The following is a 57671-nucleotide window of genomic DNA, read 5'->3' as shown; positions in this document are numbered from 1 at the left end:
ACCCAGGAGCATTTCACCGATCTCCTGCGCAATTACAGCGACCCAAATCAGCTGCAGGAGCGACTGCTCGCTGCGGAAAAGCGCAATATCGGCGCCTATGGCTATGGGGTGAAGGGCTTTACCCTGTCGATGATCGAAACCGCGATCGAGGTGACCGAGGGACGCGTGCCGGCTTCGGTGATCGCGGAACTGCTGGGCGCCGGGCGCGCGATGCTGGATCATCCGGTCGAACTGATCCCCCATGCCCGCGAGACGGTCGAGGCGCTGGCGGGGGATTATCGGCTGATCCTGATCACCAAGGGCGATCTTTTGCATCAGGAGCGCAAACTGGCACAGTCCGGGCTTGGTGATCGTTTCGATGCGGTCGAGATCGTGTCGGAAAAGACGCCCGAGGTGTACCGGAAGATTTTTGCCCGCCATGGCGAGGGGGCAGCGCGCGCGCTGATGACCGGCAATTCGATGCGCTCGGATGTGGTGGCGCCGCTGGAGGCAGGTGCCTGGGGCGTGCATGTGCCCAACGGACCCGCCTGGGAGCTGGAATCCGCCGATGAGCCGGTGCAAAACCCCCGCTACCGTCACCTTGCGGACCTGTCTTTCCTGCCCGGATTGCTGCAAGACCTCTGCCAGGCCCCCAGGAAATAGCGATATTTGCGGCGATTCACCCTGGATATGGCGGGGTGAAACATAGCTGCATCAGGTGAAATTTCCGCGAAAACCCCTTGAAATTTCCGGGTTTTCCACCAGGGAGACCTGTGCTAGCCTGTCCGTCAGGCAGAAGTGAGATCCCATAAAAACCGGGGTCCGAAACAGGCAAAGGATCGGCGACGTGGCATCGCTTATCGGGCGGTTTATCCGCAGCATAACGCTATTCATCGCGCTTTTTGCGCTGATTTTCCCTGCGCTGGCGCCGGCTCCGGCCCATGCTGCGCCCTTTGCTGCGATCATCATGGATGCGCGCACCGGCGAGGAACTCTGGTCGCAAAATGCGGATACGCGGCTGCACCCCGCCTCGCTGACCAAGATGATGACGCTTTACATCACCTTCCAGGAGATCCAGGCCGGGCGCCTGTCGCTTGATACCGTGGTCACTGTGACGAAACATGCCGCCGCGCAGCCGCCGTCGCGGCTGGGGCTCAAGGCCGGGCAGCAGATCAAGGTGCGCTATCTGATCCGCGCCGCCGCGATCAAATCCGCCAATGATGCGGCTTCGGCGCTTGGCGATCATATCGGCGGCAATGAGGCGGCTTTCGCGAGCCGCATGACCCGCACCGCCCGCGCGCTCGGGATGAAGAACACCACCTTTAAAAACGCCAATGGCCTGACCGCGACCGGTCATCTTTCGACCGCGCGCGATATGAACCTGCTCGGGCGGCACCTGTTTTACGACTTCCCGCAATTCTACAACATCTTCTCACGCCGCACCGCCGATGCCGGCATCGCCAAAGTGGTGAACACCAACAGCCGGTTCCTCGATGGCTATGAAGGCGCTGATGGCATCAAGACCGGCTATACCGTGCCCGCCGGGTTCAACCTGACCGCATCGGCCAAGCGTGGCGACAAGCGCATCATTGCCACTGTCTTTGGCGGCACGTCGACCGCACAGCGCAACGCAAAGATGGTCGATCTGATGAACAAAGGCTTTAACCTCGCGAAGAATGGCGTGCGTGAAAAGCGGCCGGCTGCGGCGGGTATCCAGGGCGGCGATGCCGTCGCCGCCGACCTGCTTGCCGATAACAGCCCTGCGGCCATCGACACGCCGAATGTGCCCGGCGGCGCCGCCAAGACGCTGCGCGTGTCCGGCGCGATGACCAGCTCGCCGCGTCCGAAAGCCCGCCCCGCCCGGGGAGGCGTCCCCGAGGCCCTGATCGCCGAGGCGGCGCCGGTCGTGGTGCCGGATGCGCTTTCGGCGGCCATTGCCGAAGGCGTCGAATCGGCTTTGGCCGAAGCCACCGCCGTTCCGCCGCCGCCCGGCACGCTTGAGGCACAGGCGGTCGAACTTGCAGCCGCGTCAGGGTCCGCATCCGGCGCCGCGATCGAAACGGTTGACCCGCAAGCGGTCGAGGCCGCGCTGGCCGCCGCAGCCGCTGCGGCACCGGTTGCCGAAGAGGCACCGGCCGTGGCAATGGCTGCGGTCGCACCCGAGAGCGTTCCGGGCAGCCTTGAGGCCCAGGCTGCGGCACTGGCCGCTGGTGGTGCCCCGGCAGAAACCCCGGCGCCCGAGGCCGTTGCCCCCGCCTCGCAGGATATGGCGCTGGCCGGGCTGCGGCCGATGCCCCGCCCCGAATATGTGACGCGGGCAGCAGCGGCGCCTGAGACTGCCCCTGAAACGCTGCTGGCTGAAGTCGCCCCTGAACCCGCTCCGGTCTATGAGCTTGTCGCCCCTGCCGCAGAACCGGCCACCAGGCCGGAGGCCGAAGCGATCCAGCTTGCCGGGGCCAGCGATGTCGCGCCCGAAGTGATGTCCGAACTCCCTGCCCCGTCGGGATCTGAGGGCGCGCTGACAGCCGTGGAAACCGTGGCGGCGAATGCGCAAACCATGGTCACCGATCCCGAGGCCCCGACCCGCCGCGCACCGATCTTTGAGCCTGTCCGCATGGCGGCAGCAGAACCCGCGCCTCAGGCGCCGGCGGAAGAGCTGGTCGTCGTGTCAAAATCGACCTCGGGCGGGCGCGGTTTTGGGGTCGCGGTCGGCGCCTATAACTCGCATTACGAGGCCGAACGCGCGCTCCTGCGCACCGGGCTGACCGAAAGTGCCACGCTCGACCAGGGGCTGCGCAAGGTCACGCAAAAGGGCGGCAAATACCGCGCCTCCTTCCTCGGTCTCACCGAAGACCAGGCTGACCTTGCCTGCCGCCGGCTGCGCGCGCGCGGCACCGCCTGCGAGACGATGGGGCCGGCCTGAGCCCCTCCGACCGACTGCTTTGACATACAGCTTTGGCTCAATGCAAAAAGGCTCCGGGATCTGATCCCGGAGCCTTTGTCGTTCCGCCTGCCCCGTCACTCCGCCGCAGAAAAATAGTCCCGGAACGCGGCGCGGCTTTCGTCCGTCAGCACCGCCAGCGGCATGGCGCAGATGGAAAACCCGGCCTGGGGCAGGCTGTCGCGCGGGGCTTTGCCTGGATTTTTCGGGTCCATGGCAACAATGATGATCTCTTGCGGCCAATCCCAGTTACGGGGCAACGGCATGGTGTCATCCGTCAACACCAGCTCGAAAACATCGCCGACCTCGCCCTTCCAGACCTCGCTCACCTCCATCCGCAAAAGCGCATAGCGGGGCGCACGCGCAAAGCTGTCCCAGGCCTCGGGAAGATAGTCGATCACCCGTCCCGCCACCACGTAATCCGCCGCAGCCGCGCTTTCCGGCGTCGGCACATGGGTGATCTGGCAGGCCAGAGCCGCCCCCGGCGCCAGTGCCGCAGCCATTGCAAACAGGATCTGTCGCATCCGGACCTCCGCTATGTCTCACAGCGCCATCATGCGCCTGTGCGAGACGGCCGCGAAGTCAGGAAATCCCGCTCAATCCGGGCGCGGCTTGTCGTCCCAGTCTTTCGTCAGGATCCGGCTGGCATCGCCTTCGGGGTCGTCAAACTGCCGCGACCGCATGGCCCAGATGAAGGCCAGAAGGCCAATGCCCCCCATGAACAGCGAGACCGGGATCAGGATGCCAAGGATTTCCATAAGCGCTCCCTATTTCAGACGCAGGGCGTTGAGCGAGACCGTAATCGATGACAGCGACATTGCAAGCGCCGCCGCAAGGGGGGTCGCTAGGCCGAAAAGCGCCAGCGGCACCGCCACGATATTATACCCGGCGGAAATCCTGAAATTCCCGACGATCCGCTTCGAGGCCTGACGCGAAATGCGGATCGCATCGGCGATGGGTGCGATATTCTGCCCCAGAAGCACGATATCCGAAGCCACCCGCGCTGCATCCAGCGCCGAGGCGGGCGAGATCGAAACACAGGCCTCGGCCAGTGCTGCCGTGTCATTCAGCCCGTCGCCGACCATCAGGACCCGGGCGCCCCCGGCCCGCAGATCCCGGATCCGCGTGGCTTTCTCAGACGGCAAGACACCCGCCGACCAGTCGTCGATGCCAAGCTCTGCCGCCAGCGAAGACACCGCCGCCGCGTTATCTCCCGACAGAAGGATCACCCGCTGACCGCCCGCCTTAAGTGCCGCCATCAGATCGGCGGCACCAGGGCGCAGCCGGTCGGTGAAGGTAAAGGCGCGCGGCGCGCCCTCGCCGGTGGAAAGCCAGGTTGCGGTTTCATTGCCCGCGTCAGTGCCGCACCATGCGGCGCGGCCAAGGCGGACGCGCATCCCTTTCCAGCGGCCTTCGATGCCATAGCCGGGTATCTCGCAGATCTCCTCAACCCGCGCGGGGCGCACGCCTGCGGCACGTGCCGCCTCGGCAAGCGCCATGGCCAGCGGGTGCGATGAGGCCCCGGCCAGCGCCAGCGCCACCTCGCGCGCAGACAGCGGGTGATCGTCCAGGTTCGTCACCAGCGGCTGGCCCATGGTCAGCGTGCCGGTCTTGTCAAACACCACCGTATCGACCTGCGACATCCGCTCCAGCGCGGTGCCGTCCTTGATCAGCATCCCCTTGCGGAAGAGCTTTCCGCTCGCCGAGGTCAGCACCGCCGGCACCGCGAGGCCAAGCGCACAGGGGCAGGTGATGATCAGCACCGCCGCCATGATATTGACCGACAAGCGGAAATCGCCGCCGGTCCAGATCAGCCAGCCGGTGAAGGCGACCGCCGCCAGCACATGCACGATCGAGGAATAGGCATGCGCGGCGCGTTCGGCCAGCGAGGTGTAGCGGGTCTTTGCGGCCTCGGCCACCGCGACCAGATCAGCCATCTGATGCAGCGAGCTGTCCTTGCCCGCTGCCGTGACGCGCAAAGTCAGCGGGCCGGTCAGATTGACCTCTCCCGCCGAGACCATGGTGCCGGGATGGGCCGCGACCGGCAGTGTCTCACCGGTCAGAAGGCTGCGGTCGATCTCGGAGGCGCCCTCTGTCACCACGCCATCAACCGGCATCCGCCCGCCGGGTCGCACGAGGACCAGATCACCAACCGCAACCTCGCTGATCGGTTTGACCAGTTCGGCGCCCGCCGCAAGCACGATGGCGCGCGGCACTTCCAGCGCGGCCAGTTCCTGCGCCGCAGACCGCGCAATCGCCCTGGTGCGGTGGTCGAGATAGCGCCCGATCAACAGAAAGAAGGTCAGCATCACGGCGGCATCGAAATAGGCATGAGGCCCGGAATTGATGGTCTCGAAAACCGAGATGAAACAGGCCAGCACAATTGCAAGGCTGATCGGGAAATCCATCCCCAGCCGCCCCGCCTTCACCGACCGCCAGGCGCCCCTGAAAAACGGCTGCGCGGAAAACACCACCGTCGGCAGCGCGATGGCACCGGAAATCCAGTGGAACATATCGCGCGTCGCCCCATCGGCGCCGGACCAGACCGCCACCGACAAAAGCATGACATTCATCATGGAAAAGAAGGCGACACCCATCCGCATCAGAAGCTCGCGGCCCTGGCGATCGGTCTCGGTCAGTGACAAAAGCCCCGGATCCAGCTCATGCGCCTCATAGCCGGCGCGATCCAGCACCTGAACCAGATCGGTGGGCGTGATCTCTGGCCCGGCATCGACCGAGACCCGCCTCAAGGTCAGATTGAGCCGTGCCGAGCGCACCCCCGGCACCGCCTGCAGCGCCTTTTCCACCGTCGAGATACAGTCCGCACAATGCGCTGCGGGCAGGGACAGCACGATCCGCGCATCCTTCACCACCCGCGCCAGATCGGCGGCGGCGGGGGCCACGACACAGGCCGGGCAGGCCGAAATGCCGCCGGGGCTCTCAGACATCCGGTTCAGATCGCTGGCCGTCATGCTCATGATTTTGACCTCAGCCCTTTGGTGCCACGGTGAAATCCAGCCGGCGTTCGAAAGGCGTGCCATCCTGCGCGATGGCCTGCACCTTCATCATCCATTCGCCCGAACCAAGTTCGACCGCCGCCTCATATCCGCTCCCGGTCCAGCGGAAATCGGGGCTCTGGTCATCCCTCGCGATGGTCACGCGGCCGATCAGCGCCTCAAGCGCGCGCGCCTCGACCGGCTGGCCGCCGGCATCGGTGATCCTCAGCGACATCCGGCCGGGCTCGTAAACCTGCTCGATCCCCCAGCCAAGCGCTTCCTGCGCCTCGCGACGCCCGTCAAACCCCCGGCCCGCAACGTAAGAGCTCTGCACTTCGAGCCCCGGAAAGGTCGACACCGCCTTGAACGCCATGAAGACATTCACCGCCGTGACGATCCCGAAGAAGGACAGCACCGCGAACAGCACTTTCCCCCCGGTCAGCCTGCCGCGCCGGAACCAGAGGCCAAAGCCGATCACCACCAGAACCAGCGGGACGAACAGAAGGAACATCGGCAGAAAGCCCGGAAGCTGGAAGCTGCTCATGGTTGGTCGCCTTTGCCGTTGAAGATCGTGTCTTTCGACACAAGGTCAGTGGTATCTTTGACGCCGGGCACCGCCTCGCCCTCGATCCAGAGCCGGATATCGCTGCGCTGCGCCGCGGCTGCCGCCGTCCCGGGTGCCGCTGTTACGTAAAGCCGCACATGCGCGGTCTCATTGGCCGGAACCTCGATCCGGCCCTCAGTGCCGCCTTCGACCGACAAAGCCAGCGCCGGGTCTTCGACAGAAAAGGAGAACCAGCGGGCCTCGCCTTCCATATTGCGCAGACGGATCTCGTAGGTGTTGCGGATCGTGCCGTCCGAGAGCGTCACAAAGGTCGGATTGCGCACCGGCGTGACGTTGACATCAATCGGGCTGCGCAGGAACAAAGCCGCCACCAGCGCCGCCCCGACCCCGGCCCAGAGCAGGGTGTAAAGGATCGTGCGCGGGCGCAGAACATGTTTCCAGGCCGGAACAGCAGGCTCGCCCCTGCGCTCACGGGCCTCGTCGGTCAGCGCGAGATAGTCGATCAGCCCGCGCGGCTTGCCGATCTTGTCCATCATGTCATTGCAGGCGTCGATGCAAAGCCCGCAGGTGATGCAGGCCAGTTGCTGGCCGTCACGGATGTCGATCCCCATCGGGCAGACATTGACGCAGGCCATGCAGTCGATGCAGTCGCCCATGTCGGTGTCTGGCTTGCCGCGCGGCTCGCCGCGCCAGTCGCGATAGGCGATGGTGATCGTCTCTTCGTCCATCATCGCGGCCTGGATACGGGGCCAGGGGCACATATAGATGCAGACCTGTTCGCGCATGAACCCACCGAAGACGAAGGTGGTCATGGTCAGCGTCAGCATGGTGATCCAGGCAACGGGGCTGGCGCTGAGCGTCACCAGGTCACGCAGCAAAGTCGGCGCATCGGTGAAGTAAAAAATCCAGGCACCGCCGGTAGCAAGCCCGATCAGGAACCATGCGGACCATTTCACCGCGCTTTTGCGGATCTTCTCTGCCGTCCATTTGCTCCGGTGCAGGCGGATGCGGGCATTGCGGTCCCCCTCGATCCAGCGTTCGACCAGGATGAAAAGGTCGGTCCAGACGGTTTGCGGACAGGCATAGCCACACCAGACCCGCCCGGCGGCCGAGGTGAACAAAAACAGCCCCAGCCCTGCCATGATCAAAAGACCCGCGACGAAATAGAATTCATGCGGCCAGATTTCGATCATGAAAAAGAAAAAGCGGCGATTGGCCAGGTCCACCAGCACCGCCTGGTCGGGCAGGTTCGGCCCGCGATCCCAGCGGATCCAGGGCGTGATGTAGTAAATGCCCAGCGTGATCGCCATGATCCACCATTTCGCCGTGCGAAAATGGCCTTTGACGCGGCGGGGAAAGATCGGCTCACGCGCCGCGTAAAGGCTCGGCGGGCTGGCTTCTGGTATGGACACGGACTCGCTCCGGAATCGGCTGTTGCAGTTTGATATCGCAGACCGGCAGCGGGCCGGCTTTGACATGCGTCAAATAGTCCATGGGCGATTCAAGTTTGATCCTGCGCGGTGCCGCAGTGCGCAAATGCCGCAGCCGTGACCGCAAGGTCAGCGGGCGCGGCCCGGATCCCGACCCTGACCAAACCCCGGAACGCGCGAACAGGAAGGGTTGGGCCAGGGCCGCCCCCCGCCGTCTCCGATGGGGTTCGAAAAGGCGGGGCGGTTTCTTAATGCCAAAAGCGCCTCACCCGGGCCTTGACCTGGATCAATCCCGCATGCGGGCCCCAGTCAGGCCCTAGTCAGGCCGCGCGCAGGACCGCGCGCAAGCCGGCCCTCAGCGCCCGCGACCGGCGAAAATCGCCTCAAGTTCACCCGTGGTGATCACCCGGCGCTCACCGGTAAAGGCGTAGAATTCCGGCTTTTCGTCATGGCTGATCTCGGCCGCAAGCCGCAGCCCTTCGGTCCGGTCCAGCAGCCCCGCCGAAAGCGAGATCATCCCCGCCATCGCATCGGGCGCGAGGTGGCGCGTCAGAACCGGCGTGCCGCAGGTCCGGCAAAAATACGAGACCTCACGCGCCGAGACCTGGTAATGCGCCAGATTGTCCCATCCCGCGAATTCCGTGCTTCCCGCGCGCAGCATGATCGTCAGCGCGACGCCGCCCGCACGTTTGCGCGACACCGCGTCATGGCTGGCAAAGACCATCGAGACCGGCTGGCCCGACCGGAAACTGACCTGGCCACAAAGACAGCGGCCAGTTGCGAGACCATTTTCACCTTCGGGAACCGGCGCGGACAGAAACCCCGGCAATGTGTCGCACGCCAGGTCCTGTGCACCCGCGACATGACGATACTCCTCAGATTCCGCAGAGATTTCCGGGACAGGCGTGGCGAGCTGCGGGCTTGCCGTGAAAGGCGCGCCTGCCTCTCCACCAAAGCCGAACGGGCATCTGGCGCCGACCCGGGTTGCATCCTTCATCGCATTTCCCTGACTGAACGCTGCTGGGGTGGTCTGCGCCGCGATCAGCGCGGCGACCATCGCGGATCGCGCCATTCTAGCCGCGAACAGTGGCGGCGTCACCATCCGAGGCAGACCGCAACGGTCAGGATGCGCTCCGGTCTCGCGCTCCGGTCGGGGTTCGATCTTGCGGCAGTCCTGGTCCGAGGTGATCTTGTCCTTGCAGGGGATCAGCACGCGCGGGGTCTGATGCAGCCGCGCACGCTTTCACGCAAGGCCTGGACAGCCTGTTGCCCCCAGATCAGCGCAGTGGCGTGGCCGATGTTGGGGATCCGGCCTTTCAGCGGAATATTCGGGTCCGTGACGCCCGGCCTGTCAATCAGGTCGCGATGTTGCAGAATGTCGGCTGCACAAAAAAGCCGGATACAAGCCTTGCTTTGCGGCGGAACAGAACCGCAATCCGCCAGACCAGGCGGATGCTGCGCCCCCCGGAGACGAGGCGCTCAGGGCCATCCCGACCGCCCGTCAATAGCCCCCCACGGCTTTGCGCAGCTCACCGGGATCGGGGACTGCTTCGGGATCACCGCCAGGCGCCTTCTCCGGTCGGATCGCGGCAGACACATTGGCAGGCAGCGACCCGAAATCGCCGCCTTCGGGATGTCGGTTGGCGAGATCAAGCACGGTCGCGGTCTGCTCAGCGAGGAAGTCATCGAAAATGCGCCTGATTTCTCGGGATACATCAATGACCTGGCTCTGTTTCAGATCATCAGTCGCCGAGCAGATCCCGGCCTCGATCAGGCTGCGATACGCGGCGGCAAGCGTGGCGGGGTTCCTGCGACGCAGCCACCAGCGCTTCCACCAGCTGCGGCGGAGGTCGATGGTGATGGTTTTGCCCATCACAACCGGCGGCGGCGCTTTGGGAACCTGCGGCGGCTCGATCCGGAACCCGTCGACCGCAAGCCCCAATGCGCCGGAACAGAGCGCGCTCAGATCACTTGCCACGCCATAGAACACCGTTTCCACCTGCGCGCGGGCCCGGGCCGAAAACCGGTCACAGGTCGTGCGCAGCACCAGCCGCAGCCCCGAGGAATTGAAGGTCCAGCTGTCCTTCGTGCCGGCTTTGCACAGATGATCGGTCAGAGCGTCGGTGGCGCGGAGCACATAATCCTGCTGCACCTGGGTCAGCGCCGGTGCCAGCTCTCCCTCCAGCCGGGAAAGCGTCTCTTCCAGTTTTTCCCGCGCACGACTGACTACGGCGTCGAGATCGCCGCGCAGCTGTTCCGGATCGACAGCTGTCAGCCGCCCCGCGGTATCGCGGCCGCTGACCAATGCCTTGCGGGCGGCCCTGGCGGCGGCGATATTGGCAAGCCTGCCGCGCATCGCCGCCAGATGGCGGGCGCCCGAACCCTCAACGATACGCTCATTGATGCTGCGCATCAGTTCGGGAATGCCCGACAGCTTCCACAGATGCGCCATGTTGCGCGGATCGGTCCCGACATCGCAATTGCGGGCCCAGTCGGACAGTGCGGTCTTGCCGTCTTCGTCACGATCCGGGCGCTCGCCCCGCAGCGCCATCGCCGCCCAGCGGGCCGAGCCGAATACCACCTTCACATCCCGCAGACGACCATAGGGGCGCAGCGTTTTGTGGATGCTCTCATAGATTCCGGCCACCTGCTCAGAGGGCGTATCGAGCTCGTCGATACGGTTGACGAACAGCACAACCTGACGCGATTCCGAGTTTGTAATCAGCCGGATCAGCGCAAGATCGGTGGCGTTCAGCGCCTCATGCGCCGAGAGAACCATGACACAGATCTTTGACCCGCGCAGCGCCTGGAGGGTGACCTGTTCGCGCAGGAGGAACCTGTCATTCACCCCGGGCGTATCGCGGAACAGATAGCTGCCGGAAAGCTGCGGCACATCCAGCCAGATCTCTGCCGATCTGGTGATATCCGCAAACTTGCCCTGCTGGCTTTGCGGGTTCAGCTGCTGATTGTCAGGGTCAGCGGCGCAGACATAGCGCCCGATCAGTTCGCGATCGACATAGCTGAATTTGTGGCTTTTGCCCGACAGCGGCTCGACATCCGCCGAAAGATGGCGGCGCGCGGTGTCGCGCATCATCCTGTCCCGGTCGCCGGGGTCAAAGAACCGGAACAGGGCACGGGTCCGGCGGCTGGCCTGCCGCGCATTGACATGCAGCTCAGTGACAACCGGGGTCAGGGCGGCCCCATCCTCCGGCATCAGGCCGGGCTGACCGCTGAGCACATTGACCAGCGCGGTCTTGCCGGCCTTGAGTGGCCCCACCAGCGTGACCGAGGCCTCGAAACTGTCGGTTTTCCCTGCAAGCGCCACGAGTTTGCGGCTCATTGCGCTGTCGCTCTCGCGCGCCCTGGCAAGGACGGTGTCCCGCAAGGTCTCAAGCGTCTGGAAGAAGGGCCTGATCACCTCGGCACCCTGGCTCAGCAGGTCGAGGTTCGGCGGGCGGTCCGGTCCGGAGGACGTTGTTTCGACAGAGGCCGATCCGGAAAGCGCTGATCCGGCGATGGCACCATTTGCGGCGGATTGAATGTCTTTCATGTTCCCCTTCCCCTGTGCGAAAGCACAGATCGCAGCATCGCAAGGACAGCTGCGTCCCGAAGGGGGCACAATCTGCCTGAAATTCCCCGGGGATCAGGAAACAGGCGGGCCGCCGGCTGAGGACAAAGAACCAGAAAGAGCAAAAACCGCTCCGACACGAGAACCATCACACATCCGGAGAAGCCGGCCAGATGACCTCCTCCTCGTATAAGATGAAATTGTCCCGGCTTTGTGAAGAATTTATGGATCTCTGGTGGATTTTCTATGTTCCGGAGTCACCTTTCAGCCGTCTTACAAGCCCTGAAAAACGGCGGGACTCACAACGGAGAATGGCGGGAACCGGCGGTCTGAAAACCCGTTCCCGCCATATCCGGCTCCCCGGCCAACCAGCCTGGTGTACCAGGCCGTCCGTCCCCCGGTCAGGGGCTGCCCGTCTGTCAGGCCGCAGCGGCGGCCCGCGTCACATCCGCCTGCGCCAGCGCGCTTTCCACGGCTGAAAGGTTGATCAGCCGGCGCTCCAGCACCTCCATCTGGCTTTGCAGCCGGTGGACGATGCGGCGGCGGAAATCGGGGTCATTCACGACCATTTCGAATTCCACCATGTCTTTTTTCAGCCGGTGCACCCGCTCATTCAGCGAGAGCTCGAACATCCGGAGCATCACGCGGAGCCGGTCGATGCCGGCATCCGCGCGTTCCACCTGGGCCTCATTGAAGGCGGCCAGAAGTTTTTCCATCGGCGGGCGCAGCTCTTCTGCCGCGATCATCCGCAGCGCGGCAAGGCTCTTTTCGACATTGATCCCGGGCCGACGCCAGAAAGCCCAGCTGCGATTCGAGATGAAATTCACCCTGAGCGACCGTTTCGCCAGCGTCAGCGTCGAGACAAATTCATCATAGGGCAGATCGGAAAGGTCGATCCCCTCGGCCCGTTCCTGGAAGCGGTCTTTGATGGTTTGCTGGCACGATGACAACCCGTTCGAGAGCACCACATCGGTGCCCGCGCGCGAGTTCCTCCAGGCCGATGTAAGCTCGCGCTCCATGACCTTTTGCAAAGGCGAGAGGTCGATTTCCATCGCCCGCGCCGTCTCGCCACGCAGCTTTCCGGCCATGATCCGTGCCTCGAATTCCGGCTTCTGATCTTCGATAAAGCTCTCGATCATACCAATCAGCCGGGTTTCCAGCCTGGACCAGGACCTGGTCAGGACCTTCTCGATCTGCACTTCGGCATTCTCGACATGGCCTTCCAGCTCGGTCTGCACCTTGCGGATGGCGTCGATCTCCAGCTGAAGATCCTCGATCGCCATCGTGGCGACCTCACTGTTGACGCTGCCGGCCTGGGTTTGCAGCGACGCGCGTTCGCGCCGCGCCACAAACAGCGCGCCATTCAGCTCGGCCCGGATATCGGCCTTGATCTGCGCCATTTGCGACCGGCCAACGCCTGAATCGATCAGCTGCGACAGCGCCACTTTCACATCGCGCATGCCAGAGGCGAGCATCAGCCGCTCGCAGCGGTCATCGGGCAGATAGCCGTAGCGCGAATGAATATAGCGCGCGAGGCGGGTGTCATCGAGGGCGGCGCGATCGGCCTCGGCCTCTTCCCCGTCCTGGAGCGTCAGATCCGCCATCCAGGCCGAACCGGCCACGATGGTGAAATCAATATCCGGGATCGCTCCGCACAGACGCCGCGAGACATCTTCGATCACGCGCGGCACATCCGTGTCGTAATCGTCCAGCTCGTCGATCCGGTTCACGAAGACCAGGACATCCTTGTTATCCTGTTTCGCGAGGATCCGGATCAGCGCGATATCGACATCGGTCAGCGGCTGATGCGCCGACAGGACGATGACAAAAACATCCGACTTGTCGAGGCTGCGACAGGTGAATTCATCGCGCACAAGGAAGGGGTCATTCACGCCGGGCGTATCGGTGATGATGGTCGGCACCTGGAATTCCGGCAGCCGCATATAGACATTCGCGACTTTGGTCAGCATCGCATAACGCCCTGCCGCCGTCGGATCGGTCTCATCCTCGGCCCCGGCGCAGACATAGCTCCGCAACAGATCCGAGGAGATATAATCGTAATCATGTGCCGTCCCCAGGAGATCGGCATAGCGCTTGCCAAGCCGTTCCTCGGCGCGCCGGCGCATCTGGTCGCTTTGTTCGCGCAAAAGCTGGGTGTCAAAGCCCGGCAGCAACTGTTCGGTCAGCTTGCGGATGCGGCTGTCGCCATTGACGATCTCGTTCCAGTCAGCATTGCCGAAGAATTCGAATTTGGCCCCCATCACCGGGTCGCCGGGCAGGTTCACCCTTATATTGGTGACGACCGAAGTCCAGGGGTTCACATCCGAGGGCAGGAAATCATGGCTGTAAAGGAAAGCGTTCAGAAAGGTCGACTTGCCCGCCTTGACCTGACCGATCACCGCGACTTTTGCGGCCCAGTTGTCCAGCCGCTCGCGCAGCGCGCGAAAGCCCGGACGCATGTCACGGCTGATGACCTTGTCGATCCCGTCAAGGGAATCCCGAAGAAAATTCAGTTCCTGGCGCTGGTTAGGTGCAATTTGCATGTCAGCTCCTCACTCACAAAAATCCGCAGAGAAACCGGCACGTCCGGCACCACTGGCAGAGCCACTATTCACAGAGTTACTATTCACAGCGCCGGCCTGGGCGGGCTGCGCATCCAGCCGGGCGATAAAATGATCCACAGCGGCGAGCAGCGATTCCGGATCGCTGTGGTCAACGCTCTGGCTCATTTCGTTCCAGAGGCTGCGCGCATGCCCGCTCTCTGCTCCGGCCAGCGCGGCGCGGACCAGAGCCGCGCGTGCCGGAGGCGGGGTTTCGGGCGCGGTTTCGGGCGGGGTCTCCTCCGGGCGACGGTTCCGCACGAGCTGCAGGACATTGGCCCCGACCGCACCGCGCGGTGATGCGGAAAGATCGGGGGTCTCCCCGGCTTCATTCTGCGCTTTCAGGGCAGGAGCGGGCTGCGGGTCCGCAGCCCCGGTCGCAACGGATGCGGCCGCCGGCTCGGGCGTCGTGACGCGCACCGGCACCGAGGCCGCGAACTGGCCGATCAGCGTATTGGGCGCTCCATCCTGCCGCACACTGCCGCTGACGATACGCAGACGGGCCGCGATGCGGTCAAGATCTTCGCGCTGCAAGAGCGACGCCATGAGGAAGCTCTCGAAAAACGCGCCGGCCTCGCGCTGGACGCGCTGCAACACGCGGTCAGCCATGGCCGGGCTGCCCAGCAGATCGGCATGGGTCACCACCATGGTCGCATTCTGCCGCAGCCGCGCCGGCATCGCCTGCCAGACCGCCTTTTCGCTTTGCCGCCAGGCCTGGGTTGCATTGGTACACCAGACCACGGCATCGGCAAATTCCAGCATGCGCTGCCAGGTCTCGGCCGCCATATTCGGATCGGAATTGCCGGGCGTGTCGATAATATCCATCCCGGTCAGGACCGGTGCCGGATGCGCCATCACGCAATATTGGGTCTTTTCCAGATCGACAGTGTTCAGATCGGCCAGCGGCTCGCCCCGCCCCGAAAAGCCGACACGGATCAGCGCCGGTTCGCCGCGCACCAGCCAGACCGGCGGCAGCGCGGTCGCGGTGACATTCGACGGCAGCACCGGGCCGCCGATCAGCCCGCCGACCAGCCCGTTGATCAGCTGGGTCTTGCCGGCGCTGAATTCGCCCGCGATCAGGATGCGCGGCTTGCGCTGCACCGGAGCACCAGGGCGTTCAGCCACCGGATCGGCCGGTTTCCTGCGGTTCCAGAAGCTCCTCACGCCGACAACCTCCGCATCTCGGCCAGACGGGCGAGACTGGTCTCATCCGACTGCCCGGCCTTGTTCTCGTCCGGCCCCTTTTCATGCAGCCGCTCCAGCAGCGCCTCGCAGAACCGGCTCTGATCCAGCGCAAATCCGGTGACGATCTCGCGCGTGGCCGCGACCGCCGGATCAAAGAAATCCGTCAGCAGATTGTCGATCAGCGGCTGGGTCTCTTCGATAATCAGCGCACGGTATTTCTTTTCGACCTTCTTCGCCTGGCCAAAGCGCAGGAAGCGCCCGGCCAGCCTGCCGGTCGCACCGGTATCCCAGATCCGATGCCACCACGTCCCCTGAAGGTCGAGCGACAGCGTGCGGGCCAGCACGGTCGGCGCGCTATGTTGCTGCTGTTCCGGAAAATCGATGCTGGCGGCATTGCGATAGACGCCCAGCTCGTTTTGCAGCACGTCCTGCACCGCATCGAGCACCGATTCAAAGCTGATCTCGCCCTCGCGGCGCAGCCTGGCACAGGAAGAAAGATAGGCCGTGCGCATCATCATCCGCAGGCCCGTCGGGTCGTGATCCCAGGAGCCGGTCTCGCCAAAGGCCTGGATATGCGATTGCAGCGCCTCGACCGCGGAATCGACAAAGGTTTCGCGGGCGCGGGTCAGGCGTTCGTGCAACGCGATGCGCAGATCGACGGCTGCCGCGTCAAAGGTGGTCATCACCTTTTGCAGCGCATCTGCCACCTTCAGCATCAGCTCTTCCTGGCTGATGGTCAGCACCGCCATCCCGGCATCGCGCAGCCGCGCCGCCGAATCCACCGCTTCGCTCATCTCGATGATGAGTTTGATCTCGGCTTCGATGTCTTTCAGGAAAGCCGCCCCCGGGCCATCAATCACACGTTCGGCAATCAGCCGGTGCAAGGCGGGCACGCCCGAAGCCTCGAACGCCGCCTCGCGCAGCGCCTCATGGTCGGTGATATCCAGATCGGGATTCAGCTGTTGCAGCGAGGCAAGGCTGCGCGGCATCAGCGCGCCCTCGCCCGAGATCGCGAAATTCGCCCAATAGCCCGAGCCGAACAGGATCGAGATATCCTGATCCAGCCCCAGCCGCGCCAATGTGCGGCGGATCGAAGCGCGGATCTTTTCCTCTTCGGCCTTCGGATCAGCCAGCTCGTCGATCCGGTTGACGAAGATCACCACTTCGCGCGCCTCGACGGCACAGATGATGCGCAGAATCGCCACATCCATGGTGGAAAGCGCCTGATGCGCCGACAGCACAACGACGCAGACCCGGCTGTCCTGGATCGCGTTGAGCGTGATCTGCTCGCGCATCATGAATGTGTCGTTCACGCCGGGCGTGTCGCGGATACACAGGCCCGACGGCAGCCCTTCGGCGTCAATATAAAGATCGGCGGTCTTGGTGATATCGGCATAGACCCCGTCGCCCGATGCGTCCTTCAGTTCGGACGGGTCACCGTAGCAGATGTAGCGGTTGATCGTTTCCTTATCGAGGTCCGGGAAAGAATGGTTCGACCCGATGATACTGGCGAAATCCGCCCCCAGCCGCGCCTCGGTGCTCTGGCGCATCTGCGTGACCTGCGCGCGCACCTCATCGGCTTCCTGCTCGAATCCGGCGCGGGTGGCCATCTCGCCAAGCCGGCCCCCGGTTGCGACCAGCCGGTCCCATTCATGCTGGTCGAAAAAGCGAAACAGCGCGCGGGTATTCATCGGCCGGTGCCGGCTGTTCAGATGCAGCGCGGTGATCACCGAAGTCCAGGGGTTCACATCTGATGGCAAGAGATCGGTCTCGCCCACCAGCGCATTGACCAGCGTGCTTTTCCCGGCCTTGATCTGGCCAATCACCGAGACCGAAGGCTCAAAAGACCGGATTTTATCCAGCACCCGGTCAATCGGCTCTTCGACAAAGGCCAGCGAGTAATCGTAGAAATCCTCGACCGCCTTCTCAAGATCCGCCAGGCGCGACCAATAGCGGTTGAGTTCTCCGAACCCCTCGCGGTGCTTCAGCCTGATGTTACCCTTCGTCATGAAGGCCTCTCAAATTTGGTGCGGACAGGCCGCTTACAGAAATCAAAGCCGGACCAGCCCCTGCATGCCAGCGCTGGTCCTGCCGGGCGCTACAGGGCTTGGGCATGCGCTTCGGAGGTGGTTTCGCATGCCATGTCCTGTCCGGGATCCCGACAGATCCCGACACTGTTGCCGGCGCCACTCCCCGCCCGCCGCGATCTGAACTCTGCCGGCTGCCGGCTGGACAGGCGCGCGAAGAGATCCGTCTGCCCCAAACGCCGTGCTCTGACCGCCACAACAATCCGTTGGCTGCCCTCTTCCTCAAACTGCAAAACCTGGCCTGACATTTGCCCGCCCTGACTCGTGACTGAACATGGTCAGAGCATGTCCATTGTTTTGGGCTCAAATCAGGCAGGTTCGCGGTGCTTTCAGGACGGCGCGCCCGGAGGATCAGGTGAGAAATTAATATTTTTATTTGAAATATTAGTTAGTTAATTGAATACGCCTCCCTCCTCGCCCCGGTCACTGCCGCCACGGCGCCGCCACTATTCACCGGCCCGGCCCCCTCAGGTTGCAAGGGCCGCAAACACTCGCCCGCCCCTGTCGGAGAATCAGAAAACAGCGCCCCTGCGCTCTCAGCCGGCGGGATTGGTGAAGACCCTGGCCCGCCACATCGCGAACATGGCCGAGGTCGCCCGGTCGGGACCTGCAAACGGGTTATCTTCCCTCTCACCGCCCTGTCCGCAGCCGCAGCGGGCGCGGGCAGCGTCTCACATCTCGCCCTGGTTCACCGCCGGGGCCTGGCGTCATCTGCGTCACCTATTTCGCGCCCGAGGGCCTCACGACCCTGTTGCAATGCCTCACAGGCTCTCTCATGCCCCGTCGCAGCGATGCGCCGCTCGGCTTCGATCCCTGAGCCCTCCAGGAAAAAGCGGCCCGCAAATGACCGGCGTCACATTGCCTGAAGTCTCCGTCCTGCACGCCACCTTTGAGGTTCGCAGGGTGAAACACCTCGCTTTTCCGGGCATGCCCGGGTGGCGCGCTCGTCCTCGATGGCGAAGAGACCAGCCGCAGTCCCGGGAAAGAAATGGCGCACCGGGGGCCGGGCAGTCTCTCCCATCCCGGATATGAAAACGGGCCCCGAAGGGCCCGTCTCATGTATCACTCGCCACCGCCAAGACTGTGAACATACCAGCTGACCGCGCGGATATCGGCCTCGGACAGCCGCCCCGCCCAGTCGGGCATCACCCCGAACCGCGCATTGTTGACGCTATAAGTGATCGCCTCGCGCGAGCCGCCATAGAGCCAGACCGCATCGGTCAGATCAGGGGCGCCCTGTTCGCGGTCGCCCTTGCCGGTCTCGGCATGGCAGGAGGAACAGTTATCGGCAAAGACGGTCGCCCCCGCAGAGGCCAGCGCGGCGTCATGCTCCTGGCCCGAGAGCTGCAGCACATATTCCACCACTTCGGCGATCTGCGGTTTCTCCAGCAGCTGATCCTTTCCGAAAGCGGGCATCTGGCTGTAGCGCGCATCCGGATCGGTCGTATTGCGGATCCCGTGGCTGACGGTCTGATGGATCGCCTCCATCGAGCCGCCCCAGAGCCAGTCATCATCCAGAAGGTTCGGATAGCCGAGGCTCTGCACGCCCCCTGCCCCCGCGCCATGACACTGGACGCAATTGGTGCGAAACACGGCAGCCCCTGCGTTTTCAGCAAAAGCCGCAAGCTGAGGATCATCGCCGATCGCATTCAGATCGGTCGCCACCAGCTTTTCACGGTTGCCGGCATTCCTCGCATTCCAGTCAGCGATCTCTGCCGCGACATTGGCGCGTTCGTTATTGCCGATCACACCCTGCGTCGCACGGGTCAGCAAAGGCCAGGCCGGATAGGCGATGGTATAACCGATGCCCCAGACGATACAGGCGTAGAACACCCAGACCCACCAGCGCGGCATCGGGTTGTCCAGCTCCTGGATGCCGTCCCAGTCATGGCCGGTGGTCGGAACGTCACGTTCGGCTTTGGTAATCTTTTTGGCGCACATGAATCACGCCTCCGTCTGCTGGCTGTTGCGGGGCTCCGCGGGGCCCGCCGCGGAATTTTCAATCCGGGGGCGGTCCTCATTGCGGAAAATCGAGCTGGCAATCTCGTCATGGGTCTTCCGGCTGCCCGGGCGGAAGGCCCAGAAGGCGATGCCGACAAACATCAGGAACATAAGCAGAAGGCCCCAGCTGTCGGCGGTGGCGCGCAGGAATGAATAGAGTTCCATCCTTTACCCTCCTCAGCGTGTCGGATCCGGGGTGAAGGTCGAGAAATCGACCATCGTCCCCAGAACCTGCATATAGGCGATCAGCGCATCCATCTCGGTGATCTTCGGCGAGCCGTCAAAGTTCCGGACATTGACCGCACGGCCGAAAGCGGCCTCGCCGTAACGTGCCTCCAGGCCGGAACTGTCGGCATCCGGATTGGCCTGGGCCAGGAAATCGGCCTGCGCGTTTTCGATCATCTCATTGGTATAGGGGATGCCGACGATGCGGCTCGCCTTCAGGGAATCGGCGATATATCTGCCATCGATCACCTTATTCTTCAGGAAACCATAGGGCGGCATCAGGCTTTCCGGCACCACCTGTTTGGCATCGGTAAAGTGATCCACATGCCATTCATCCGAATAGCGCCCGCCCACCCGGGCCAGATCCGGCCCGGTGCGTTTCGATCCCCATTGATGCGGCTTGTCATACATCGATTCGACGGCAAGGCTGTAATGGCCATAGCGCGTCACCTCGTCCCGCATCGGGCGGATCATCTGGGTGTGGCAGTTATAGCAGCCCTCGTTCTTGTAGACCTGCGCACCCGCGAGTTCGAGCGGGGTATAGGGGCGAACCCCTTCCACCTTCTCGATGGTGTTCTCGAGATAGAAAAGCGGCACGATCTGCACGAGACCGCCGATCGCGACCACGATAAAGGCCAGCACCATCAACAGCGTCGCGTGGGTTTCGATCTTTTTATGTTTGTCGAGTATGGACATTTAACCCTCGCTCACGCCGCCGGAATGGCGTTGTTGGCATTGACAGGTGCTTTCGCTTCCTGACCACGGACGGTCATCCAGAGGTTCCAGCACATGATGAGCGCGCCCCCCATGTAAAGAAGCCCCCCCAATGTGCGCACCACGTTCATCGGATATTTGGCGCCCACGGTGTCGGCAAAAGCGTTGACGAGGAAGCCATTGGCGTCGACTTCGCGCCACATCAGGCCTTCCATGATGCCAGACACCCAAAGCGCCGAGGCGTAGAGAACGATCCCGATCGTCGCCAGCCAGAAATGCCAGGACACCAGCGCCAGGCTGTAAAGCCGCTCGCGGTTCCAGAGCCTCGGCGTCAGATAGTAAAGCGCGCCGAAGGTGATCAGCCCGTTCCAGCCAAGCGCGCCGGAATGAACGTGACCAATGGTCCAGTCGGTGTAATGCGACAGCGAGTTCACCGATTTGATCGACATCATCGGGCCCTCGAAGGTGGCCATACCGTAAAAGCCAAGTGCCACAACCATCATCCGCAGAACGGGGTCGGTGCGCAGCTTGTCCCAGGCGCCTGAAAGCGTCATCAGACCGTTGATCATGCCCCCCCAGGACGGCATCCACAGGATGATCGAGAACACCATGCCGAGGGTCGAGGCCCATTCCGGCAGCGCGGAATAATGCAGGTGGTGGGGACCGGCCCAGATATAGAGGAAGATCAGTGCCCAGAAGTGGATGATCGACAGTTTGTAGCTGTAGACCGGGCGTTCGGCCTGTTTCGGCACGAAATAATACATCATCCCAAGGAAGCCTGCGGTCAGGAAGAAGCCCACCGCGTTATGGCCATACCACCACTGGATCATCGCATCCTGCACGCCGCCGGTGACCTGCACCGAGGTCGACCCGAAGATCGAGACCGGGATCGCCATGTTATTGACGATATGCAGCATGGCGATGGTGATGATGAAGCCGAGGTAGAACCAGTTCGCCACATAGATATGCGGCTCTTTGCGCTGCATCACCGTGCCGGCATAGACCGCGAGGAAGGCGACCCAGACGATGGTGATCCAGATGTCGATATGCCAGGCGGGTTCGGCATATTCCTTGGCCTGGCTGCCGCCCAGCACATAGGAGCTCGCCGCCAGGATGATCATGAGGTTCCAGCCCCAGAACACGAACCAGGCCAGATTGCCGCCCCAGAGCCGCGTGGCGCAGGTGCGCTGCACCACGTAGAACGCGGTACAGATCAGCGCATTGCCCCCAAAGGCAAAGATCACGGCGCTGGTATGGAGCGGGCGCAGACGCCCGAAATTGCCGATCCCCTGGAGGAATTCAAAATTCAGCCAGGGCCAGGCCAGCTGGCTCGCGATGACGACGCCGACCAGAAAGCCGACAACGCCCCAGAAGGCGGTGGCAATCACGCCGGCGCGGACGACGCCGTCCAGATATTCGTTTTTGTTGACGATCTTCGGTTCACCAACGCCGCGCAGCAGCACCACAAAGGTGATGGCGGCGGCCAGCATGACCGTGATCGCATTGACCTGATAAGCCAGATCGCGCGCGAAATTGGCCGCGATCGCGGCGAGAACCGCGATCAGGCCAAGCGCGATCAGTTTGACGTAATCCCACATAAGGCGTTCCCTCGTCTTATATCCACGGCGTCTGAGGGGGGGTTGGATCCCCCCTGACAGACCTCCGGACTGTCTGCCTTGTGCTATAGACGTGGGGCGCGCGCCTTGATCTGCGTCAACACGTCCAGGCGCTGTGGCATCTTGCCACGGCCTGAAACACAGCATCGGACACGGCATCGGACACGCACGGGAATTTGACCTCCATCAAAGCGGAACCCGGGCCGGGCCTCTAGCGTTATGGTTGTGAATGAACCTCCGACAACCCTGCGGGAGACGGGTCATGGCCTATAAATCGCTTCTCACCATCGCCAGTTCAGAGACTGGCACGCGCACCGCCGTCGATGCGGGGACGAAGCTCGCGCTCGCGATGGATGCGCATCTTGAAACGCTCGCGCTCGGGGTGGACCGCTCGCAGCTGGGTTATGCCTATATCGGCACCGGTGCGGTGATCATGCAGGTGGCGATGGAACGCGCCGCCGAAGAGGCGGCGCAGCACGAGAAATACCTGCGCGCGGCGCTTGAAGCCCAGGGCCAGGACCTGCGCTGGTCGCTTGATTCGGCGGTCTGCCAGCTGGGCGCTCTGGGAGAGCTGGTCGGCGCCCGCGCGCGCTACAGCGATCTGGTGGTGTTGCCGCAACCCTATGGCGATGACCAGGGCGCCGAAGGCGAGGCGGTGCTTGAATCCGCCCTGTTCGACGGCGCGGCGCCGGTGCTGGTGCTGCCCGCATCCGGTCTGCCCGCGGCTTTGCCGAAACGGGTCGTCCTGGCCTGGAATCAAAGCCGCGAGGCAATGGTGGCCGCGCGCCGCGCGATGCCTTTGCTCAAGCGCGCCGAACAGGTGGTGATCACCGTGGTCGACCCATCGGCGAACGGGCCCGAACGATCAGATCCCGGTGGCAATCTGTGCCAGATGCTGGTGCGTCACGGGGTCAGGGCCGAGGTTTCCGTGCTGGCCCGCACGCTGCCGCGCGTCTCGGATGTGCTGGCGCGGCAATGCCAGGATATTGGCGCCGATCTGCTGGTGATGGGGGCCTACGGTCATTCCCGGTTCCGCGAGGCGATTCTCGGCGGCGCCACCCGCAATATGCTGGAAAGCGCCGAAGTCCCTGTTTTCATGGCACATTAAGCGCCCGGAGCCGTGGCGGGCGGCTCAGCGCCGCTCGCCAGAGGCCGGATAGACACCGAGGATATTCAGCTCGGTGGTGAAATAGCTCAGTTCCTCCAGTGCCCGCGCCAGCGCCGGATCTTCGGGATGGCCCTCGACATCGGCGTAAAAGGCGGTGGCGGTGAAATGGCCGCCGACCATATAGCTTTCCAGCTTGGTCATGTTGACGCCATTGGTCGCGAAGCCGCCAAGCGCCTTGTAAAGCGCCGCCGGAATGTTCCTGACCTGGAAGGTGAAGGTGGTGACCATTTTTTCGGCCCGGCGCCGGTGATCGGGGTCGCGGCTCATCACCAGAAAGCGGGTGGTGTTGTTCGCGTGATCCTCGATATGGCGGGCCAGCACGTCGAGCCCGTAGATTTCGGCCGCCAGCTCGCTCGCCAGCGCCGCATGGGACGGGTCATTCGCCTCCGCCGCCTCACGCGCGGCCTTGGCATTGTCCGAACTGATCACGCCGCGGATATTGTGCTCTCTCAGGAAGCCCGCGCATTGCGGCAGGATCACCACATGGCCATGCGCCTCACGCACATCCGCCACGCGCGCGCCTTTGACCCCCAGAAGGTTCACATGCACCCGCACGAAAGTCTCGTCGATGATATGCAGGCCCGAATTCGGCAACAGGCTGTGCACATCCGCCACCCGGCCATAGGTCGAGTTCTCGACCGCAAGCATCCCCAGATCCGCCCGGCCGTCGCGGACAGATTCGACCACCTCCTCGAAAGTGCCGCAGGGCAGCACCTCCATCCCGGGCCGCGCCTGGGCGCAGGCCTGGTGCGAATAGGCGCCAGGCTCGCCCTGGAAGGAAATCAGGCCGGATCTGGTGTCGGCGACCGATGCGGACATGGCATGAACTCCTGAAAAATCGCGGGTTTCGCACATGAGAGGCGATTGGTCGCGCTCCTACACCTTGCAAGCCATGCAGGGAAGCGGCTAATACCGGGCAAGACGACCAAGGGATGCGTTCGACATGTTCGACACAATGACGATGACCAAGGCGACCGGAGCTGTCTGTGGCGCACTTCTCGTGCTGCTGCTGGGGGGCTGGGCTGCGTCTGCACTTTACAGCACCGCGCCGCATGGCGGCGGTCATGGCGAAGAGGTCGCTCAGGCCTATACGATTGACACCGGCGCAGCCGCCGGCGGCGAGGAACCGGCCGAAGTGGTCGATATCGCCGCGCTGATGGCGACGGCAGATCCGGCCAAGGGCGAAAAGGTCTTCAACAAATGCAAGGCCTGCCACAAGCTTGATGGCACCGACGGCACCGGCCCGCATCTGAACGGTGTGGTTGGCCGCCAGATTGCCAGCGCTGCAGGCTTTGCCTATTCCTCCTCGATGGCGGATCACGGCACCGATGGCACGAAATGGGATCCGGAAGAGCTGGACCATTTCCTGCGCGCGCCGAAATCCTTTGCCGCCAATACCAAGATGTCCTTCGCAGGCCTGCCGAAACAGGATGAGCGCATCAACCTGATCGCCTTCCTGGAACAGCAAAAGTAACGGATTTCCCCGCCAGCCGGGAAAAATACCGCTGAAAACAATGGCCGCACCCTTTGGTGCGGCCTTTTTCATACTTGCATCACCAGAGTAACGCATTCGCGCCTTTCCCCCCGCGCGGCATGGCTTTAGCATCACGATCCGGAGCGGGCAGAAACCGGGGGATGGAATGGCGGCAAGGGCGGATCGCAGGGGCGACAAAGGCCGGATGCTGGCGGGCAAACCCGCGATCATGGTCCGGGATCCCGCCCCCCAGTCCCGGATGCATGCCGTCCTGCTGACCGGAACCCTCACGCTGGCTGCGGCCCTGATAACCGCCGGGGCCCTGCGCGCCCAGGAGGCCGCACCGGCCGAAGTCACGCCGACAGCCGCGCCCGCCGATGCAGCGGAGCTTCCGGCTGAGGCCGAAACCGGCGTGATCATCTCGCATGGGATTGCCACCTTCAATTCCGACACGCTGCTGCATCCGGCGGATATGGCCTACCTGCCCTATGTGAACCCCGATGCGCCGAAGGGCGGCGAATTCAGCATGCAGGCCATTCAGGACGGCTATGATTCGATGAACCCCTTCTCGGTCCAGGGCCGCGCGGCCCAGGGCGCCACGATGATGCTGGAAGGGATCCTGACCGGCACCGCCGACGAGATCGGCTCATCCTATTGCTTCATGTGCACCACGATGGAATTCCCCGAAGACCGCTCCTGGGTGATCTTCAACCTGCGCGATGATGTGCGGTTCTCGGATGGCTCGGCCCTCACCGCCGAAGATGTGGTGTTTTCCTACAACGTCTTTCTGACCAAGGGCCTTGCCGAGTTTCGCCCGCAGCTTGAGGCCCAGGTGGCTTCGGCAGAGGTGCTTGACCCGCTGCGGGTGAAGTTCACCTTCCAGCCCGGTGTGCCCAGCCGGCACCTGCCCGCGATGGTTGGCGGACTGCCGGTCCTCTCAAAGGCCGATTACGAAGCGCGGGACATGGATCTCGAACAGGGCTCGATGCAGCCCTTCCTTGGCACCGGCGCCTATGTGCCTGTTCTGCCAGCGAAAAGCCCGACCACGATCAGCTATCGGCGCAATCCCGATTACTGGGCGCAGGATCTGCCTTTCGGCATAGGCATGAACAATTACGACCTGATCCGCTATGAATATTTCGCCGAGGCCAATGCCGGTTTCGAAGGGTTCAAAGGCGGCGCCTATACGTTCCGCCAGGAAAACGTCGCGCGGCAATGGTCGCTGAACTACGATTTCCCCGCCGTGCTGAATGGCAGCGTCCGCAAGGAAGAGCTGCCCCGTGACGGGGTTTCCAACGGCCAGTCCTGGGTCTTCAACCTGCGCCGCGGCATCTGGCAGGATCCACGGCTGCGCGAGGCGATCGCGATCCTGTTCAACTTCGAATGGAGCAACGACACGTTGTTCTTCGGCAAATACCAGCGGATCAATTCCTTCTGGGAAAATTCCTGGTTGCAGGCCGAAGGCCCGCCTGCGCCGGATGAGGTCGCGCTGTTGCAACCCCTGGTCGGGGAAGGGTTGCTGCCGCCCGGGATTCTGACCGATGCGCCCTATTCGCAGCCCGTCTCGGATGCCGGCAAGCTGCTGGACCGGAAATCCCTCCTCAAGGCGTCGAAACTGCTCGATGAGGCGGGATGGCTGGTGGATGACAAAGGCATCCGCCGCAATGCGAAAGGCGTGGCGCTGCGGCTTGAGATCCTCGACGACAACCCGACCTTTGAAAAGATCCTGGCGCCCTTTGTCGAAAACCTGCGCGCGGTCGGCATCGATGCCGGTGTGAACCAGATCGATTCCGCGCAATATGAGGTGCGGACCCGCAACCCGGATTATGATTTCGACTTCACCAGCACCTTCTTTGTCTTTGACTACTTCCCCGATTCCGGCCTGCGACAATGGATCGGATCGGCCGAGGCGGATGTCTCGGTCAGAAACCTTGCCGGGCTGAAAGATCCGGCGGTGGACCGGCTGATCAATGTCATCGTCGCGGCACAGTCGCGCGACGAGGTCACCACAGCGGTTCATGCCCTTGACCGGGTGCTGCGCGCCGACAGGTTCCGCGTGCCCATGTGGCACAAGCCCGAGGTCTGGGTCGCGTATTACGACATGTATGAACACCCCGCCGTGCTGCCGCCCTATGCCACGGGCGAGCTGAGCTGGTGGTGGGTCAATGCGGAAAAAGCCGCTGCTCTGAAGGCCAGTGGCGCGCTGCGACAGTGATCTCTCTTCTGACCGATCCTCTCACGACCGAATTTTGAACGAACAGGCGGGACGACCTTGGGCTCCTATATTCTCAGACGGCTGTTGCTGGTGATCCCGACCCTGTTCGGCATCATGCTGATCAATTTCGCCCTCACCAATGTGGTGCCGGGCGGCCCGCTGGATCAGATCGAGGCACGGCTGCAAGGGTCAGGCGATTCCATTGCAGGGATCGCCGGGGCGGGCGGCGATGCCGGAACCGGCGATGCGGGCCAGTCGGGCTATACCGGCGCGCAAGGCCTGTCACCCGAATACCGGGCACAGCTTGAGGAGCAGTTCGGCTTTGCCCGCATCATCTGTGACGATGGTTTCACCGGCAGACGCGACATCCGCAACGAGGCCTGCCACAAAGAAATGATCCCATTCTGGGAGCGCTTTGGCATCATGATGTGGAACTATGCCCGCTTTGACTTTGGCGAGAGCTTTTTCCGCAAGATCTCGGTCGTCGATCTGATCATCGAGAAAATGCCGGTCTCGATCACGCTGGGCCTGTGGTCGACGCTGATCGCCTATCTGATCTCGATCCCACTGGGCATCCGCAAGGCGGTGAAGGACGGATCCTCGTTCGACACCTGGTCTTCGGGCATCATCATCGCCGCCTATGCGATCCCCGGCTTCCTGTTTGCGATCCTCTTGATGGTGTTGTTTGCCGGGGGCACCTACTGGCAATGGTTCCCGCTGCGGGGGCTGACATCGGACAACTGGGACAGCCTGTCCTGGATCGGCAAAGTCGGCGACTATCTCTGGCATATCACTTTGCCGGTGACGGCGCAGCTGATCGCAAGCTTTGCGACGCTGACGCTTCTGACCAAGAACAGTTTCCTTGACGAGATCCGCAAGCAATATGTCATGACCGCCCGCGCCAAGGGCCTGTCAGAACGTCGCGTGCTTTACGGCCATGTCTTCCGCAATGCGATGCTGATCGTGATTGCGGGCTTTCCGGCACTGTTCCTCGGGGTTTTCTTCGGCTCATCGCTGATCATCGAGATGATCTTCACGCTGGACGGTCTGGGGCTGCTTTTATACCGTGCCACGATTGAACGCGATTTTGCGGTGATGTTCGGCACGCTGTTTGCCTTTGGCCTGATCGGGCTGGTCGTGGGGATTATCTCGGATCTGATGTATGTGCTCGTCGATCCCCGTATTGATTTCTCGAAGAGGGCGGGCTGATGGCACTTTCGCCGCTGAACCAGCGCCGCTGGCGCAATTTCAAAGCCAACCGGCGCGCCTTCTGGTCGCTGATCATTTTCGGCGTGCTTTATGTGCTGACGCTCGGGGCAGAGCTGATCGCCAATGACCGGCCTCTGCTGGTGCGCTATCAGGGCGGCTGGCACACGCCCTTCCTCAAATTCTACCCCGAGACCCGCTTTGGCGGTGTCCTGCGCACCGAGGCCACTTATCGCCAGCCCGAGGTGCAATGCCTGATCATGACCGGCGGCAGCGCGGAATGTGAGAATGACACCGAGGCCGTGATGGCCGAGCTGAACGAGAAGGGCACCGTCATGGGCGAGCCGGTCCGGAAGGGCTGGATCCTCTGGGCACCGCTCCCCTATCAATACAGCACCATCGTCGATACCGGCGGGCGCGCCCCCGCCGGCCCCTCGGCGCAGAACTGGCTGGGCACCGATGAGGCCAGCCGTGACGTGCTGGCCCGCGTGATCTATGGCTTCCGCCTTTCCGTCACCTTCGCGCTGATCGTCACGGTGCTGAACGGGCTTTTCGGTGTCGCAGCGGGGGCGGTCCAGGGCTATTTCGGCGGCAAGACCGACCTCATTTTCCAGCGCGTGATCGAGCTCTGGGGCTCGATCCCCTCGATCTATGTCATCATCATCCTGACCGCGATCTGGGCGAAAAGCTTCTGGCTGATGGTGTTCCTTCTGGTGCTGTTTGGCTGGACGGGGCTGGTCGGTGTGGTGCGCGCGGAATTCCTGCGCGCGCGGAATTTCGAATATGTGCGGGCGGCCCGCGCCCTTGGGGTGCCCGATCTCCAGATCATGTTCCGCCATATGCTGCCCAATGCGATGGTCGCCACGCTGACCATGCTGCCCTTCATGGTCACCGGCACCATCGGCACGCTGGCGATGCTCGACTACCTGGGCTTTGGCCTGCCCTTGTCGGCGCCATCCCTTGGCCAGCTTTCGCGCCAGGCCCAGGCCAATCTGCAATCGCCGCATCTGGCCTTTGTCGCCTTCTTCACCTTCGCCATCATGCTGACGCTGCTGATCTTCATCTTTGAAGGCATCCGCGATGCATTCGACCCGAGAAAGACCTTCCGATGAGCCTGCTTGACGTAAAAGACCTGCGCGTCAGCTTTTCCCAGGACGGTCGCCAGATCGAGGCGGTGAAGGGCGTGTCTTTCTCTGTGGGCAAGGGCGAGACAGTGGCCCTGGTCGGCGAAAGCGGTTCCGGGAAATCGGTGACCGCGCTGTCGACCGTGCGGCTTCTGGCCGATAATGCCACGGTCTCGGGCACCATCTCCTGGCAGGGGCGCGACATCGCGAAACTGACCGAGGCCGAGCTGCGCCAGTTGCGGGGCGATGATATCAGCTTCATCTTTCAGGAGCCGATGACCTCATTGAACCCGCTCCATTCGATCGAGCGGCAGATCACCGAAAGCCTGGAGCTGCACCAGGGGCTGCGCGGGGCCAAAGCGCGGGCGCGGGTGATTGAGCTTTTGACCAGGGTCGGCATCCGCGACCCGGAAAGCCGGCTGAACGCCTGGCCACATCAACTTTCGGGCGGGCAGCGCCAGCGCGTCATGATCGCCATGGCGCTGGCCAATGGGCCAGAGCTGCTGGTCGCGGATGAGCCGACCACCGCGCTGGATGTGACGATCCAGAAGCAGATCCTTGAATTGCTGGCGGAACTGAAAGCCTCGGAAGGCCTCAGCCTTTTGTTCATCACACATGACCTGAACATCGTGCGCCGCATCGCCGACCGGGTCTGCGTGATGCAAAACGGGGTGATCGTGGAACAGGGGCCGGCGGCCGAGGTCTTTGGCAACCCGCAGCACCCCTATACGCAGAAACTGCTTGCTGCCGAGGCCGCAGGCCACCCCGAGCCGGTGGCACCTGACGCCCCGGAAGTGGTGCGCTCGGAACATCTGAAAGTCTGGTTCCCGATCACCAAGGGCTTCCTCCAGCGCACCGTCGGGCATGTGAAAGCCGTGAACGATGCCAATGTCGCGGTCCGTGCCGGGGAAACTTTGGGCATTGTCGGCGAAAGCGGCTCTGGCAAAACCACGCTCGCGCTGGCCCTGATGCGGCTGATCGGCTCGGAGGGGCCGGTTTTTTTCATGGGCAAGGATATCTCGCGGCTGCGCGGCCAGGCGCTGCGCGATCTGCGTCGCGACATGCAGATCGTGTTCCAGGACCCGTTCGGCAGCCTCTCGCCCCGGATGACGGCGGAACAGATCATCGCCGAAGGCCTCGGCGTGCATGGCGTCGAACCGGGCCGCGACCCGCGCGATATGGTGACGGACATCATGCGAGAGGTCGGGCTCGACCCCGAGATGATGACCCGCTACCCGCATGAGTTTTCCGGCGGGCAGCGGCAGCGCATCGCCATTGCCCGCGCCATGATCCTGCGCCCCAAACTTGTGGTGCTGGACGAGCCGACCTCGGCGCTCGACATGACGGTGCAAGTGCAGATCGTCGAACTATTGCGCGGGCTGCAACGGAAATGGGGGCTGGCCTATATCTTCATCAGCCATGACCTGCGGGTGATCCGCGCCATGTCGCATAAGGTCATGGTGATGCGGGCGGGGGATGTGGTCGAATCCGGCACGACCGAACAGGTTTTCCGCCGCCCCGCCAGCGATTACACCCGCGCGCTGATGGAAGCCGCCTTTGGTGATCTGCGCCCGGTCAGCGCAGAAGAGGCTCCCGAAGGCGCTGCAACAGGCTCCCTCGGGGAGGATGCGTGAAGATCCTCTTTGTCCACCAGAATTTCCCCGGCCAGTTCCCGCATCTGGCACCGGAACTGGTGCGGCGCGGACATGACTGCCGCGCGCTGACCGATCAGGGAAATGACCGGCCCTCGCCGGTTAAAACCTGGCGCTACAAGTTCACGCCCGACCCGGTCGATCCCCGCGCCACGCGTCTGGGGCGCAATTACACCACCCATTCCGACCGGGGCGTGGTTGCGGCCCGCGCCGCCATGACCATCCGCGACCGCGAGGGGTTCTCGCCCGATCTGATCATCGGCCATTCCGGCTGGGGCGAGACGCTGTTTCTGAAAGAGATCTGGCCCAACGCGAAACTGCTGGTCTATTCCGAATTCTACTATCGCGGCGCCGGTCAGGATGTGGGCTTTGACCCCGAATTTTCGCCCGGCGGCTTTGACCAGGTGATGATCGCCCAGGGCCGCGCCGCGCATCTCGGTCAGGCGCTGATCCATGCGGATCGCGGGCTCGCGCCGACCGAATGGCAGGCCTCGACGCTGCCCGCCACACTGCGTCCGATGGTGGATGTGATCTTTGACGGCGTCGATACCGACATCCTCCGCCCCGATCCGGGCGCGCATTTCACCACGCCATCGGGCCAGGTGCTGCGGGCCGGAGACGAGGTGCTGACCTTCGTGAACCGCAATCTCGAACCCTATCGCGGCTATCACATCTTCATGCGGATGCTGCCGCGCCTGATGCGCGAACGCCCCAATGCCCAGGTGGTGATCGTCGGCGGCGATGAGGTGAGCTATGGTGCCGCCCCGAAAGGTGCCAAGGGCTGGAAGGATATCATCCTTGATGAAGTGAAAGACCGGCTTGACCTGTCCCGCGTGCATTTCACCGGCAAGCTGCCCTATGCCGATTATCTGCGGCTGATGCAGGTCAGCCGCGCGCATGCCTATCTGACCTATCCTTTCGTTCTGTCCTGGTCGATGGTCGAGGCAATGGCGGCAGGCGCCCTGGTCGTGGGTTCGCGCACCGCGCCGGTCGAAGAGATGATCCGCCATGGCGAGACCGGGCTTCTGGTGGATTTCTTCGACCAGAAGGCCTGGGCCCGCCAGCTTGCGGAATGCCTCGCCGAGCCCGGGCGGTTTGACCCGATCCGCGCCCGCGCCCGCGCGGAGGTGATCGCGAAATATGATCTGAAGCGGGTCTGCCTGCCGGCCCAGGTCGCGCTGGTCGAAAGCCTGGTGCAGGGCGCGTAACGATCAGACCGCGGCCGAATGCTGCGCCTTCGCGCTGTCATAGGCGTCAAACATCCGCGCGATCATCCGCGTCAGCGGCCGGCCCCGGGGCGGGATGATCAGGTCGGCGCCATCGCGCAGAACCATATCGCCGAACCGTGCGCTGGCCGCGTCAAACAGCGCCGCAAGCCGGGCCGGGCTGGCGCCGAAATCACGCGTCAGTTCCGTGCCCGAGACGCGAAAATCGCACATCAGCGCCTCGATGATACGGCCCCGCATCAGGTCTTCGCCCTGGAAAGCATGGCCTTTGGCAACCGAAAACCGCCCCTCGCGGATCGCTTTCGTATAGGCGGCCGTGGCGGGGGCATTCTGCGCATAGCCCTGGGGAAAGCGCGAGATCGACGAGGCGCCAAGCCCCACCAGCACGCCCGACTGATCATCGGTAAAGCCCTGGAAATTGCGTCGCAGCCGCCCCTCTTTCCAGGTCTTCGCCAGGCCATCCGAGGGCAGCGCGAAATGATCGATGCCGATCTCGTCATAGCCATCGGCGGCAAACAGCGCCCGGGCGGTGTCGAACAGAGCCAGGCGTTCCTGCGGAGTCGGCAGGCTTTCCGAAGGGATCAGCTGCTGGCGCCGGCTCATCCAGGGCACATGGGCATAGCCGTAGAGCGCCACCCGGTCCGGCCCCAGTGAGAGCAGCTTTTGCACCGAATCAGCGATGCGGGCGCGGTCCTGATGCGGCAGCCCGTAAAGGATATCGGCGTTCAGACTGGTGATGCCACGGGCGCGCAGCCCGTCGGAAATGCGCTTTGTCAGCGCGTAACTCTGGTCGCGACCGATGGCTTTCTGGATCTCGGGATCGAAATCCTGCACCCCGATCGAGGCCCGGGTCATCCCCGCTTGCGCCAGCGCATCAAGGCGCGCCTCATCCGCCTCATTGGGATCGATCTCGACCGAGAATTCGCCGCCCGGTGCCATCGGAGCGACCGAGAAAATCGCCTCCGTCAGACGCAGGATCTCGTCCGGCGGCAACAAGGTCGGCGTGCCACCGCCCCAGTGCAATCTTGAAAGGGTAACGTTATCAGGCAGATGTCGCGCCAGCAGTGCGATCTCGTCGCGCAGTGTCCGGGCATAGGCGATCACCGGGTCTTCGGATTGCGTGCCCTGGGTGCGGCAGGCGCAAAACCAGCACAACCTGCGGCAGAAAGGCACGTGAAGATAAAGCGATATGGCCGAACCGGCCGGGATCTGCCCCAGCCAGGAGGCAAACTCAGGCGCCCCGATCCCGTCCCGAAACTGCGGCGCGGTCGGGTATGAGGTATAGCGGGGCACCTTCGCGTCAAAAAGTCCCAGCCGTTCAAGTTGCTTATCTGGCGTCATGGCTCTACCCTAAAGCGGCGCAGGCTCTGCTTCCTTGACGCAGATCAATGATTTTGAATGAGGCACCCGGCGTGAATTTGACGCTGCACGACAAACAGGCTTTGCACATGGAATGCGGCGGTTGCCCGATCCGCCACCGTGCCGTTTGTGCCCGTTGTGACAGCGACGAGATGGATACGCTGGAGCAGCTGAAATATTACCGCAGCTTTCAGGCCGGACAGACGGTGATCTGGTCGGGGGACCGGATGGATTTCGTGGCCTCGGTGGTTTCGGGCATCGCCACCCTCACCCAGACGATGGAAGACGGGCGGCGCCAGATGGTGGGCCTTTTGCTGCCCTCGGATTTCGTCGGGCGTCCGGGGCGGGCGACCGCGACCTATGACGTCACCGCGACGACCGATCTGGTGATGTGCTGTTTTCGACGCAAACCCTTTGAGGACATGCTGGTGAAAACCCCGCATGTGGCGCAGCGCCTGCTGGAAATGACACTGGACGAGCTGGATGCGGCGCGCGAATGGATGCTGCTGCTGGGCCGCAAGACCGCGCGTGAAAAGATCGCCTCGCTGCTGGCGATTGTGGCGCGGCGCGATGCGTCGCTGAAGGTGCATGAGACGCTGGGCAAGGCCTCGGTCGAGCTGCCGCTGACCCGCGAAGAGATGGCGGATTACCTTGGCCTGACGCTGGAAACGGTCAGCCGCCAGATCTCGGCGCTGAAACGCGACGGGGTCATCCGGCTGCATGGCAAGCGGCTGATCGAGATCCCGGATTACCGCCGCCTGCTGGAAGAGGCCGGCGACGATTCCGATGGCGGGATGCCCGCCTGACCCTGACGGCCGCCTGACCCTGTTGCCTGAGACCAGGGAGGCCTGAGACCCGGCCCTGATGGCTCGTGCGGCCCCGGTCAGCCCGCGCTTTCCAGCCAGCGCTCTTCGATCATCTTCGCGAATTTGCCCATCTGCCCGTCCAGCCTGCGCTGCGTGCGCCCCTTGACCAGGCGCAGCGACTGGATCAGCAGCCGCGCCGCAATGGTCTTCGGGCGGGTCTCGGCAACCAGCGAGACCCGCGTGCGTTTCGGCGCAAGGCTCAGCAATTCCAGCCGCACCCCGCCCGCCACGGAAGGGCTGTCGAGATCGAGGTCAAGCGCATTGGGCGGGCTCAGCTCGGCAAGGCGCAAGAGCACCTTGCGCGGCTTGCTTTTATAGGCAAAACGCAGTCGCCAGCCCATGCCGGCCTCCGGGCGTTTCAGATGGTCGATCCGTTCGACCTCTGCGCCGCGCCGCACGGCCATGCGCTCGAAATGTTCGAAATCGGTGAGTTCCTGCCAGACGAAGTCCAGTGGTGCCTCAATATCCTGTTTCGCGCTGAATTTCATATGTCAGAACCTGCCTGTCAGTGTTGTTATATGCCGGACCACAGACCGCCCCACCTGCGAGGCGAAACGGCGGGTGAAAACTGTACCGGCGCAACCTGACCGGAGATACCGTTACCTTAAACCCGGGCGCAGTGTTATTTCACATATATCCTGCGTATCTTCAGATATTTCGCCACGGATTTTAACTGTTTTGCTGCGGTTTATTCCGGCTTTCAGCGCCGGATTTGCAACCATTCCCTTAATCCAGCCGGTCGGCAAGCCAGCTTTCAATCAGATAGCGCGCGATAGAGCCCTGGCGTGGCGGCCGCACCGCCTCATGCGTGCCATTGACCACCCGCACCATGTCTTCGCGGCTGATCCAGAGCGCGTGATCCAGCTCGACCGGATCGAGAATGATCTCATCGCTCAGCGCCTGCGCATGACAGCCCAGCATCAGCGAGGCCGGGAAAGGCCAGGGCTGGCTGGCAAGGTAGCGCACCGCGCCGCAGATCACGCCGGTCTCTTCCTGAACCTCGCGGCGCACCGCAGCCTCGACGGTCTCGCCCGGCTCGACAAAGCCTGCAAGCGTCGAATACATGCCCTCGGGCCAGCCCGGGCTGCGGCCGAGCAGCAGGTCATTTCCCCGGGTCACCAGCATGATCACCACCGGATCGGTGCGCGGGAAATGCATCGCCTTGCAGGACGGGCATTTGCGATGCCAGCCAGCACCGCCGGTCTCGGATTTCGCCCCGCAGGACGGGCAGAACCCGTGTGTGCGGTGCCATTCCAGCAGCGCCCGGGCCGTCGCCGCCATCTCGGCCTCATCGGGGTCAAGCGCTGCCATGATCTGGCGCAGCTCGATGAATTGCCGCCCCGCCGGTGCCAGCGGATGCGGCTGCCGCCCGGCATCGAAAATCGTCTCGGTCGGAAGACCCTCTTCCGGCTTCCAGGACGAAAGATCAGCGGCAAAGACCCCCTTTTCCCGCCAGAGACCCAGAAAAACCGGCGGCGGCGCGTCGGTCAGCAACGGATCACCTGCCGTCAGAAACCCCAATGAGCTGTCATCGGCCAGCGGCATCCCGCGCCAGAGCGGCAGGACCAGACCGCCCGCAAGAAGCACCGCCAGCGCCTCGGGATCAGAGCGCAACTCATGGCCCCGGTCGCGCCCGGTGCCGCCGAAAGTCACGGAACTGGCCTGTTGCATCACTTGCTCCACCGCATTAGCCTTCAGGGATCTGCAGGCGGTGATGACATGCCGGACAGGCGCCGAAAAGCCCCTTCGCCACACCTCGGGCAGAGTTTCCCTTGGGGGCTTGCGGCTGTGCCACCGGCGTGACAACCTTCAGTTGTACATTTGAACGTCAACCGTGTTTCATCAGATATGACCGCAATGGTTGCACTCTCACCCCTTTCGAAGGCATGGCAACGTGTCTTCTGAACCTGACAGGCTCTGGTCCGGAGGATCGGTCTTTGCCCACGAAACGCCGCCAGACGGGTCCGGCCTGCTGAGGATCATCGCAACCAGCGACCTTCACGCGCAGCTGCTGTCCTATGACTATTTTGCAAATCGCCAGCTTCCCGGCACCGGCCTCGCCCAGATCGCCTGTCTGATCGCCGAAGCGCGCCGTACTGCGCCCGCCTCTCTTTTGCTCGACAACGGGGATTTTCTGCAAGGCGGCGCCCTGGCCGAGATCGGTGCGACGCGGCGCGGCAGGCGGCTGCATCCCGCGATCACCGCTTTCAACGCCCTCTCCTATGATGCTGTGGCGCTTGGCAATCATGAATTCGACTACGGGCTCGAGACGCTGAGCCGCGCCATTGAAGGCGCCGGTTTTCCGGTGATTTCCACCAATGTCCTGGTGGAGAAGGCGTCAACGCCGCTCGCAGACCGGCATTTCACCACGCCTGCAACATTGTTGACCCGCGAGATCGCACTTCCGGACGGGACGCGGCGCGCGGTCACTGTCGGGGTTTTCGCCCTGACCCCGCCCGAGACGCTGCAATGGAATGCGCGCTGGATCCGGGACCGGCTCGCGATACGGCAGATGGAGGAAACCGCCCGCGCCTGGGTGCCCGAATTGCGGGCGCAGGGGGCGGATATCGTGATCTGCCTTGCCCATACCGGCATCGCGCAACCGGTCGCGGGGGCATCCGATGAAAACCAGGCGGTCGAGATTGCCGGGATCCCCGGGCTCGATGCGGTGATTGCCGGCCACAGCCACCTGACCTTTCCCGACCTGCGCAGCTATACCGACCCAAGGGTGAACGGGATCAGCGGCCATATTTCCGGCAAGCCGGTGGTGCAGCCGGGGCATGAAGGCTCGCATCTGGGGGTGATCGACCTCTGGTTGAACCCGGTGAGCGGCATCCCGAACCGCCGATGGGAGGTGACGCGCAGCCGGGCGCACCTGATCGCCGGCCAGGAAACGGTTGCCGGGATGCCGTCGCGCACCATCCGCGAGGCTTCGGCCCCCTTGCGGCTTGCGCTGGCCCAGGATCATTCCGCCGCGCTTTTCCGGATGCGGCAGCGCCTTGGGACGGTCGCGATGCCGGTCTCATCCTGGTTTGCCAATGTCGCTGACGGCCAGGCGATGCGGCTGATCGGGGCTGCGCTAAGCGCGCATGCCCGCGCACGCCTCGACGGCGGGCCATGGGGCAAGCTGCCGATGGTGGCGCTGGTCTCGTCCTTCCGCTCTGGCGGGCGCGGCGGGCCGATGAACTACGTCGACATTCCGCAGGGAAATGTCTCGCTGCGCCATGTGTTCAGCCTTTATCCGTTTCCCAATACGCTGACCGCGCTCCTGACCACCGGAGCCGAGCTGGCCAGGCGGCTTGACCTTGCCTGCACGCTCTTCAACCAGATCTTACCGGGCAAATCCGATCAGATCCTGACCAATTCGGCGATTCCGGCCTTCAGCTTTGCTGCAGCCATCGGCGCCGCCTATCAGATCGACCTGAGCCTGCCCCCCGCCCGGCCCGGGATCGCCCGCCCTTTCGGCAAGGGCCGCATCAGGGGCCTTACGATCGATGGCCGGCGGCTTGGACCAGAGGATCCGGTGATCCTCGTCGTCAATAATTACATAACCGACGACCCCCGCCGCCCCGCCGGCGAGGTGATCCTTGATGAGGGCCGCAACTGCACCGGGATCATCGCCGATTATATCCGCGAAAAGGAGCGGATCGTCCTGGACGACCGCCCCGGCTGGCGCTTCATGCCGATGCCGGGCACCACGGTGCTTTTTGACAGTGGAACCGGCGCCGGCGAGAGGCTCGACTCCGCCGCCGTGCTGCGTCCCGAGCCAGTCGGGCTGATGCCATCGGGCTTTTCGCGCTTTCGCCTGCATCTGTGATGGTGCAGGGTCCGGCCAGCGGATTCCAAGACTGAGGATGGATATGTTTGACGCGGTTTTCTTCGATCTCGACGGCACTCTGGTCGATACCGAGGCGCTGGCGCTGCGCTCTAACCTGCGGGTTTTTGCCGATCATGGCCATCCGGTCGAGCCCGATTTCCTTCATGAGCTGATCGGCAAGGATGAGCCCGCTGTCACCCAATATCTGCGTGAGACGCTGCCGGGGCTGGACGCCAGACAGCTGCAGACCGATCTGCACCGCGCCTTTTACGAAGATCTCGAAGCGGGCCTCGATCTGAAACCCGGCGCGCGCCGGCTGCTTGACGGGCTCGCGGTGCCGGCGGTGCTGGTGACCTCGTCGGGGCGCCCGGGCGCGCTGCGCAAGCTCGAGCTGACCGGCATCCATGCGGCCTTTGCCGGGGTGATCACGCTGGACGAGGTAACGCGGCCGAAGCCCGATCCGCAGCCCTATCTGATGGCGGCAGAGATGCTGGATCTCGACCCGTCGCGCTGCCTGGTGTTTGAGGACAGCGAGACCGGCGCCGAGGCCGGCCATCGCGCCGGCTGCACCGTGGTGCAGGTGAAAGACGTCGTCAGCCCGACAGGCCGCTGGGCGCATCACATCGCCGATGACCTTCTGGCGGGCGCCCGCCTTGCCGGTCTCGCCATCTGACCCCCTCTTGCGTCAGCCTTTCAGGGCGCATATATCGGCCTTGAGAGGTTGGCGCGGGTGAACGCCTCGCCAACCCGGTCAGGTCCGGAAGGAAGCAGCCGTAACGAGATCCGTTTGGGTCGTTGTCCAGCCTCTCACCCTCCCTTCATTTCTGCGCAGCCAGTCCAGTTTGGCCCATCCGATAGGGACAGATTGCGCGCGCTCTGGATTTGCGGCCGCAGTCGCCCGATAAACAGGCCATGACATATGCCGCTGACACTCCCCCCGCTTCCGCAGCCGCCCCCACCGCCGACAGTGCGACCGATGAGGCGCTTGGCGCACTTCTGACCCTGCCGAAACCCGAGGTCGCGGCGGGCGTGATCGAGGGCGCGCTGGCGCAGCACTGGGGGCTTGCCGGGAAGATGCAGCCGCTGGCCGGCGAGCGCGATCTGAATTTTTGCCTGACCACCGCTGCGGGCACGAAATACCTCGTCAAGCTGACCCATCCGGCGGAAAGCCCGGCGATGACCGAATTCCAGACCGGCGCGATGGTCCATGTGGCGGATCGCGACCCGTCTCTTCCGGTGCCGCGGGTGATCCGCCCCGCGGATGGCGCGCTTTGGGTGGCGCTGCCCGAGGGGCGGCTCCGGGTGTTCACCTGGCTTGAGGGCGAGCCGATGTCCTCCGGCCCCCGCAGTGACGCCCAGGCGCGCGCCTCGGGCGAGATGCTGGCGCGTCTGACCCGGGCGCTGAGGGATTACAGCCATCCGGCGGCGGATCATGTGCTCTTATGGGATATCCGCCAGACACCACGCCTTTTGCCGCTGTTGCCTTCCATCGCCGATGAGACCCTGCGATCCGGGGCCGGCGCCTTTGTCGCCCGGTTCACGACCGGAATCACGCCGCGCCTCGCAGATTTGCCCTGGCAGGTCTGCCATTCCGATCTCAACCCGCATAACCTGCTGGTCGACCCTGCGCAGCCCGACCAGATCACCGGCCTCATCGATTTCGGCGATATGGTTTACACGCCGCGCATCTGTGATCTCGGCGTCGCCGCCGCCTATCAGATCGACCCGGCCCGCCCGCTGGAGCGGCTGTCGGAATTCGTCGCCGGCTACACATCAGTGCTGCCGCTGACTGCGCCCGAGCTTGACCTCCTGTTCGATATGATCACTGCGCGGATGATCACCACGCTGTCGATCACCTCCTGGCGCGCTGCGCGGTACCCGGAAAACGCGCCCTATATCCTCAGAAACGCGCCCTCCGCCCGTGCAGGCCTTGCCGCGTTCCGCGCCATCGGAGCGGATGCCGCCACACGCGCCTTCCATCTCGCCGCAACAGGAGCCTGACATGAGCAGAGGAACCATGGTCAATGCTTTCGACCGCGCAACCGCAAGGCTGAACCCGGCTGAGGAAGCGCTGGTTTCCCGCCGCGAGGCAGCACTCGGCCCCGCCTACCGGCTGTTCTACGAGACGCCGGTGCATCTCGTGCGCGGCGAAGACGTCTGGCTGTACGATACGGACGGCAACCCCTGGCTCGATTGCTACAACAACGTGGCCTCGGTCGGCCATTGCCACCCCCGGGTGGTCGAGGCCATGGCGAAACAGGCGGCGACGCTGGCCTCCCACACCCGCTATCTGCATGAGGGCATTCTGGACTATGCCGAGCGGCTGCTGGGGTATTTCCCGCCAGAGCTGTCGCATGTGATGTTCACCTGTACCGGATCCGAGGCGAATGACCTCGCCTATCGCATCGCCCGCGCCGCGACGGGGGGCTCGGGCGTGATCGTCACCGCGAACGCCTATCACGGCGTCACGCTGGCCACCGCGCAGATGTCGATGTCGATCGGCCCCGCTGTGGCCCCCGGGCCCGAAGTCTTCCCGATCCCCGCACCAGTCGCAGCAAACTATCCCCAGGGCGTCGCACAGGGCTTCGCGGCAGCGATCCGCGAGGCCTGCGCCAGGATGCGCGAAGCGGGCATCCGCCCGGCCATGCTGATTGTTGACACGATCTTTTCCTCGGACGGGCTGATCACCGGGCCGGAGGGCTTCCTGGCCTCTGCGGCAGACGCGATCCGGGGCGAGGGCGGGCTTTTCCTTGCCGATGAGGTGCAGCCGGGCTTTGGCCGCACCGGGGCCACGATGTGGGGCTTTCAGCGCCATGGCGTGGTGCCGGATATGGTCTCGATGGGGAAACCGATGGGCAATGGCTATCCGGTTGCGGCCCTGGCCATGCGCCCTGATGTGATTGCCGATTTCGGTGCGAAAGCGCGCTATTTCAACACATTCGGCGGCAATGCCGTGGCGGCGGCAGTGGCAGGCGCAGTGCTGTCCGTCATCGAAGACGAAGGATTGATGCAGAACGCGCAAACCACCGGCGCGGCGTTTCTGGCCGGGCTTGATCAGCTGGCGGCGCGTCATGAGACGCTCGGGTCCCGGCGCGGCGCGGGGCTGTTCCTCGCGGTCGATATTCTGAAGGACGGCCAGCCATCGGCAGAGGAAGCCGCCCGCGTGGTCAATGGGCTGCGCGATCAGCGCGTGCTGATCTCGGCCTCGGGCGCGAAGGGGGATGCGCTGAAGATCCGCCCGCCGCTGCCGTTCCGGCCAGAGCATGTCGGACGTTTCCTGGAGGCGCTCGACACGGTGCTCAGCTGAGAAAACGCCCGCCGGTCCCTCCGGCGGGCGCTTTCATTACCCCCGCCTGCATTACCCCCGCCTGCGGCGCGCCAGCATCAGCGCCAGCGCGATCAGCACCGTGCCGACGATGATGATAAAGGCCGCCGCCGCAATCGCCGGGCTGATGTTTTCGCGCAAGGTCGAGAACATCTGCCGCGCGAGCGTCCGCTGGTTCGGGCCGGCGACGAACAGGGTCAGCACCACCTCATCGAGCGAGGTGGCAAAGGCCAAAGCCGCCCCGGACAAAACCCCCGGCATCGCCAGCGGCAGCGTCACCAGCGAGAACACCTTCCAGGGCGGGGCGCCGAGGCTCAGCGCCGCGCGCTCCACCCGCCGGTCGATGCCCGTAAGCGCCCCGGAAACCGAGATCACCACGAAGGGCATCGCCACAACGGTATGTGCGATGATCACCGACCAATAGGACGAATTGATCCCGAGCCGCACGAACAAAGACTGCATCCCCACGCCCAGCACCACCGCCGGCACCACCATCGGAAGCAGGAACATCGTGCGGATCTGCGATTTCATCCCCAGATCCTGCGACCGCAGCCCAAGGGCCGCCAGCGTCCCCAGAACCGTCGCCAGCGCCGTGGTCGCGGTGGCGATGATCAGGCTGTTGAGGATGGCCCGGCTCCAGACTGAATTGACCACCAGCTCCTCGAACCAGCGGGTCGAGAAAGAGGGGATCGGATAGGTCAGAAAGGCGCTGGAGGTGAAGGCCAGCGGCAGGATCACCAGCAAAGGGGCGATCAGGAAGAACACGATCAGGCTGGCATAGATGGCTTTTGCGTATTTCATCGCCTCACCTCGCCTGGACCGGGTCGCGCGACAGGCGGTTATAGACCGCATAAAGCGCAAGGGTCAGCACCAGCAGGATCAGACCAATCGCGGCAGCCATGCTCCAGTTCGCGGATTTGATTGAATAATCGGCGATCACCGACGAGATCATCTGATCCGCCGCGCCACCAAGCAATGCCGGTGTGATATAATAGCCAATCGAGGCCATGAACACGAGCAGCGCGCCCGAGATCACGCCCCTGAGCGACAAAGGCAGCAGGACGCGCAGGAAGGCGCGAACCGGATGCGCACCGAGCGAGGCCGCAGCACTCATCAGATTGCCCGGCACGGTGATCAGCACCGAATAGATCGGCAGCACCATGAAGGGCAGCAGCACATGCGTCATCGCCAGCACCACGCCGAACCGGTTGTAGATCAGGACCAGTGGCTCTGAAATCACTCCGATCCCCATCAGCGACTGGTTGATGATGCCATTATCCTGCAGGATGATCATCCAGGCGGCGGTCCGCACCAGAAGCGAGGTCCAGAGCGGCAGCAGCACGGCGCCCAGCAGCACCGCCCGTTTCCACCCCGAGACCGAAGCCGCGATCATCGCATAGGGCAAGCCTATGACAAGACAACACAGGGTCACCAGCGCCGAGGTCCAGAGCGTCCGCATCAGGATGGTGAAATTCGCCGAGGTTCCCTCTTTCATCGCAGCGACCGAACCGGAGCTGTCCCGCTCCATATCGAGGGACGCCAGCAGGAAAGCATCGGTATAGGGCGAGGCATTGTCCTGGATCGCCTTCCAGAACACGGGGTCGGCCCAGCGTTTATCCACCTCGGCAAGATCGATATCGGGGGTCTCGCGCACGGCGGAAACCGTCTTCCCCATCAGCGAGCGAAACCCCGATTTCGAGGAGTTGAGCCGGCGGGTCACATCGCCCATCGCCTGTTCATCGGTATTGGCAACGATATCGGCGCGAAAGGCGGCCTGGATTTCAGGCGCGGGCACGCCTTCGCCATCCCAGTCATCGATCGCCGCCGCCGTCTGCGGCAGCACGCGCGACACTGCGGGGTCAGATACGGCCTGGCTGATCACCGTCACCAGCGGCCAGACGAAGAAAAGGCCCAGAAAGACCAGAAGCGGCGCGATCAGGATCAGCGCCCTGACGCCCGGAGACCGAAAGCGGGAGGATGCTGTCATGGCGCGATCACCCAGCCATCCTGGGCGCGAAAGCCCAGCGTGACCTTTGCGCCATTGGCCCATTCGGCGGCTTTGCGGTTGATCCGCGCGATGATGCGGCCCGCGGCGGTCTCGATCACGATGCGCAGATGGTCGCCCTGGTAGACGGTATCTGTGACCTCACCGGTCAGGCAATTCACCCCTTCTGGCGCGGTGGCGTAGATGTCGATCCGCTCGGGGCGCAGTGACAACAGGCCCTTGTCGCCAGGTCTGAACCCTGCAAGCCCGTGGCTCTGAAACACCGTGCCGCCCGGCAGGGTGAGGCTCAGCGTTTCCCCCGAGACCGCGCTGACCGTGCCTTCCAGAAGATTGGTCTCGCCGATGAATTCGGCCACGAAACGGTTGGAGGGATGGTCATAGACCTCGCGCGGGCTGGCGCATTGCTGGATCTGGCCGTGGTTGAAGACGGCGATCCGGTCGGACATGGTCAGCGCCTCGTCCTGGTCATGGGTGACGAAGATGATGGTCAGGCCCAGCCGGTGATGCAGGTCGCGGATATCCAGCTGCATCTGTTCGCGCAGCTGCTTGTCGAGCGCACCGAGCGGCTCGTCCATCAGCACCACGCGCGGCTCGAACACCAGCGCCCGCGCCAGCGCAACGCGCTGCTGCTGGCCGCCGGAAAGCTGGCCCGGCAGGCGGTCAGACAAATGCCCGAGCTGCACCATATCCAGCGCCTTTTGCACCCGGGACGCGACCTCCGCCTTTGCGGTGCCGCGCATCTCCAGCGGGAAGGCGACATTTTTCGCGACCGTCATATGCGGGAACAGGGCATAGTTCTGGAACACCACGCCCATATCGCGCTTATGCGTCGGCAGATCGTTGATCTTCTGCCCGTCCAGCACAATCGCGCCCCCGCTGACGCTTTCAAACCCCGCAAGCATCATCAAAAGCGTGGTCTTGCCCGACCCCGAAGGCCCGAGCAGACTGACAAATTCGCCCCGCGCGATGTCGAGATCCAGATCCTCCACCACGCGAACCGTGCCGTAATCCTTGGTGACCTTCTGAAATCTGATGAAATTTTCCGACACGGTGCCCCCTGTAACCAGTTCTAGCCGGGACATCCGCGTCTTTGCGATCTTCAGTGCCCCGGATGCGTTTCCGTCCTGTCTTACCTTCCGAAAGCAAGCGGCCGGCCGGGGCCTTCGCCCCGACCGGCCCGGACGCTTATTGTGCGACCCAGGCGTTGAAACGCTCGGTCAGTTCTTCGGAGTTGTCGACCCAGTAATCGACATCCAGATTGACCGAAACCGCAAGGTTTTCCGGCCAGGTCGGCAGATCGACAGCGAATTCAGCCGGGATCAGCTCGGCTGCGGCCTTGACCGGCAGACCATAGGCGATGTGCTCGGGCAGTTTCGACAGGTTCTCGGGCGCATTGGCAAAGGCGATGAAATCCTGGCCTGCATCCTTATTCTCGGCACCGGCAAGGATCACCCAGCTGTCCACGGCATAGATCGACTCGTTCCACACCAGTTTCAGATTGGTGCCTTCCGTGCGGTTCAGCCCGGTGATGCGGCCGTTATAGACCGAAGCCATCACCACATCGCCGGTTTGCAGCATGGAAAGCGGCTGTGCGCCGGCCTCCCACCAGACCAGATTGGGGCGCAGCTCGTCGAGTTTGGCAAAGGCGCGATCCACGCCTTCGGGCGTCGCCAGCACGTCATAGACCTCGGCGCCGGAAACGCCATCGGCCATCAGCGCGGCTTCCAGCGCGTATTTCGCCGATTTGCGCAAAGCGCGCTTGCCCGGGATCTTTTCCACATCCCAGAAATCGGCCCAGCTTGCCGGCTGCGCTTCGGTCAGCTTGTTGCCATCATAGGCAATCGCCACCGACCACACGATATGGCCCGCGCCGCAATCCGTCGCACCGCCGGGGATATAGCTGTCCTTGCCGCCCAGCTTCTCCCAGTCGAGCTTTTCATAGATGCCATCAGCACAGCCAAGCGCCAGCTCTTCCGCCTCGACCTGGACCACATCCCAGTTTGGCGTCCCGGCCTTCACCTTGGCCTGGAGCACGCCGTAGCCGCCCTCCCAGGCCTCGTCCAGCAAGGGCTTGCCGGTCTTCTCGGCGAAGGGTTTGAAGAACAGCTCGCGCTGCGCATCCTGGAAATTGCCCCCGAAGGACACAACCGTCAGGTCGCGCGCCTGGGCCGCAGTACCCGCCAGAGCCATAGCAGCCCCAACTGCGAGAACCTTGCCGAAACTGGTAATCTTATGGTTGTTTTTCATGTTTTTCTCCCTGTTGTTGAAATTTTAGACACGCCATCCACACTCTGACAAGCGCGAACCGAGCGCATTCTCAGTTCTGTTCAAGTCGGAAGGCCGCTGCGCGGCGATGCCCCTCGAGACCCTCCGAGGCGCTTTGCCGGATCGCGGGTTCTGCCACCTGACGGATCGCCTCCGCTTCCAGCCATTGATGGGTGCAGATCTTGACATAGGCGCCGACCCACAACCCGCCGGTATAGCGCCCTGCCGCCATCGTCGGCAGCGTGTGATTGGTGCCGATGCATTTGTCGGAATAAACCACCGAGGCATTCTCGCCGATGAAGAGCGAGCCATAGGAGGTCAGCCGGAGCGCGAAGGCTTTCGGGTCGCGTGTATGGACCTGAAGGTGCTCTGCCGCGATCAGGTCAGAGACCTGGATCATCGTCGCCTCATCCGGCACGACCATGATCTCGCCGTAATCGCGCCAGGCCTCGGCCGCGACCGGCGCGGTGGGCAGGTCTTTCAGCTGGTTTTCGACCTCGGCCAGAACCGCATCGGCCAAAGCGCGATCGGTGGTGATCAGGCCGACACGGGTGCGGATGTCATGCTCGGCCTGGGCCAGCAGATCGGTCGCGATCATGCGCGGATTGCCGGTCTCATCGGCGAGCGTGTAGATCTCGGACGGGCCGGCGAGCTGGTCGATCCCCACCGGGCCAAAGACCTGGCGCTTGGCCTCGTTCACGAAAGCATTGCCCGGCCCGACGATCTTGTCGGCCTTGGGGATCGAAGCCGTGCCACAGGCCATGGCCGCAATCGCCTGGGCACCGCCAACGCGGAAGATCCGATCCGCACCGGACATATGGCAGCCGGCGATCATCGCCTCATGGGCGTTCGGCGGCAGGCAGGCGATGATCTCTTTCACGCCCGCGACCCTTGCCGGCACGATGGTCATGACGGGCGCGGACAAAAGCGGATAGCGCCCGCCCGGCACATAGCAGCCCACCCGGTCAATCGGGATCACGCGATGCCCGAGATGCACACCCGGCAGGGTCTCGATCTCCAGCGGCAGGATGGTGCCGAGCTGCGCCTTTGCAAAGGCCGTCACATTGTCGATGGCAAATTGCGTATCGGCGCGGGTCTGCGGATCCAGCCGCGCAACGGCGGCCTCGCGGGCCTCGAGGCTGACTTCGAGCACCTCCAGATCGGATTTGTCGAATTTCAGCGAGTATTCCCTCACCGCAGCATCGCCATGCGCTGCGACATTGGCGATGATCTCTTTCACCAGCGCCTCAACCGGCGAATTGTCCGAGATCGCATCGCGGGCCGGCGCCTTCACGCGGGAAATGCGGGTTTCAAGTGCCTCGGGAAGCCTGGTCATTGCGTCTGGTCCATCGTTTGAAATGAGATTGGGGCCGGTCAGGGAAGCGCAATTCTTCCGGCTTTCCGTGATTCCGGCAATTGCCCGGAGAGAGTGCGGTTCATATACTCACCAAAACCAGTCCTCGGGAGCGCCCATATGCCGCAGATCGGTCGCCATTTGCGCGAATTGCGCCGCCGTCGCCAGCTGAGCTCACGCGAGCTTGCGACCCGGGCCGGCATCTCGCATTCCACCATCTCGCTGATCGAGCGCGACCGGATGAGCCCCTCGGTCGACACGCTGGGCGCTGTGGTGGATGCGCTTGGCACCACCTTGGTCGAGTTTTTCTCGGGGCTCAGAAGCAGCTACGAATATAGCCCGGTCTATCGCCCTGATGATTTCGTAGAGATCGGAAATCCTGATGAAATTTCCTACCGGGTGATCGGCTTCAACCAGCCTGCCCGCAAGATGCAGGTGTTGATGGAGACCTATCAGCCGCTGGCCGATACCGGCGATATCTTCTCGCATGATGCGCAGGAAGCCGGCCTGGTGCTGGAGGGACGGATCGAGCTGACGGTCGGCCAGCAGGCCTGGGTGCTGACCCCGGGCGATGGCTATTACTTCGACAGCAACCTGCCGCATCGCTTCAGAAACCTGGATGACGGGCTGGCAAGAATAATCAGCGCGATTACGCCACCAAGCTACTGACACGCGAGACGATCGGGAAAATGATCCGCAAACCGCGTCATATCCTGATCAGTTTCGGGAAATTGTTTCGGTGCGGGGCCGGAGCCCCGTACCCGCACCACATCAACGCTGATAAGGCGTCTTGCCAGCCCAGGCCCAGGCATCGCCGATCATCTGCCTGAGCGTCGAGCGTGCCGGCTTCCAGCCCAGCTCGCTGATTGCCCGTTCAGACCCCGATACCAGCGCCACCGCATCACCGGCGCGACGCGCGCCCTCGGTCACCGGCACCTCGCGATTGGTCACCACCCGGCTTGCGTCAATCACCTCGCGCACGGTAAAGCCAGCCCCGGTGCCGAGGTTGAAGGATCGGCTGCCCTTACCGGAAATCAGCCAGCGCAGGCCCAGTACATGGGCATCGACCAGGTCCGAGACATGGACGTAATCGCGCACACAAGTGCCATCGCGCGTGGCATAATCGGTGCCGAACACGGTCAGCGCCGGGCGTTTGCCGGCCACCGCATCCAGCATCAGCGGGATGAGATGCGTCTCGGGGAAATGCTGTTCGCCAAGTTCACCCTCGGGATCGGCGCCGGCCACGTTGAAGTAACGGAAGATCACATGATCCAGCGCCCCCGTGGCGCCGAAATCGCGCAGGATGTCCTCGATGGCGCGCTTTGATCCGCCATAGGCATTGATCGGATATTGCGGCGTGTCTTCGGTCAGAACCACCCCATCCTGGTCGCCATAGGTCGCGCAGGTCGAGGAAAACACGAAATTCCGGATCCCCGCCGCGATGGTCGCCTCAACCAGGTTCAGCGCGCCGCCGACATTGACGCGCCAGTATTTCGCGGGGTCTGTCATCGACTCGCCCACCAGCGAGAGTGCCGCGAAATGCATCACTGCAACCGGCTTGTACTGCGCCAGCGCCGCGTCAATCGAAACGCGGTCCATCAGATCGCCCTCGGCCAGCGGCCCGTATTTCACCGCCTCCGCCCAGCCGGTCGAAAGATTGTCAAAGGCGACCGGAATGAACCCCGCCTTTGCCAGCGCCTTGCAGGCATGCGAGCCGATATAGCCCGCGCCGCCCGTCACCAGCACATGCTGCAGCCCCGCGCCATCAGACATTGTAATAGTCCCGATACCAGGAAACGAAGGCGGCCACCCCTTCGGGCACACGGGTTTTGGGCTGATAGCCGGTCAGGCTTTTCAGCAGGCTGGCATCGGCCCAGGTTGCGGGCACGTCACCGGCCTGCATCGGCATCAGATTGCGGATCGCCTCGCGCCCGGTGGCGGTCTCGATGGCCGCAATGAAATCGGTCAGCTGCACAGCATCCGAGTTCCCGATATTCACCACGCGCCAGGGCGCCACAGGGGAAAGGCTGTCGCCTTCGGGCACTTCGCCATTTTCCGGCGTCGCCGGGGCGGCGTCGATCAACAGGCGGATCCCCTCGACCAGATCGTCGATATAGGTGAAGTCGCGCTTCATATCGCCATGGTTATAGACGTCGATGGCCTCGCCTTTGAGGATGTTTTTGGTGAATTTGAACAGCGCCATATCCGGGCGCCCCCAGGGGCCGTAAACGGTGAAGAAGCGGAACATCGTCACCGGCAGGCCGAAAAGATGCGCATAGCTGTGCGCCATGCCCTCGGTCGCCTTTTTCGTCGCGGCATAGAACGACATCTGATGATCGGCGCGGTCGGTTTCCGCATAGGGCATTTTGGTATTGGCGCCAAAGGCCGAAGAGGTCGAGGCCAGCAGCATATGCTGCGGTGGGAAGGCGCGGGCGGCCTCTAATATCTCGAAAGTGCCGGTGATATTGCTTTCCAGATAGGCGCGCGGATTGTCGATGGAATAGCGCACCCCGGCCTGGGCGGCGAGATGGATCACCACATCGGGGCGATGCGTCTCGAACAGCTGCATCATCAGGCCGGGTGTCTCAACCGAATCATTCACCACCTGGAAGCCCGGATCCTGGCTCAGCATCGCCTGGCGGCGCTGTTTCAGCGTCACGTCATAGTAATCGGACATATTGTCGAGCCCGATCACCTGGAACCCATCCGCCAGCAGGCGACGGCAGAGGTGATAGCCGATAAAGCCCGAAGATCCCGTCACCAGCGCTTTGCGTGTCTCAGCCATAAATCACCTTTATCCGATCAGCTCTTGCCGCAGGGCCGAAAGCCCGCGATCCATCAAATTCCGCGCCGCGCCCACATCTTCCGCCTCGGTGTAAAGCCGGAATTCAGGCGCATTGCCAGAGGGGCGCAGATGCAGAATGGCGCCTGTCGCCAGGGTGATCCGCAACCCGTCAGTCAGATCGACAGCTTTTTCCTCCTGGCCAAGCCCGGCGAGAAACGCCGCCCGCGCACCCGCATCCCGGATCAGCCGCGCGAGAAAGGGGCCCGAGCGCTCGGGCGCGATTTCTTGCAGCCGGTCCGACAGGGTCACGACCGGCGGCTCACCCGCCACAAGGGTCGAGACCGTGCCGCCCTGCGCCGCGATCAGCACCATCAGGATCGGCAGCAGGAAATCGCGGGTCGGCAGCGCCTGGATCACGCCGCCGGCCAGCACCGCGTCAAAGCCCAGCAGGAAGCCGCCATTCGCCTCATACCCCACGACACGCCCGCCCGCCGCCTCCATCGCGGCGATCACGAAAGGCGAGCCGATCTTCGTGCGCCTGACCGAGGCAAACCCCTTCCGCATCACACCCGAATTCGAGGAAACCGGCGTCACCACCGTATCCGCCCCCAACGCCGCCGCCGCGATCTGGCCGAGGATATCGCCCGGCACGATGCGCCCGGTCTCATCTGCCAGAAGCGGGCGATCGGAATCGCCATCGGTCGAAATCAGTGCATCAAGGCTGTTCTCTGCCACCCAGATCGCGATCCGGCGCGCAACATCGGGGTCAACGGCTTCGGTATCGACCGGGATGAAGCTGTCGGAATGGCCAAACTCAATCGCCTCGGCGCCAAGCCCGCGCAGCGTTGAAAGCATCACCTCGCGCCCGACCGCCGAATGGCTGTAAACGCCGATCCGCCGCCCTTGCAGCGCATCAGGGCCAAAGACCGACACATAGCGGTGAATGAAGGCGGTATTGCCCCCGGCCTCCTGCAGCCGGCGGCCGCCAGTGGCGGCATCACCCGGATTGCGGCCAAGGGCGCCCAGGATCGCCGTCTCATCCTCTTTGGTGATCTCGCCCGCAGGCGTGTAGAATTTCAGCCCGTTGCGATCCGCGGGGATATGGCTGCCGGTCACCATCACCGCCGCCGCTCCGGCACGGCGCGCGAGACAGGCCAGCGCCGGCGTCGGGAGCGCGCCACAGACAGTGACGTCAACGCCCTCTTTCAACGCGGTCTCAATCACCACGCGCGCAATGCCCGGGCTGGAGGGCCGCAGATCTTCACCGACAAACAACCCGCTGCCCGAGCCGCCTTCCGTGGGGCAGGCCGCGAGAAAGGCGCGGATATAATCCGCCACCAGCGCGTCGGTCAGTTCGGTCACAAGGCCGCGCAGGCCACTGGTGCCAAATTTCGGAGCCATAGCTTCGCCTCCAGTCAGGATCACCCTGATTTGCCAGTCGCTTTCGGCTTTGGCCATAATCTGCAAATATATGCATCACAACCACTGCGGTCGCGAACAGACGGGCGCCGCGCTGGAAATTCCTGCCCTGCCCAATCTTTCGGCAGATTGGCAAAACCGCAAAACGATCCGGGAAAGCAACCACTTGCAGATCATAAACACTTGCAGTCCGCAGCTCGCCACCCCATGTGCGGTGGTGACATCACCGCCATAGTGCCGCGATAATCCTGCCGCAGAAGCGAGATTTTCATCGGAATGTCTCATGAAGCGGCGATCCGGAGTGCCGCTGTCCTGACACTGGCATCTCGACACTGGCGTCCCGGGGCGCGACTATGCCGGAAAATGGAAAAGATCGGAACATGGCCGCAACGACGACCCCTTCCCTCCCCGGGCATCCGCCCCGCCCCGAGCCACCCTTTGCCGCGGAGACGCGGCAAGGATATCGTCGCCCGCTGATCACCGATATTTCGGCGGCGCGCTGGCTCTTGCTCGCGATCCTCGCGGCCTCGGTCTATTTCTTCTACGGCTTCATCGTGCCCGTGCTGGCCGCCACCGTGATCGCGGTCGCAAGCTGGCCCCTGCGCGAACGCTCGCTGCCAAAGCTGGGGCGCACCCTGACCGCCACGGCGCTGGTGCTTGTGCTTTTATGCTTTCTGGTGCTGCCGATCCTTGCGGCGCTGTTCTACGCCTTCCATGAATTGCGTGACTGGATCTCCTGGGGGTTCCGCATCAACAGCACCGGCACGCCGCCGCCGCACTGGCTGGTCGAACTGCCGCAGATCGGCGGCTGGATCGATGAGAAATGGCGCGCGACCATCGGCCATCCCGGCGGCCTCGGGGAATTGGTGCAGCTGATTTCGGGCGAGAATATCGGCTCGATCTATCGCGGCGTGCTCAGCGCGGGATCGACCGCCTTCCACCTGTTCCTGAACCTGATTTTCATGCTGATCGCGCTGTTCGTGTTCTACCGTGACGGTGACCGCGTGGTGGAACAAATCGACCGCGTCGGCGCCCGCATCCTGCCCGAGCGCTGGAATCGCCTGTCGCGCATCGCGCCCGCGACCATCTCGGCCACAGTGACCGGCATGACGCTGATCGCGATTGGCGAAGGCGTGGTGCTGGGCATCGCCTATTATTTCGCCGGCCTGCCCTCGCCCGTCACCTTCGCCGTCATCACCGCCGTCATGGCGCTGATCCCCGGGGGTGCGCCTTTGTCCTTCACCCTGGCCTCGCTGTATCTGGTCGCCTCGGGCTCGCCCTGGGCCGGGGTCGCGCTGTTCACCTGGGGCACAGTCGAGCTGTTCATCGTCGACAAGACCATCCGCCCGATGCTGGTCGGTGGCCCGGTGCGGCTGCCGTTCCTGCCGACCTTTTTCGGGTTGATCGGAGGAGTGAAGACCATGGGCATTGTCGGGCTCTTTGTCGGGCCGGTGCTGATGGCGCTTTTGATGTCGATCTGGCGCGAATGGCAGCGCGAGATCCGGGAAGACGAGGCGCGCCGCCAGCCGCAGACGAATGCCTTGCCACCGCCGATGCAGCCGCCAATGCAGCCGCCGGTCACAACCGCTGACGGGTAGCACCCCCGCAGACTGCCCGATTGGCGGGCAGTTATTGCCCGGATTTGCGCCAATTGCGCGAAGAGATGGCAAAAACCCCTTGTCCGGCCCGGCTTTGCCCTGAACTCTGGGGTTCCGGGCCGGGGTGGAACATGTTGCCGGTCGCCAACAGGAAGTTCCGATGTCGATCAAGGCCGCAATCCATCACCTGACGCATTACATCTATGACCAGCCGGTCCTGCTTGGCCCCCAGGTGATCCGGCTGCGACCGGCGCCGCATTCGCGCACCCGGGTGATCAGTCACAATCTCAGGGTCAGCCCCGGCGGCCATTTCGTGAACCACCAGCAAGACCCTTACGGCAACTGGCTGGCGCGTTTCGTCTTTCCTGAACCGGTGCGCGAGCTGAAGATCGAGGTTGATCTGGTCGCCGATATGACCGTCTACAACCCGTTTGATTTCTTCGTCGAGGAAAGCGCCGGGACCTTTCCCTTCACCTATCCCGACGATCTGATCCAGGACCTGTCGATCTATCGCCAGGTGGAGCCACAGGGCGCCGAATTCGACGCCCTGCTCGCCTCGGTCAGCCGCACGCCATTGCGCACTGTCGATTTCATCGTCGGGCTGAACGCGCGGATCTCGTCCGAGGTGAATTACCTGATCCGGATGGAGCCGGGCGTCCAGACGCCGGCGCAGACGTTGCAACTTGCCTCGGGGTCGTGCCGCGACAGCTCCTGGCTGCTGGTCAATCTTTTGCGCCATCTGGGGTTCGCTGCACGCTTTGTCTCGGGTTACCTGATCCAGCTGAAACCGGATCTGAAGGCGCTGGATGGCCCCTCGGGAACCGAGGTCGATTTCACCGATCTGCATGCCTGGGCCGAGGTCTATCTGCCCGGCGCCGGCTGGATCGGGCTGGACCCGACCTCGGGCCTTCTGACCGGCGAGAGCCATATCCCGCTTTCCGCGACACCGCATTACCGGAATGCCGCCCCGATCACCGGCGGTTTTACCGGTCGCGCCAATGTCGGCTTCGATTTCGACATGCGCGTGACCCGGATCTCTGAGCATCCGCGCATCACCAGACCGTTTTCCGATGCCGCCTGGGAGAAACTGAACGCCCTTGGCGCCCGCGTCGATCAGGCGCTGGCGGCGGGGGATGTGCGGCTCACCATGGGCGGCGAGCCGACCTTCGTCTCCATCGATGATTTCGAAAGCCCGGAATGGAATTCCGAAGCCGTGGGCCCACAAAAACGCGCCCTTGCCGATCAGATGGTGCGCCGCTTGCGCGACCGTTTCGCGCCGGGGGGATTCCTGCATTACGGCCAGGGCAAATGGTATCCGGGCGAGACCCTGCCGCGCTGGACCTTCTCGCTTTACTGGCGGCGGGACGGCCATCCGGTCTGGCGCGATGCCAGCCTGATCGCCCCCGAAGGCGAAGATCAGGGCGCGACGCCCGAACAGGCGGCGGCGCTGCTCAAGGAAATCGCGGTACAGCTTGATCTGCCGCAGGATTTTATCCTGCCCGCCTATGAAGACCCCGCCGAATGGCTGGTGAAAGAGGCCAATCTTCCGGAAAACGTCACACCCGAGAATCCAAAGCTGAAAGACCCCGAGGCGCGGCATCGCATCTCGCAGGTCTTCTCGCGCGGGCTGACAGAACCGGTCGGTTATGTGCTGCCGGTGCAGCCCTGGCAGGGGCGCGACCACGGGCGGAAATGGGTGTCTGAATTGTGGTCCATGCGCCGCGGCAAGGTCTTTCTGACCCCTGGCGACAGCCCGGTCGGCTACCGGCTGCCGCTCGGCAGTCTGAAGCATCTCTCCGCCGCAGAATATCCCTGGCTGAACCCTGCCGATCCGACCGAGCCCCGCCCCGACCTGCCGAAACCCGACGCCCATCCGCAGCCCCGCGCCAGCTTTGCCGCCGCGCCCGGAGGCCAGCAGATCACCGAACAGATCGCCGGTTCCGAACTTGGCGGTGCCGTCCGCACGGCGCTGTCGATCGAGCCACGCGAGGGGCGGCTTTCCGTCTTCATGCCCCCGGTGGTGCGGCTTGAGGATTACCTCGACCTGCTGGCTGCGACCGAGACGGCGGCGGCAAAACTGGGTCTGAAAGTCCATATCGAGGGCTATCAGCCGCCGCATGACCCCCGGATGAACGTGATCCGCGTTGCCCCCGATCCGGGTGTGATCGAGGTGAATATCCACCCGGCCACCTCATGGGAAGACTGCGTCGCGATCACCAATGGCGTCTATGAGGATGCCCGCCAAAGCCGTCTTTGCGCCGAGAAGTTCATGATCGACGGCAAACATACCGGCACGGGGGGCGGCAACCATGTCGTGGTCGGCGGCGCCACAACGCTCGACAGCCCCTTCCTGCGCCGTCCTGACCTGTTGCGCTCGCTGATCCTGCACTGGAACCGGCACCCTTCGCTGTCCTACCTGTTCTCAGGCCTCTTCATCGGCCCGACCTCCCAGGCGCCCCGCATCGACGAGGCCCGCCATGACGCGCTTTACGAGATGGAGATCGCGCTGTCGCAGATCCCCGCGCCTTCCGAGGGTGAGCCGCCGGTGCCCTGGCTGACCGACCGGTTGCTGAGAAACATGCTCACCGATGTGACCGGCAACACCCACCGCGCCGAGATCTGCATCGACAAGCTCTATTCCCCGGATGGTCCGACCGGCCGGCTGGGCCTTGTCGAATTCCGTGGCTTCGAGATGCCGCCGGATGCGCGGATGTCTCTGGCCCAGCAACTCCTGATCCGCGCCCTGATCGCGCGATTCTGGAACGCTCCGGCCTCCGGGCCGCTGACCCGCTGGGGCACCAGCCTGCATGACCGTTTCATGCTGCCGCATTTCGTCTGGCAGGATTTCCGCGACGTTCTGGGCGATCTGCGCGCCCATGGTTTTGATCTGAAAGAGGAATGGTTCAGCGCGCAGGCAGAGTTCCGTTTCCCCTTCTGCGGCGAAGTGGAATATGAGGGCACCCATATCGAGATCCGCCAGGCGCTGGAGCCCTGGCATGTTCTGGGCGAGACCGGCGCCATAGGCGGCACCGCGCGCTATACCGACAGTTCGACCGAACGCCTCCAGGTGAAACTGACCACGGCGGACCCGTCCCGCTATGCCGTGACCTGCAATGGGCGCGAGCTGCCCCTGACCGCTACCCGCAGCGGCGAGGCGGTGGCGGGCCTGCGGTTCAAGGCATGGGAGCCGGCACTGGCCATCCACCCGCGCCTGAAATCCCAGGCGCCTTTGTCCTTTGACCTCTATGATCGCTGGTCAGGGCGCAGTCTGGGCGGCTGCACTTATCATGTCGCCCATCCTGGCGGGCGGAATTACGACACTTTCCCGATCAACGGCAACGAGGCGGAGGCACGGCGCCTCGCGCGGTTCCAGCCTTTTGGCGGCACCGGCAATCTCTGGCACCCACAGGCCGAGATCCGTCACCCGGAATTCCCGCTGACCCTTGACCTGAGACGCCCCATCGGCATCTGATCCGCGCCATGACTGGTGATGTTTCTTCCCCCGGTGATCCCCTCGCCCGGCATGATTTCGGTCTTGCCGGATACCAGCCGCTGCCCGGCGTCCCGGATGAGCTGATCGGGCCGGATGGTCAGGTCCGCCCGCTCTGGCAGCCGATGCTGGACCATCTTGCGGTGCTTTCCATCGCCGATCTCACCCGTGCGATCGAGCGCGCCGATCTTTACCTGCGCGATTCCGGGGTGATTTACCGTCAATATGACACCGCTGCCGGTACGGCTTCGGTCGAGCGCCCCTGGCCGCTGAGCCATCTGCCGGTGCTGATCGACGAGGCCGACTGGACCCGGCTTTCCGCCGCGCTGATCCAGCGCGCGGATCTGCTGGAACTTTTGATGGCCGATATTTACGGGCCGAACCGGATGGTCGCAGAGGGGCATCTGCCAGCGGAATTGCTGGCCGGCAACCCGGAATGGGCGCAGCCGATGGTCGGGATCGCGCCACGCTCCGGCCATTTCCTGCATTTCGTCGCTTTTGAGATCGGGCGCGGCCCCGACGGGCAATGGTGGGTGCTGGCGGACCGGACCGAGGCCCCTTCGGGCGCGGGCTATGCGCTTGAGACCCGGGTTGCCACCACCCGCGCCTTTGGCCCGCAGCTTTTTGGTCCGCAGCTGCACCGGCTTGCGGGCTTCTTCCGCGAGTTTCGCGATCACCTCCTGTCGATGCGGGCGGATCCTGCCGCCCGTGTGGCGATCCTGACGCCGGGGCCTTGGAACGAGACCTGGTATGAACAGGCCTGGCTTGCACGATATCTTGGGATCAGCCTTGTTCAGGGCGAGGATCTGACGGTCGAAAATGGCCGACTGATGCTGCGCACGGTGTCCGGGCTGAAACCACTGGATGTGCTTTGGCGCCGGCTGGACGGGTCTTTTGCCGACCCGCTGGAACTGGACCCCGCCTCGCGGCTGGGAACCCCGGGCCTTGTCTCGGTGCTGCGCCAGGGCGGGCTTTCGATGGTCAACCCGCCGGGATCGGGCGTGCTGGAGACGCGGGCGATGATGGCCTTCCTGCCGCGCCTCGCGCCGGTCCTGACCGGGGCAGAGCTGATGCTGCCGAATATCGCGACCTGGTGGTGCGGCGATGCCACGGCCCGCCAGGCGGTGATGGCGGCGGCGGATCGCATGATCCTTTCCCCCGCACTTGGCACCGGGCTGCCCTATGACCGGATGGATGACCCGCTCGCGGCGGCCAGCCTGACGCCCGACGCCCTGCGTGACCGGCTGGAACGCGACCAGGGCAGGCTGGTGGCGCAAGAGGTGGTGCGGCTTTCAACCACCCCCGCGCTGGTCGAGGGCAGGATCACGCCGCGCCCGATGTCGCTCAGGGTCTATCTCGCGCGCACCGCTTCGGGATGGAAGGTGATGCAGGGCGGTTTCGCCCGGATCGGTGCCA

General features: G+C 63.7%; 44 protein-coding genes and 1 other RNA gene (2 of these 45 cut by a window edge). 19 read left to right on the top strand and 26 right to left on the bottom strand.

The features are described from left to right. Window positions 1-642, top strand: the 3' portion of a protein-coding gene (locus tag JC607_RS04525) for an HAD family hydrolase (protein ID WP_198835749.1). 66 nt of this gene lie to the left of the window's left edge; only the last 642 of its 708 coding nucleotides appear in the window; its start codon lies beyond the left edge, outside the window; its stop codon occupies window positions 640-642. 184 nt (window positions 643-826) lie between these two features. Beyond that, on the top strand, window positions 827-2902 hold the full coding sequence (locus JC607_RS25320; protein ID WP_370584750.1) for a D-alanyl-D-alanine carboxypeptidase family protein: 2076 nt from the start codon (window positions 827-829) through the stop codon (window positions 2900-2902). Window positions 2903-2997: 95 nt separating this feature from the next. Here the strand turns inward: JC607_RS25320 and JC607_RS04515 are convergent, their stop codons facing one another. The 14 genes from JC607_RS04515 to ccoN all read right to left on the bottom strand — a co-directional run bounded on the left by JC607_RS04515 (window position 2998) and on the right by ccoN (window position 21889). Then, complete coding sequence (locus tag JC607_RS04515; RefSeq protein ID WP_198835748.1) at window positions 2998-3444, bottom strand: hypothetical protein; 447 nt, start codon at window positions 3442-3444, stop codon at window positions 2998-3000. 72 nt (window positions 3445-3516) lie between these two features. Then, the gene (ccoS, locus tag JC607_RS04510; protein ID WP_092900746.1) at window positions 3517-3678 is read right to left on the bottom strand and encodes a cbb3-type cytochrome oxidase assembly protein CcoS; all 162 of its coding nucleotides are present in this window, start codon (window positions 3676-3678) and stop codon (window positions 3517-3519) included. A 9-nt stretch (window positions 3679-3687) separates the two neighbouring features. Continuing rightward, entirely contained in the window at window positions 3688-5892 is a 2205-nt protein-coding gene (locus JC607_RS04505; RefSeq protein WP_198835787.1) for a heavy metal translocating P-type ATPase, read from the bottom strand. Between the two features lie 16 nt (window positions 5893-5908). Next, entirely contained in the window at window positions 5909-6460 is a 552-nt protein-coding gene (locus JC607_RS04500) for a FixH family protein (protein ID WP_233092635.1), read from the bottom strand. Then, complete coding sequence (ccoG, locus tag JC607_RS04495; RefSeq protein WP_370584749.1) at window positions 6457-7893, bottom strand: cytochrome c oxidase accessory protein CcoG; 1437 nt, start codon at window positions 7891-7893, stop codon at window positions 6457-6459. The genes JC607_RS04500 and ccoG overlap by 4 nt, the downstream gene beginning before the upstream one ends. A 373-nt stretch (window positions 7894-8266) precedes the next feature. Beyond that, entirely contained in the window at window positions 8267-9124 is an 858-nt protein-coding gene (locus JC607_RS04490; RefSeq protein ID WP_198835746.1) for a GFA family protein, read from the bottom strand. Between the two features lie 288 nt (window positions 9125-9412). Beyond that, window positions 9413-11461 carry a dynamin family protein gene (locus JC607_RS04485; protein ID WP_198835745.1) on the bottom strand — a complete coding sequence of 683 codons (2049 nt, stop codon included), beginning with the start codon at window positions 11459-11461 and terminating at the stop codon, window positions 9413-9415. Between the two features lie 437 nt (window positions 11462-11898). After that, window positions 11899-14022 carry a dynamin family protein gene (locus JC607_RS04480; RefSeq protein ID WP_198835744.1) on the bottom strand — a complete coding sequence of 708 codons (2124 nt, stop codon included), beginning with the start codon at window positions 14020-14022 and terminating at the stop codon, window positions 11899-11901. Between the two features lie 9 nt (window positions 14023-14031). Beyond that, on the bottom strand, window positions 14032-15204 hold the full coding sequence (locus tag JC607_RS04475) for a GTPase (RefSeq protein ID WP_198835743.1): 1173 nt from the start codon (window positions 15202-15204) through the stop codon (window positions 14032-14034). A 35-nt stretch (window positions 15205-15239) separates the two neighbouring features. Beyond that, the gene (locus JC607_RS04470) at window positions 15240-17273 is read right to left on the bottom strand and encodes a dynamin family protein (protein ID WP_198835742.1); all 2034 of its coding nucleotides are present in this window, start codon (window positions 17271-17273) and stop codon (window positions 15240-15242) included. A gap of 1140 nt (window positions 17274-18413) precedes the next feature. Then, window positions 18414-19292, bottom strand: coding sequence for a cytochrome-c oxidase, cbb3-type subunit III (gene ccoP / locus JC607_RS04465; protein ID WP_198835741.1), 879 nt, complete (start codon window positions 19290-19292; stop codon window positions 18414-18416). 3 nt (window positions 19293-19295) lie between these two features. Beyond that, window positions 19296-19517 (bottom strand): cbb3-type cytochrome c oxidase subunit 3, encoded by a 222-nt coding sequence (locus JC607_RS04460; RefSeq protein WP_198835740.1) that lies wholly within the window; start codon window positions 19515-19517, stop codon window positions 19296-19298. A gap of 12 nt (window positions 19518-19529) precedes the next feature. Then, window positions 19530-20273, bottom strand: coding sequence for a cytochrome-c oxidase, cbb3-type subunit II (ccoO, locus tag JC607_RS04455; RefSeq protein WP_198835739.1), 744 nt, complete (start codon window positions 20271-20273; stop codon window positions 19530-19532). Window positions 20274-20284: 11 nt separating this feature from the next. Then, window positions 20285-21889, bottom strand: a complete 1605-nt coding sequence (ccoN, locus tag JC607_RS04450; protein ID WP_198835738.1) for a cytochrome-c oxidase, cbb3-type subunit I — start codon at window positions 21887-21889, stop codon at window positions 20285-20287. 280 nt (window positions 21890-22169) lie between these two features. Between ccoN and JC607_RS04445 the strand changes: the two genes are divergently transcribed. Next, on the top strand, window positions 22170-23015 hold the full coding sequence (locus tag JC607_RS04445) for a universal stress protein (RefSeq protein ID WP_198835737.1): 846 nt from the start codon (window positions 22170-22172) through the stop codon (window positions 23013-23015). Window positions 23016-23039: 24 nt separating this feature from the next. On the opposite strand, the gene JC607_RS04440 is transcribed toward JC607_RS04445, so the two are convergent. Continuing rightward, window positions 23040-23894: a prephenate dehydratase gene (locus JC607_RS04440; protein ID WP_198835736.1), complete on the bottom strand. Its 855-nt coding sequence runs from the start codon at window positions 23892-23894 to the stop codon at window positions 23040-23042. 124 nt (window positions 23895-24018) lie between these two features. Between JC607_RS04440 and JC607_RS04435 the strand changes: the two genes are divergently transcribed. The 6 genes from JC607_RS04435 to JC607_RS04410 all read left to right on the top strand — a co-directional run bounded on the left by JC607_RS04435 (window position 24019) and on the right by JC607_RS04410 (window position 31954). After that, entirely contained in the window at window positions 24019-24549 is a 531-nt protein-coding gene (locus JC607_RS04435; RefSeq protein WP_198835735.1) for a cytochrome c family protein, read from the top strand. A gap of 166 nt (window positions 24550-24715) precedes the next feature. Then, window positions 24716-26764, top strand: a complete 2049-nt coding sequence (locus JC607_RS04430; protein ID WP_198835734.1) for an extracellular solute-binding protein — start codon at window positions 24716-24718, stop codon at window positions 26762-26764. A gap of 57 nt (window positions 26765-26821) precedes the next feature. Then, window positions 26822-27973 carry a microcin C ABC transporter permease YejB gene (locus JC607_RS04425; protein ID WP_198835733.1) on the top strand — a complete coding sequence of 384 codons (1152 nt, stop codon included), beginning with the start codon at window positions 26822-26824 and terminating at the stop codon, window positions 27971-27973. Next, a complete protein-coding gene (locus JC607_RS04420; RefSeq protein WP_198835732.1) occupies window positions 27973-29082 on the top strand; it encodes an ABC transporter permease in 1110 nt (369 codons plus the stop codon). The genes JC607_RS04425 and JC607_RS04420 overlap by 1 nt, the downstream gene beginning before the upstream one ends. Beyond that, on the top strand, window positions 29079-30728 hold the full coding sequence (locus tag JC607_RS04415) for an ABC transporter ATP-binding protein (RefSeq protein WP_198835731.1): 1650 nt from the start codon (window positions 29079-29081) through the stop codon (window positions 30726-30728). Before JC607_RS04420 ends, JC607_RS04415 begins: the two co-directional genes overlap by 4 nt. Further along, a complete protein-coding gene (locus JC607_RS04410) occupies window positions 30725-31954 on the top strand; it encodes a glycosyltransferase (RefSeq protein ID WP_198835730.1) in 1230 nt (409 codons plus the stop codon). Before JC607_RS04415 ends, JC607_RS04410 begins: the two co-directional genes overlap by 4 nt. A gap of 3 nt (window positions 31955-31957) precedes the next feature. Here JC607_RS04410 and hemN read toward each other — a convergent pair whose 3' ends face one another. Next, a complete protein-coding gene (gene hemN / locus JC607_RS04405; protein WP_198835729.1) occupies window positions 31958-33313 on the bottom strand; it encodes an oxygen-independent coproporphyrinogen III oxidase in 1356 nt (451 codons plus the stop codon). A 77-nt stretch (window positions 33314-33390) separates the two neighbouring features. Here hemN and fnrL point away from each other — a divergent pair, with 77 nt between their 5' ends. After that, the gene (gene fnrL / locus JC607_RS04400; RefSeq protein WP_198835785.1) at window positions 33391-34137 is read left to right on the top strand and encodes a transcriptional regulator FnrL; all 747 of its coding nucleotides are present in this window, start codon (window positions 33391-33393) and stop codon (window positions 34135-34137) included. A 77-nt stretch (window positions 34138-34214) separates the two neighbouring features. On the opposite strand, the gene JC607_RS04395 is transcribed toward fnrL, so the two are convergent. Both JC607_RS04395 and nudC read right to left on the bottom strand, forming a co-directional pair. Further along, window positions 34215-34685 carry an SRPBCC family protein gene (locus JC607_RS04395; protein ID WP_198835728.1) on the bottom strand — a complete coding sequence of 157 codons (471 nt, stop codon included), beginning with the start codon at window positions 34683-34685 and terminating at the stop codon, window positions 34215-34217. Between the two features lie 238 nt (window positions 34686-34923). After that, entirely contained in the window at window positions 34924-35868 is a 945-nt protein-coding gene (gene nudC / locus JC607_RS04390; RefSeq protein ID WP_198835727.1) for an NAD(+) diphosphatase, read from the bottom strand. 223 nt (window positions 35869-36091) lie between these two features. On the opposite strand from nudC, the gene JC607_RS04385 reads away from it, so the two are divergent. The 5 genes from JC607_RS04385 (at window position 36092) to JC607_RS04365 (ending at window position 41321) form a co-directional block, all read left to right on the top strand. Next, entirely contained in the window at window positions 36092-38014 is a 1923-nt protein-coding gene (locus JC607_RS04385) for a metallophosphoesterase (RefSeq protein ID WP_198835726.1), read from the top strand. Window positions 38015-38057: 43 nt separating this feature from the next. Further along, window positions 38058-38687 carry an HAD family phosphatase gene (locus JC607_RS04380; protein ID WP_198835725.1) on the top strand — a complete coding sequence of 210 codons (630 nt, stop codon included), beginning with the start codon at window positions 38058-38060 and terminating at the stop codon, window positions 38685-38687. Window positions 38688-38728: 41 nt separating this feature from the next. After that, window positions 38729-38827, top strand: an RNA gene (gene ffs, locus JC607_RS04375) — signal recognition particle sRNA small type. A gap of 99 nt (window positions 38828-38926) precedes the next feature. Beyond that, entirely contained in the window at window positions 38927-40015 is a 1089-nt protein-coding gene (locus JC607_RS04370) for a phosphotransferase (protein WP_198835724.1), read from the top strand. A gap of 1 nt (window position 40016) precedes the next feature. Then, window positions 40017-41321, top strand: a complete 1305-nt coding sequence (locus tag JC607_RS04365; RefSeq protein WP_198835723.1) for an aspartate aminotransferase family protein — start codon at window positions 40017-40019, stop codon at window positions 41319-41321. Between the two features lie 51 nt (window positions 41322-41372). On the opposite strand, the gene JC607_RS04360 is transcribed toward JC607_RS04365, so the two are convergent. The 5 genes from JC607_RS04360 to hisD all read right to left on the bottom strand — a co-directional run bounded on the left by JC607_RS04360 (window position 41373) and on the right by hisD (window position 46945). Then, window positions 41373-42140 carry an ABC transporter permease gene (locus tag JC607_RS04360; protein ID WP_198835722.1) on the bottom strand — a complete coding sequence of 256 codons (768 nt, stop codon included), beginning with the start codon at window positions 42138-42140 and terminating at the stop codon, window positions 41373-41375. A 4-nt stretch (window positions 42141-42144) separates the two neighbouring features. After that, window positions 42145-43326 carry an ABC transporter permease gene (locus JC607_RS04355; RefSeq protein ID WP_198835721.1) on the bottom strand — a complete coding sequence of 394 codons (1182 nt, stop codon included), beginning with the start codon at window positions 43324-43326 and terminating at the stop codon, window positions 42145-42147. After that, window positions 43323-44426, bottom strand: a complete 1104-nt coding sequence (locus JC607_RS04350; RefSeq protein WP_198835720.1) for an ABC transporter ATP-binding protein — start codon at window positions 44424-44426, stop codon at window positions 43323-43325. The genes JC607_RS04355 and JC607_RS04350 overlap by 4 nt, the downstream gene beginning before the upstream one ends. Window positions 44427-44529: 103 nt before the next feature. After that, on the bottom strand, window positions 44530-45591 hold the full coding sequence (locus JC607_RS04345; RefSeq protein ID WP_198835719.1) for an ABC transporter substrate-binding protein: 1062 nt from the start codon (window positions 45589-45591) through the stop codon (window positions 44530-44532). Window positions 45592-45661: 70 nt separating this feature from the next. Then, window positions 45662-46945 carry a histidinol dehydrogenase gene (gene hisD, locus JC607_RS04340; RefSeq protein WP_198835718.1) on the bottom strand — a complete coding sequence of 428 codons (1284 nt, stop codon included), beginning with the start codon at window positions 46943-46945 and terminating at the stop codon, window positions 45662-45664. 138 nt (window positions 46946-47083) lie between these two features. On the opposite strand from hisD, the gene JC607_RS04335 reads away from it, so the two are divergent. Next, window positions 47084-47632 (top strand): cupin domain-containing protein, encoded by a 549-nt coding sequence (locus tag JC607_RS04335; RefSeq protein WP_198835717.1) that lies wholly within the window; start codon window positions 47084-47086, stop codon window positions 47630-47632. A gap of 102 nt (window positions 47633-47734) precedes the next feature. Here JC607_RS04335 and galE read toward each other — a convergent pair whose 3' ends face one another. Genes galE through JC607_RS04320 form a run of 3 tightly spaced genes read right to left on the bottom strand, consistent with a single transcriptional unit; the run spans window position 47735 to window position 51149 of the window. Further along, window positions 47735-48736: a UDP-glucose 4-epimerase GalE gene (gene galE / locus JC607_RS04330; RefSeq protein ID WP_198835716.1), complete on the bottom strand. Its 1002-nt coding sequence runs from the start codon at window positions 48734-48736 to the stop codon at window positions 47735-47737. Next, window positions 48729-49748, bottom strand: coding sequence for an SDR family NAD(P)-dependent oxidoreductase (locus tag JC607_RS04325; protein WP_198835715.1), 1020 nt, complete (start codon window positions 49746-49748; stop codon window positions 48729-48731). The genes galE and JC607_RS04325 overlap by 8 nt, the downstream gene beginning before the upstream one ends. A 9-nt stretch (window positions 49749-49757) precedes the next feature. Further along, window positions 49758-51149 carry a phosphomannomutase gene (locus JC607_RS04320; protein ID WP_198835714.1) on the bottom strand — a complete coding sequence of 464 codons (1392 nt, stop codon included), beginning with the start codon at window positions 51147-51149 and terminating at the stop codon, window positions 49758-49760. 398 nt (window positions 51150-51547) lie between these two features. On the opposite strand from JC607_RS04320, the gene JC607_RS04315 reads away from it, so the two are divergent. The 3 genes from JC607_RS04315 to JC607_RS04305 form a co-directional block, all read left to right on the top strand. Beyond that, entirely contained in the window at window positions 51548-52765 is a 1218-nt protein-coding gene (locus JC607_RS04315) for an AI-2E family transporter (RefSeq protein WP_198835713.1), read from the top strand. Window positions 52766-52925: 160 nt separating this feature from the next. Further along, window positions 52926-56237: a DUF2126 domain-containing protein gene (locus tag JC607_RS04310; protein ID WP_198835712.1), complete on the top strand. Its 3312-nt coding sequence runs from the start codon at window positions 52926-52928 to the stop codon at window positions 56235-56237. Between the two features lie 8 nt (window positions 56238-56245). Continuing rightward, window positions 56246-57671 carry the 5' portion of a circularly permuted type 2 ATP-grasp protein gene (locus JC607_RS04305; protein WP_198835711.1) on the top strand. The gene runs 986 nt beyond the window's last position, so 1426 of the gene's 2412 nt are visible here — the first part of the coding sequence; its start codon is at window positions 56246-56248; its stop codon lies beyond the right edge, outside the window.

Source organism: Paracoccus sp. IB05, from assembly GCF_016405985.1.
Taxonomy (GTDB): Bacteria; Pseudomonadota; Alphaproteobacteria; order Rhodobacterales; family Rhodobacteraceae; genus Pseudogemmobacter.
The sequence above is the reverse complement of the archived record's forward strand: the minus strand, read 5'-3'. Positions and strand labels throughout refer to the sequence as shown.

Bases quoted from the DNA above. Each gene is read 5' to 3' on its own strand.
- JC607_RS04515 (WP_198835748.1), bottom strand. From the start codon at position 3,444: ATGCGACAGATCCTGTTTGCAATGGCTGCGGCACTGGCGCCGGGGGCG.
- ccoS (WP_092900746.1), bottom strand. From the start codon at position 3,678: ATGGAAATCCTTGGCATCCTGATCCCGGTCTCGCTGTTCATGGGGGGC.
- JC607_RS04505 (WP_198835787.1), bottom strand. From the start codon at position 5,892: ATGACGGCCAGCGATCTGAACCGGATGTCTGAGAGCCCCGGCGGCATT.
- JC607_RS04500 (WP_233092635.1), bottom strand. From the start codon at position 6,460: ATGAGCAGCTTCCAGCTTCCGGGCTTTCTGCCGATGTTCCTTCTGTTC.
- JC607_RS04485 (WP_198835745.1), bottom strand. From the start codon at position 11,461: ATGAAAGACATTCAATCCGCCGCAAATGGTGCCATCGCCGGATCAGCG.
- JC607_RS04480 (WP_198835744.1), bottom strand. From the start codon at position 14,022: ATGCAAATTGCACCTAACCAGCGCCAGGAACTGAATTTTCTTCGGGAT.
- JC607_RS04470 (WP_198835742.1), bottom strand. From the start codon at position 17,273: ATGACGAAGGGTAACATCAGGCTGAAGCACCGCGAGGGGTTCGGAGAA.
- ccoP (WP_198835741.1), bottom strand. From the start codon at position 19,292: ATGTGCGCCAAAAAGATTACCAAAGCCGAACGTGACGTTCCGACCACC.
- JC607_RS04460 (WP_198835740.1), bottom strand. From the start codon at position 19,517: ATGGAACTCTATTCATTCCTGCGCGCCACCGCCGACAGCTGGGGCCTT.
- ccoO (WP_198835739.1), bottom strand. From the start codon at position 20,273: ATGTCCATACTCGACAAACATAAAAAGATCGAAACCCACGCGACGCTG.
- ccoN (WP_198835738.1), bottom strand. From the start codon at position 21,889: ATGTGGGATTACGTCAAACTGATCGCGCTTGGCCTGATCGCGGTTCTC.
- JC607_RS04445 (WP_198835737.1), top strand. From the start codon at position 22,170: ATGGCCTATAAATCGCTTCTCACCATCGCCAGTTCAGAGACTGGCACG.
- JC607_RS04440 (WP_198835736.1), bottom strand. From the start codon at position 23,894: ATGTCCGCATCGGTCGCCGACACCAGATCCGGCCTGATTTCCTTCCAG.
- JC607_RS04435 (WP_198835735.1), top strand. From the start codon at position 24,019: ATGTTCGACACAATGACGATGACCAAGGCGACCGGAGCTGTCTGTGGC.
- JC607_RS04430 (WP_198835734.1), top strand. From the start codon at position 24,716: ATGGCGGCAAGGGCGGATCGCAGGGGCGACAAAGGCCGGATGCTGGCG.
- JC607_RS04420 (WP_198835732.1), top strand. From the start codon at position 27,973: ATGGCACTTTCGCCGCTGAACCAGCGCCGCTGGCGCAATTTCAAAGCC.
- JC607_RS04415 (WP_198835731.1), top strand. From the start codon at position 29,079: ATGAGCCTGCTTGACGTAAAAGACCTGCGCGTCAGCTTTTCCCAGGAC.
- hemN (WP_198835729.1), bottom strand. From the start codon at position 33,313: ATGACGCCAGATAAGCAACTTGAACGGCTGGGACTTTTTGACGCGAAG.
- JC607_RS04395 (WP_198835728.1), bottom strand. From the start codon at position 34,685: ATGAAATTCAGCGCGAAACAGGATATTGAGGCACCACTGGACTTCGTC.
- nudC (WP_198835727.1), bottom strand. From the start codon at position 35,868: ATGCAACAGGCCAGTTCCGTGACTTTCGGCGGCACCGGGCGCGACCGG.
- JC607_RS04380 (WP_198835725.1), top strand. From the start codon at position 38,058: ATGTTTGACGCGGTTTTCTTCGATCTCGACGGCACTCTGGTCGATACC.
- JC607_RS04370 (WP_198835724.1), top strand. From the start codon at position 38,927: ATGACATATGCCGCTGACACTCCCCCCGCTTCCGCAGCCGCCCCCACC.
- JC607_RS04365 (WP_198835723.1), top strand. From the start codon at position 40,017: ATGAGCAGAGGAACCATGGTCAATGCTTTCGACCGCGCAACCGCAAGG.
- JC607_RS04360 (WP_198835722.1), bottom strand. From the start codon at position 42,140: ATGAAATACGCAAAAGCCATCTATGCCAGCCTGATCGTGTTCTTCCTG.
- JC607_RS04355 (WP_198835721.1), bottom strand. From the start codon at position 43,326: ATGACAGCATCCTCCCGCTTTCGGTCTCCGGGCGTCAGGGCGCTGATC.
- JC607_RS04350 (WP_198835720.1), bottom strand. From the start codon at position 44,426: ATGTCCCGGCTAGAACTGGTTACAGGGGGCACCGTGTCGGAAAATTTC.
- JC607_RS04345 (WP_198835719.1), bottom strand. From the start codon at position 45,591: ATGAAAAACAACCATAAGATTACCAGTTTCGGCAAGGTTCTCGCAGTT.
- hisD (WP_198835718.1), bottom strand. From the start codon at position 46,945: ATGACCAGGCTTCCCGAGGCACTTGAAACCCGCATTTCCCGCGTGAAG.
- JC607_RS04335 (WP_198835717.1), top strand. From the start codon at position 47,084: ATGCCGCAGATCGGTCGCCATTTGCGCGAATTGCGCCGCCGTCGCCAG.
- galE (WP_198835716.1), bottom strand. From the start codon at position 48,736: ATGTCTGATGGCGCGGGGCTGCAGCATGTGCTGGTGACGGGCGGCGCG.
- JC607_RS04325 (WP_198835715.1), bottom strand. From the start codon at position 49,748: ATGGCTGAGACACGCAAAGCGCTGGTGACGGGATCTTCGGGCTTTATC.
- JC607_RS04320 (WP_198835714.1), bottom strand. From the start codon at position 51,149: ATGGCTCCGAAATTTGGCACCAGTGGCCTGCGCGGCCTTGTGACCGAA.
- JC607_RS04315 (WP_198835713.1), top strand. From the start codon at position 51,548: ATGGCCGCAACGACGACCCCTTCCCTCCCCGGGCATCCGCCCCGCCCC.
- JC607_RS04310 (WP_198835712.1), top strand. From the start codon at position 52,926: ATGTCGATCAAGGCCGCAATCCATCACCTGACGCATTACATCTATGAC.